The 57463-nt window shown below is 70.9% G+C and carries 49 protein-coding genes, 1 tRNA gene and 2 pseudogenes; 28 read left to right on the forward strand and 24 right to left on the reverse strand.

Annotated features, from left to right (window positions below; genetic code table 11):
• Nucleotides 1-113 precede the first annotated feature (113 nt).
• Complete coding sequence (locus ABZ371_RS01845) at nucleotides 114-1046, forward strand: Yip1 family protein (protein ID WP_358672612.1); 933 nt, start codon at nucleotides 114-116, stop codon at nucleotides 1044-1046.
• An 84-nt stretch (nucleotides 1047-1130) separates the two neighbouring features.
• On the opposite strand, the gene ABZ371_RS01850 is transcribed toward ABZ371_RS01845, so the two are convergent.
• Nucleotides 1131-1631, reverse strand: a complete 501-nt coding sequence (locus ABZ371_RS01850) for a phosphoribosyltransferase (protein ID WP_358672613.1) — start codon at nucleotides 1629-1631, stop codon at nucleotides 1131-1133.
• 6 nt (nucleotides 1632-1637) lie between these two features.
• Entirely contained in the window at nucleotides 1638-2213 is a 576-nt protein-coding gene (dcd, locus tag ABZ371_RS01855; protein WP_358672614.1) for a dCTP deaminase, read from the reverse strand.
• Nucleotides 2214-2678: 465 nt separating this feature from the next.
• On the opposite strand from dcd, the gene ABZ371_RS01860 reads away from it, so the two are divergent.
• The 7 genes and pseudogenes from ABZ371_RS01860 (at nucleotide 2679) to ABZ371_RS01890 (ending at nucleotide 8454) form a co-directional block, all read left to right on the forward strand.
• Nucleotides 2679-2752 (forward strand) — tRNA-Gly (locus ABZ371_RS01860).
• Nucleotides 2753-3296: 544 nt separating this feature from the next.
• Entirely contained in the window at nucleotides 3297-4046 is a 750-nt protein-coding gene (locus tag ABZ371_RS01865) for an SDR family oxidoreductase (RefSeq protein WP_358672615.1), read from the forward strand.
• Nucleotides 4047-4401: 355 nt separating this feature from the next.
• Nucleotides 4402-4650 carry a type II toxin-antitoxin system CcdA family antitoxin gene (locus ABZ371_RS01870; protein WP_358672616.1) on the forward strand — a complete coding sequence of 83 codons (249 nt, stop codon included), beginning with the start codon at nucleotides 4402-4404 and terminating at the stop codon, nucleotides 4648-4650.
• Entirely contained in the window at nucleotides 4647-5048 is a 402-nt protein-coding gene (locus tag ABZ371_RS01875; protein WP_358672617.1) for a DNA-binding protein, read from the forward strand. The genes ABZ371_RS01870 and ABZ371_RS01875 overlap by 4 nt, the downstream gene beginning before the upstream one ends.
• A gap of 677 nt (nucleotides 5049-5725) precedes the next feature.
• Nucleotides 5726-7147, forward strand: a complete 1422-nt coding sequence (locus ABZ371_RS01880; RefSeq protein WP_358672618.1) for a DUF234 domain-containing protein — start codon at nucleotides 5726-5728, stop codon at nucleotides 7145-7147.
• 290 nt (nucleotides 7148-7437) lie between these two features.
• Nucleotides 7438-7785, forward strand: a complete 348-nt coding sequence (locus tag ABZ371_RS01885; RefSeq protein WP_358672619.1) for a transcriptional regulator — start codon at nucleotides 7438-7440, stop codon at nucleotides 7783-7785.
• Nucleotides 7782-8454: pseudogene (locus ABZ371_RS01890) on the forward strand (nucleotidyl transferase AbiEii/AbiGii toxin family protein). The gene ABZ371_RS01885 and the pseudogene ABZ371_RS01890 overlap by 4 nt, the downstream one beginning before the upstream one ends.
• Nucleotides 8455-9006: 552 nt before the next feature.
• Here ABZ371_RS01890 and ABZ371_RS01895 read toward each other — a convergent pair.
• The 5 genes from ABZ371_RS01895 to ABZ371_RS01915 form a co-directional block, all read right to left on the reverse strand.
• Nucleotides 9007-9138, reverse strand: coding sequence for a hypothetical protein (locus ABZ371_RS01895; protein ID WP_358672620.1), 132 nt, complete (start codon nucleotides 9136-9138; stop codon nucleotides 9007-9009).
• Between the two features lie 43 nt (nucleotides 9139-9181).
• Nucleotides 9182-11581 (reverse strand): PA14 domain-containing protein, encoded by a 2400-nt coding sequence (locus ABZ371_RS01900; RefSeq protein WP_358672621.1) that lies wholly within the window; start codon nucleotides 11579-11581, stop codon nucleotides 9182-9184.
• Nucleotides 11582-12205: 624 nt separating this feature from the next.
• Nucleotides 12206-13315: a hypothetical protein gene (locus ABZ371_RS01905; RefSeq protein WP_358672622.1), complete on the reverse strand. Its 1110-nt coding sequence runs from the start codon at nucleotides 13313-13315 to the stop codon at nucleotides 12206-12208.
• Between the two features lie 512 nt (nucleotides 13316-13827).
• Nucleotides 13828-14493 (reverse strand): response regulator transcription factor, encoded by a 666-nt coding sequence (locus tag ABZ371_RS01910; protein ID WP_358672623.1) that lies wholly within the window; start codon nucleotides 14491-14493, stop codon nucleotides 13828-13830.
• Entirely contained in the window at nucleotides 14475-15683 is a 1209-nt protein-coding gene (locus ABZ371_RS01915; protein ID WP_358672624.1) for a histidine kinase, read from the reverse strand. Before ABZ371_RS01915 ends, ABZ371_RS01910 begins: the two co-directional genes overlap by 19 nt.
• A 148-nt stretch (nucleotides 15684-15831) precedes the next feature.
• Between ABZ371_RS01915 and ABZ371_RS01920 the strand changes: the two genes are divergently transcribed.
• Both ABZ371_RS01920 and ABZ371_RS01925 read left to right on the forward strand, forming a co-directional pair.
• Nucleotides 15832-16404 carry a VanZ family protein gene (locus ABZ371_RS01920; protein WP_358672625.1) on the forward strand — a complete coding sequence of 191 codons (573 nt, stop codon included), beginning with the start codon at nucleotides 15832-15834 and terminating at the stop codon, nucleotides 16402-16404.
• A gap of 437 nt (nucleotides 16405-16841) precedes the next feature.
• The gene (locus ABZ371_RS01925; RefSeq protein ID WP_358672626.1) at nucleotides 16842-17675 is read left to right on the forward strand and encodes a PIG-L family deacetylase; all 834 of its coding nucleotides are present in this window, start codon (nucleotides 16842-16844) and stop codon (nucleotides 17673-17675) included.
• A gap of 260 nt (nucleotides 17676-17935) precedes the next feature.
• On the opposite strand, the gene ABZ371_RS01930 is transcribed toward ABZ371_RS01925, so the two are convergent.
• The 3 genes from ABZ371_RS01930 to ABZ371_RS01940 form a co-directional block, all read right to left on the reverse strand.
• Nucleotides 17936-18697: a polysaccharide deacetylase family protein gene (locus ABZ371_RS01930; protein WP_358672627.1), complete on the reverse strand. Its 762-nt coding sequence runs from the start codon at nucleotides 18695-18697 to the stop codon at nucleotides 17936-17938.
• 382 nt (nucleotides 18698-19079) lie between these two features.
• On the reverse strand, nucleotides 19080-20216 hold the full coding sequence (locus tag ABZ371_RS01935; RefSeq protein WP_358672628.1) for an endo-1,4-beta-xylanase: 1137 nt from the start codon (nucleotides 20214-20216) through the stop codon (nucleotides 19080-19082).
• A 1051-nt stretch (nucleotides 20217-21267) separates the two neighbouring features.
• Nucleotides 21268-21864, reverse strand: coding sequence for a hypothetical protein (locus ABZ371_RS01940; protein WP_358672629.1), 597 nt, complete (start codon nucleotides 21862-21864; stop codon nucleotides 21268-21270).
• A 366-nt stretch (nucleotides 21865-22230) separates the two neighbouring features.
• Here ABZ371_RS01940 and ABZ371_RS01945 point away from each other — a divergent pair, with 366 nt between their 5' ends.
• From ABZ371_RS01945 to ABZ371_RS01955, 3 genes are all read left to right on the forward strand, one after another.
• The gene (locus ABZ371_RS01945) at nucleotides 22231-23349 is read left to right on the forward strand and encodes an NADH:flavin oxidoreductase (RefSeq protein WP_358672630.1); all 1119 of its coding nucleotides are present in this window, start codon (nucleotides 22231-22233) and stop codon (nucleotides 23347-23349) included.
• Nucleotides 23350-23825: 476 nt separating this feature from the next.
• A complete protein-coding gene (locus tag ABZ371_RS01950; RefSeq protein ID WP_358672631.1) occupies nucleotides 23826-25484 on the forward strand; it encodes an ATP-binding cassette domain-containing protein in 1659 nt (552 codons plus the stop codon).
• A gap of 107 nt (nucleotides 25485-25591) precedes the next feature.
• Nucleotides 25592-26299 carry a class E sortase gene (locus tag ABZ371_RS01955; RefSeq protein WP_358672632.1) on the forward strand — a complete coding sequence of 236 codons (708 nt, stop codon included), beginning with the start codon at nucleotides 25592-25594 and terminating at the stop codon, nucleotides 26297-26299.
• A 136-nt stretch (nucleotides 26300-26435) separates the two neighbouring features.
• On the opposite strand, the gene ABZ371_RS01960 is transcribed toward ABZ371_RS01955, so the two are convergent.
• The 5 genes from ABZ371_RS01960 to ABZ371_RS01980 all read right to left on the reverse strand — a co-directional run bounded on the left by ABZ371_RS01960 (nucleotide 26436) and on the right by ABZ371_RS01980 (nucleotide 33573).
• The gene (locus ABZ371_RS01960) at nucleotides 26436-28853 is read right to left on the reverse strand and encodes a glycosyl hydrolase family 65 protein (RefSeq protein ID WP_358672633.1); all 2418 of its coding nucleotides are present in this window, start codon (nucleotides 28851-28853) and stop codon (nucleotides 26436-26438) included.
• Nucleotides 28853-29614 carry an HAD-IA family hydrolase gene (locus tag ABZ371_RS01965; RefSeq protein WP_358672634.1) on the reverse strand — a complete coding sequence of 254 codons (762 nt, stop codon included), beginning with the start codon at nucleotides 29612-29614 and terminating at the stop codon, nucleotides 28853-28855. Before ABZ371_RS01965 ends, ABZ371_RS01960 begins: the two co-directional genes overlap by 1 nt.
• A gap of 1124 nt (nucleotides 29615-30738) precedes the next feature.
• Complete coding sequence (locus ABZ371_RS01970) at nucleotides 30739-31500, reverse strand: transglycosylase family protein (protein WP_358672635.1); 762 nt, start codon at nucleotides 31498-31500, stop codon at nucleotides 30739-30741.
• 563 nt (nucleotides 31501-32063) lie between these two features.
• A complete protein-coding gene (locus tag ABZ371_RS01975) occupies nucleotides 32064-32798 on the reverse strand; it encodes a peptidoglycan recognition protein (RefSeq protein WP_358672636.1) in 735 nt (244 codons plus the stop codon).
• A 127-nt stretch (nucleotides 32799-32925) separates the two neighbouring features.
• A complete protein-coding gene (locus ABZ371_RS01980) occupies nucleotides 32926-33573 on the reverse strand; it encodes a ScbR family autoregulator-binding transcription factor (protein ID WP_358672637.1) in 648 nt (215 codons plus the stop codon).
• A 156-nt stretch (nucleotides 33574-33729) separates the two neighbouring features.
• Between ABZ371_RS01980 and ABZ371_RS01985 the strand changes: the two genes are divergently transcribed.
• Nucleotides 33730-34596 carry a ScbA/BarX family gamma-butyrolactone biosynthesis protein gene (locus ABZ371_RS01985; protein ID WP_358672638.1) on the forward strand — a complete coding sequence of 289 codons (867 nt, stop codon included), beginning with the start codon at nucleotides 33730-33732 and terminating at the stop codon, nucleotides 34594-34596.
• Nucleotides 34597-34624: 28 nt separating this feature from the next.
• On the opposite strand, the gene ABZ371_RS01990 is transcribed toward ABZ371_RS01985, so the two are convergent.
• Nucleotides 34625-35389 (reverse strand): glucose 1-dehydrogenase, encoded by a 765-nt coding sequence (locus tag ABZ371_RS01990; RefSeq protein WP_358672639.1) that lies wholly within the window; start codon nucleotides 35387-35389, stop codon nucleotides 34625-34627.
• Nucleotides 35390-35729: 340 nt separating this feature from the next.
• Here ABZ371_RS01990 and ABZ371_RS01995 point away from each other — a divergent pair, with 340 nt between their 5' ends.
• Nucleotides 35730-36638, forward strand: coding sequence for a zinc-binding dehydrogenase (locus ABZ371_RS01995; RefSeq protein WP_358672640.1), 909 nt, complete (start codon nucleotides 35730-35732; stop codon nucleotides 36636-36638).
• 122 nt (nucleotides 36639-36760) lie between these two features.
• Here ABZ371_RS01995 and ABZ371_RS02000 read toward each other — a convergent pair whose 3' ends face one another.
• The 4 genes from ABZ371_RS02000 to ABZ371_RS02015 form a co-directional block, all read right to left on the reverse strand.
• Nucleotides 36761-37069: an SCO5918 family protein gene (locus tag ABZ371_RS02000; RefSeq protein ID WP_358672641.1), complete on the reverse strand. Its 309-nt coding sequence runs from the start codon at nucleotides 37067-37069 to the stop codon at nucleotides 36761-36763.
• A 62-nt stretch (nucleotides 37070-37131) separates the two neighbouring features.
• Nucleotides 37132-38700, reverse strand: coding sequence for a DEAD/DEAH box helicase (locus tag ABZ371_RS02005; protein ID WP_358672642.1), 1569 nt, complete (start codon nucleotides 38698-38700; stop codon nucleotides 37132-37134).
• Nucleotides 38701-39000: 300 nt separating this feature from the next.
• Nucleotides 39001-39204, reverse strand: coding sequence for a cold-shock protein (locus ABZ371_RS02010; RefSeq protein ID WP_014155340.1), 204 nt, complete (start codon nucleotides 39202-39204; stop codon nucleotides 39001-39003).
• A 303-nt stretch (nucleotides 39205-39507) separates the two neighbouring features.
• Complete coding sequence (locus ABZ371_RS02015; RefSeq protein ID WP_358672643.1) at nucleotides 39508-39852, reverse strand: MerR family transcriptional regulator; 345 nt, start codon at nucleotides 39850-39852, stop codon at nucleotides 39508-39510.
• Between the two features lie 509 nt (nucleotides 39853-40361).
• Here ABZ371_RS02015 and ABZ371_RS02020 point away from each other — a divergent pair.
• The gene (locus tag ABZ371_RS02020; protein ID WP_358672644.1) at nucleotides 40362-40580 is read left to right on the forward strand and encodes a hypothetical protein; all 219 of its coding nucleotides are present in this window, start codon (nucleotides 40362-40364) and stop codon (nucleotides 40578-40580) included.
• A gap of 93 nt (nucleotides 40581-40673) precedes the next feature.
• Nucleotides 40674-41522, forward strand: coding sequence for a GNAT family N-acetyltransferase (locus ABZ371_RS02025; protein ID WP_358672645.1), 849 nt, complete (start codon nucleotides 40674-40676; stop codon nucleotides 41520-41522).
• A 95-nt stretch (nucleotides 41523-41617) separates the two neighbouring features.
• On the opposite strand, the gene ABZ371_RS02030 is transcribed toward ABZ371_RS02025, so the two are convergent.
• A complete protein-coding gene (locus ABZ371_RS02030; protein ID WP_358672646.1) occupies nucleotides 41618-42019 on the reverse strand; it encodes a hypothetical protein in 402 nt (133 codons plus the stop codon).
• 37 nt (nucleotides 42020-42056) lie between these two features.
• Complete coding sequence (locus tag ABZ371_RS02035; RefSeq protein ID WP_358672647.1) at nucleotides 42057-43763, reverse strand: SpoIIE family protein phosphatase; 1707 nt, start codon at nucleotides 43761-43763, stop codon at nucleotides 42057-42059.
• 310 nt (nucleotides 43764-44073) lie between these two features.
• On the opposite strand from ABZ371_RS02035, the gene ABZ371_RS02040 reads away from it, so the two are divergent.
• From ABZ371_RS02040 to ABZ371_RS02060, 5 genes are all read left to right on the forward strand, one after another.
• Entirely contained in the window at nucleotides 44074-44559 is a 486-nt protein-coding gene (locus ABZ371_RS02040; RefSeq protein WP_358672648.1) for a peroxiredoxin, read from the forward strand.
• Between the two features lie 107 nt (nucleotides 44560-44666).
• Nucleotides 44667-45188, forward strand: a complete 522-nt coding sequence (locus ABZ371_RS02045) for a hypothetical protein (protein ID WP_358672649.1) — start codon at nucleotides 44667-44669, stop codon at nucleotides 45186-45188.
• A gap of 236 nt (nucleotides 45189-45424) precedes the next feature.
• Entirely contained in the window at nucleotides 45425-46867 is a 1443-nt protein-coding gene (locus ABZ371_RS02050; protein WP_358672650.1) for an SPFH domain-containing protein, read from the forward strand.
• A 281-nt stretch (nucleotides 46868-47148) separates the two neighbouring features.
• On the forward strand, nucleotides 47149-47619 hold the full coding sequence (locus tag ABZ371_RS02055; RefSeq protein ID WP_358672651.1) for a TrkA C-terminal domain-containing protein: 471 nt from the start codon (nucleotides 47149-47151) through the stop codon (nucleotides 47617-47619).
• Between the two features lie 2 nt (nucleotides 47620-47621).
• Nucleotides 47622-48953 carry a cation:proton antiporter gene (locus tag ABZ371_RS02060; RefSeq protein WP_358672652.1) on the forward strand — a complete coding sequence of 444 codons (1332 nt, stop codon included), beginning with the start codon at nucleotides 47622-47624 and terminating at the stop codon, nucleotides 48951-48953.
• Nucleotides 48954-49034: 81 nt separating this feature from the next.
• Here ABZ371_RS02060 and ABZ371_RS02065 read toward each other — a convergent pair whose 3' ends face one another.
• Nucleotides 49035-50108 (reverse strand): helix-turn-helix domain-containing protein, encoded by a 1074-nt coding sequence (locus ABZ371_RS02065; RefSeq protein WP_358672653.1) that lies wholly within the window; start codon nucleotides 50106-50108, stop codon nucleotides 49035-49037.
• A gap of 302 nt (nucleotides 50109-50410) precedes the next feature.
• Between ABZ371_RS02065 and ABZ371_RS02070 the strand changes: the two are divergent.
• Nucleotides 50411-50791 (forward strand): annotated as a pseudogene (locus ABZ371_RS02070) (hypothetical protein); the annotation flags it as partial.
• Between the two features lie 50 nt (nucleotides 50792-50841).
• Nucleotides 50842-52842: an NAD-binding protein gene (locus ABZ371_RS02075; protein ID WP_358672654.1), complete on the forward strand. Its 2001-nt coding sequence runs from the start codon at nucleotides 50842-50844 to the stop codon at nucleotides 52840-52842.
• 55 nt (nucleotides 52843-52897) lie between these two features.
• On the opposite strand, the gene trpS is transcribed toward ABZ371_RS02075, so the two are convergent.
• Nucleotides 52898-53956: a tryptophan--tRNA ligase gene (gene trpS, locus ABZ371_RS02080; RefSeq protein ID WP_358672655.1), complete on the reverse strand. Its 1059-nt coding sequence runs from the start codon at nucleotides 53954-53956 to the stop codon at nucleotides 52898-52900.
• Nucleotides 53957-54333: 377 nt separating this feature from the next.
• On the opposite strand from trpS, the gene ABZ371_RS02085 reads away from it, so the two are divergent.
• The 4 genes from ABZ371_RS02085 to ABZ371_RS02100 all read left to right on the forward strand — a co-directional run.
• Entirely contained in the window at nucleotides 54334-55437 is a 1104-nt protein-coding gene (locus ABZ371_RS02085; protein ID WP_358672656.1) for an LLM class flavin-dependent oxidoreductase, read from the forward strand.
• Entirely contained in the window at nucleotides 55434-56096 is a 663-nt protein-coding gene (locus ABZ371_RS02090) for an FMN reductase (protein ID WP_358672657.1), read from the forward strand. Before ABZ371_RS02085 ends, ABZ371_RS02090 begins: the two co-directional genes overlap by 4 nt.
• Nucleotides 56097-56194: 98 nt before the next feature.
• Entirely contained in the window at nucleotides 56195-56617 is a 423-nt protein-coding gene (locus ABZ371_RS02095) for a universal stress protein (protein ID WP_358672658.1), read from the forward strand.
• Between the two features lie 191 nt (nucleotides 56618-56808).
• Nucleotides 56809-57463 (forward strand): hypothetical protein (locus tag ABZ371_RS02100; protein ID WP_358672659.1); only part of this gene is annotated, 655 nt, incomplete at its 3' end.

Genomic DNA, 57463 nt, shown 5'->3' on the forward strand with positions numbered 1-57463 from the left:
GGCGGGGGCAGGCCCCCCGGGGTCCCCCTAGGGGATGTCACAGCTAGGCCGCAAAGGGCCCCGGTTGCCCCGGCCCTCACACCGCACCCACATGGACCAGGTACGTTCGATACGTGGCTGGATTCAGGATCGGACGCGGCCGGGACAACCGCACACCGCAACAACACCCGCAGCGGCAACAGCCGTACGGCACGCAGGCACCGCCGCCGCCGTACGGCCAGCAGTCGTGGCCCCCCACGGGAGGCGGCGGCACGCCGTACGGCGGCCCTCAGGGCGCCCCGTACAGCGGCGGGCACGGCGGCAACGGGCACGGGGGCGGCCAGGGGCGCGGAAGCGGGGGCGGACACGGCGAGCCGGAGTACTTCGGCGATCCGTACCAGCAGCCCGCCCGCCAGGACCCCTACGCCAACGCCCCCGGGCACACCCAGGCGTTCAGCATCGACGAGGACCCCTACGGCGACGGCAACACCTACCAGGCCGGCCAGGCCCCCGCGCACCCGTCGGGGCCCCGCCTGCACTGGAAGCAGCTGCTGAGCGGCCTCGTGCTGCGCCCGGGTCAGACGTTCTGGCAGATGCGCGACTACCCCGTCTGGGGCACCGCCATCGTCGTCACGTTCGTGTACGGGCTGCTCGCGCTGTTCGGCTTCGACCAGGCCCGCGACGAGGCGATCCACGCGGAGGTCTCGACGGCCGCCCCGTACGTCGTCTTCACGGGCATCGGCTTCGTCATCGGCGGCCTGGTCCTCGGCGCCGTCACGCACACCCTGGCCCGCCAGCTCGGCGGCACGGGGGCGTGGCAGCCGACCGTGGGCCTGTCCATGCTGATCATGTCCATCACGGACGCGCCCCGCCTGGTCTTCGCCCTGTTCCTCGGCGGCGAGAACTCGCTGGTGCAGATCCTCGGCTGGATCACCTGGCTGGCCGCCGGGGCCCTGTTCACCTCGATGGTGAGCAAGTCGCACGACTTGCCGTGGCCGAAGGCGCTCGGAGCCTCCGCCATCCAGCTGATCGCACTGCTCTCGATCATCAAGCTCGGCACGATCTGACCGGACGCCCACACGTGAGGGGCCGCGGTGCTGCACGCACCGCGGCCCCTCACACGTCTGCCCCACACACGCCCGGAGCGCGGCCTACGCGTCGAACACCTGGCCCTCACGCCGCACCACCGGCTTCTCGACGCTCCACGGGAAGTTGATCCACTGATCGGTCTTCTTCCACACGTACTCGCACTTCACGAGCGACTGCGGCTTCTCGTAGATGACCGCGCTGCGCACCTCGGCCACATGGTCGATGCAGAAGTCGCGGACCAGCTTCAGCGTCTTGCCGGTGTCGGCGACGTCGTCGGCGATGAGCACCTTCTTCCGCGTGAAGTCGATCGCGTTGGGGACGGGCGCCAGCATCACGGGCATGTCCAGGGTCGTGCCGACCCCCGTGTAGAACTCCACGTTCACCAGGTGGATGTTCTTGCAGTCCAGGGCGTACGCGAGCCCACCGGCCACGAAGACCCCGCCCCGCGCGATACTCAGCACGACGTCCGGCTCGTAACCGTCGTCGGCGATCGTCTGCGCCAGCTCACGCACGGCCCGGCCGAAGCCCTCGTACGTCAGATTCTCCCGCGTCTCACCAGTCATGCGGCATCACACCTGAGTCCGATGGAAGTTCATGAACGAACGCGAGGCGGTGGGCCCCCGCTGACCCTGATAACGCGACCCGTACCGCTCCGACCCGTACGGGAACTCGGAAGGCGAGGTCAGCCGGAACATGCACAACTGCCCGATCTTCATCCCGGGCCACAGCTTTATCGGCAGCGTCGCCAGATTGGACAGCTCCAGCGTCACATGACCGGAGAACCCGGGATCGATGAAGCCGGCCGTCGAGTGCGTCACCAGCCCGAGGCGCCCCAGCGAACTCTTGCCCTCCAGCCGCGAGGCGAGATCGTCGGGCAGCGAGATGACCTCGTACGTCGACGCCAGCACGAACTCCCCCGGATGGAGGATGAATGCCTCGTCCGCCTCGGGCTCGACCTGACGGGTGAGGTCGGCCTGCTCCACGGCGGGATCGATATGCGGATAGCGGTGGTTCTCGAACACCCGGAAGTAGCGGTCCAGCCGCACATCGATGCTCGAAGGCTGCACCATCGAGGCGTCGAACGGGTCAATGCGAACCCGCCCGGCATCGATCTCGGCCCGGAGGTCCTTATCTGAGAGAAGCACGCACCGAGGATACGCAGAACGCGCGAGCCCGCCCCAACCGGACCGCCCGCGCGCCTGCTCCCACGCCCTTTACCGCCGTACCGCCACCACCGGAACGGCCTGCCTCAACCGGGCACAACGCGGGCAGCGCAACAACCGCCCGGGGCCGATCCGCGCGGCCCCGAGCTGCTGCATCGGGAACGACGAGGTAGCGAAAACATGCCCTTCGGCACAGCGGACGACGGTGCGTTCCATCGACTCCATCAAGTCCCTTCCCCAACCAGCCATGGACGAGACCGCCACATTAGGGGATGAACAGGGCGCCACTCCAGGCGGCACTCCGCCCACCCACGCTACGCCCCCAACTCCCGCCCACCACACCCGCGTCCACCCTCCGCACGACCGACAGGCCCCAGGGCGCATTCGCCGGGGGCCTGCGATGGGGTAGAGTGTGCGGCGTTGCACTGCCGATCATCGGCGCGCTTCGCGGGTGTAGTTTAATGGTAGAACATGAGCTTCCCAAGCTCAGAGCGCGAGTTCGATTCTCGTCACCCGCTCCATGAAAAAGCCCCAGGCCAACGGCCGGGGGCTTCTTTGCTGTCTGGACCAGTTCAGGCACCTCGTGTCATATCCATGCCAGACACATCGCCGCTCAGCGCGTAGAGGCCCTGCGGGCCGAATCGATCGGCCGCGTTCTCGAACCGGTGAGCGCGACAATCGCACGACCTGTCGCACGAGCTGAAATGCACAGGAACCGGCACGCACAACAAAGACAACGGGACCCCCTGGCACACTCGAGCCTCAGCAACCCCGAACTGCACCAGGGGCCCTGCCTTCATGCACAACAACCGCGGAATCACCGACCTGTCAGCCAGCTCGGTCACACCGCACTCAAGATCGATAGGGCAACGGCCGCTTGTGATCCGTTCCGGATCGGTGGCCTGGGGCGAAGGGGCGGATGTGGGCATGTTGGAACGGATCTGTGCTCCGTCCTCCGGGTGAAGAGCCTGCGGCACCTGCCCGTTGACGCCGAAGACCGGCGGTCGTACCGTCCCCGTACAGAGATGTGACCATCGTTCATACACGAGGACATGGGGTGGGGTCGTGGGGCAGCGCAAGGTCGTGGTGTCGGGTGGCGGTACGGGGATCGGGCGGGCGGTGGCCGAGGTCTTTGCGGCGGACGGCGACCACGTCGTCCTCATCGGGCGGCGCGAGGAGCCCCTGGAGAAGGCCGCCGGAGAACTCGACGCCGCGCATGGTGCGGGAACGGCCTCCTGGGTCGCCGCCGATCTGAGCGATCCCGGCCAGGCCCGCAGAGCCGTGGAGTTCTGCACTGCGGGCGGCGCGCAGGTCGACGTGATCGTCGCCAACGCTGGCGGCAACGTCGCACCGGCCCACGACGGCACCCTCGAAGGCGTCGCGGACAGCTTCCGCCGCAACTTCGAGGCCAACGTGCTCACCGCCGTGCTGCTCACCGAAGGATTGCTGCCCCACCTCACCCGGCCCGGCGGGCGGATCATCCAGATGTCGTCCATCGCCGCGCTGCGCGGCCCCGGTTCGTACGGCGGCTCCAAGGCCACCGTCAACGCCTACACCGTCGACCTGGCGCAGAAGCTCGGCCCGCAGGGCATCACCGTGAACGCGGTCGCTCCAGGCTTTGTCGCCGACACCGAGTTCTTCGGCGACCGGGCCACGCCCGAGTTCGTCGCCGCCCGGACCAAGCAGTCACTGACGGGCCAGGCGGGCCGCCCCTCGGACATCGCCGCCGCGGTGCACTACGTGGCGTCACCTGAAGCGGCGTACATGACGGCGCAGATCGTGCATGTGAACGGGGGCGCAACACTGGGGCGGTGACGGCTCGTCACTGGTTCGCAGCCGTCCCGCACGCGACCAGCCCGACTCCGCACTCGCTGCGCCGGCAGGGAGGTCTCGCCATTGAAGATCGTTAACCTGGAAGTCGCTGGTCGCCGGCGGGAGCCGATGGTGACCCGTCTGTCAGCGGGGGCTTCGTGGTTCGTAAGAACGAGCAGTGCCCGCAGCAGCGTGGTGGCGTCGCGGGTGTCGAGGCGGAGCTTGGTGAGGATTCGCCAGCTTTTCACGTGGGAGATGGCGTGTGGCGTCCCCTCCATACTGCACGGCGACATCACGGAGAGTGGCGATGGTCCGTATTGCACAGGCCACCGCGCGCATACTCCAGTATGCTCGGCGTATGCCCTCCACGACTCGCATCACCGTCACGCTCCCCAGTGACCAGGTGGCGGAGCTCCGCAAGCTCACGGACAACGTCTCCGGCTATGTAGCGGAAGCCGTGGCCCGCCAGATCCGCCACCAGCTTCTGGGCGACGACCTTCGCCGGCATGAAGAAGAGCACGGACGCTTCACCGACGAGGAACTCGCCGAGGCCCACGCGAAGATCTTCGGCTCCGCCAGCTCCTCCACGGGCGCGGACGCCGCGTGAGCGAACGCATCGAAACCGTCGTCCTGGACTCGGAAGGACTCTCCGCCTGGATCGCGCAGGACCGCAAGCTCCTCGCGATGCTGCAGGTCTTCCACGACATGGGAGCCGACCTGGTGATCGGGGCGAACACCATCGTGGAAGTAGCCCACTCCCGTACCAACATGCCCCGCATGAACTGGGCCCTGTCCCGGCTCAAAGTGGAGCCCGTCACCGAGCAGGCGGCGAAAGCGGCGGCTGAGCTCCTCAAAGGCGCCGGGCTGCACGGGCACAAGTACGCCATTGACGCCACGGTCGCCGAGGTCGCGCTCCGCCAGCCGAGACCCGTCGCCCTGCTGACGTCCGACAGCGATGACATGGCCAAGCTTTGCGGCAACCAAGTCCGCACCATCGCCCTCTGACCAGTCGGCCCGCCCCGGAGCACGCGTCGCACTGCCAGCTCTCGTGCCCCATCCGTGCCCAGCAGAGCGGACAACCGCGGTCAGATACGGCTCCCAGAGACCGAGAGTGATTCACCCGCCCAATCCGAAACCGCAGGTCAGAGCCCCTCCAGCAGCCCGAGAACCGTGGACTCCCATGCTCAGAGCGCGAGTTCGATTCGCGTTACCCGCTCCATGAAAGAGCCCCCGGCCAGCGGCTGGGGGCTTTCTTGTTGTTCAGACCGGCCTGACCATCCCGTACCACCTCCGCACCTTGACCCCCTTCTCGCTGTTACCCCCTTCCCGCTGTTCAGCGCCCTTCCGCCCGGCCATCACGCCCCGAGCCTGGCTACAAACAACATCTACAAGGCGAGTCCGGTCTGGCGCGTCGGCATGCGTCGACTGCCGGAGGCGCGCGGACGCAGCCCTGTCACGCACACCTCCCGGCACCCGGCGCCCGCCACTGACGTCGATCAACCCCGGGAGCCGGCGAGTTGGCGTGCCATAACACGGGCCCACTGCGTGCAAGCCAGCCTTGATCTTCTCCCAGTCTCACGGGACGTCGGCAACAACCGCGAGGAAGCATTGCATTTGCGCAACTTTCATTTAGGAAAGTAACCTGCCTCTGCGGAGAACGAACGATCGGCGAGGTGGAACCTGTGAACGGATTCGTTGGGCGTCGTACGGAGCTCGGCCTTCTTGATGACCTGCTGGCCCCTGTACGGACCGGCGGACGCAGCGGGCGGCCCGGGCGCGCCGTACTGATCCGAGGGCGCCGACGCGTCGGCAAGTCCCGGCTCGTGGAGGAGTTCCTGGAACGCTCCAGGCTTCCTCATGTCTTCTTCACCGCAGTAGGCGGCTCGAAGGCCGAGGACCTGGCAGGATTCGCCGCCGAGCTCGCCGTCTCTCCACTCCCCGACGCCGGCCGCGTCGCGGACTTCGCCACCCCGCAGACTTGGGACGCGGCTTTGAGCCTGCTCGCCAGTGTCCTACCTCAGGACACGCCCAGCGTGGTCGTGCTCGACGAGATGCCCTACCTCGTACGCGAGGACCCCACTTTCGAGGGCGCGCTGCAGAAGGCATTCGACCGGACGTTGTCCAGGCTCCCCGTACTGCTCGTCCTCATCGGCTCGGACATCGCAATGATGGAGCAGCTGAACACCTACGGTCGCCCCTTCTACCAGCGTGGCACCGAGATGGTCGTACCTCCGCTCAATCCGACCGAGGTCGCCGCCATGCTCGGCCTCCCGCCGGCTGAGGCGTTCGACGCCTTCCTGGTCTCTGGCGGCCTCCCGCTCATCCTTGAGGAATGGCCTCCGGGTGCCACCCTCTGGGACTACCTGGAGCAGGCGCTGGTCCGTCCGACGTCCGCCCTCCTCGTCAGCGGCGAGCGCACTCTGGCCGCCGAGTTCCCCACCGAGGCACAGGCCCGCACCGTGCTGAGTGCCATCGGACACGGGGAACGCACCTTCACCCTGATCGGCCGGGCAGCCGGCGACCTCAATCCAGGCTCTCTGAAACGTTCCCTGGAGCTCCTCACCAGCCGACGCATGGTGGCGGCCGACCTTCCACTGTCCACCAGGCCGAGCCGCGAGAGCCGCTACCGCGTCACCGATCCGTACCTGCGCTTCTGGCTCTCTTTCCTCGGGCCCGGCATCCCCATGATCGAGCGCGGGCGTGGAGACCGTGTACTCGAATCGATCCGCACCAGTTGGACGTCCTGGCGGGGCCGCGCCGTCGAACCTGTGATCCGCGAGGCCCTGTGGCGCCTGACCGACGACCGGCTGCCCGAGGCCACCAATGTGATCGGCGGCTACTGGACCCGCACCAACGATCCTGAAATCGACCTCGTCGGCGCCGACCGATCTCCTATCGCCAAGAAGATCACCTTCGTCGGATCCATCAAGTGGCTGGAGAATAAACCCTTCGACAACCGCGACCTCGCCCGCCTCGTCACCCACCGCTCACAACTGCCCGGCACCGACGACTCCACCCCCCTGCTCGCCGTCGCCCGCAGCGGAAGCAACGCCAACGGCATCCTCAGCCTCACCCCCGACGACCTCATCACCGCTTGGGCGTGACACGCCAAGGGCCGTTTCCCCGCAGTGACCGCGTTCCTGCCCCATCCGTGCCCTTCGGAGCGGACAACAGCGGTCAAGCCCGGTGCCCAGAGACCACATCGACCTTGCCCGGCCCGGCCAAACATGCAGGTCAGAGTCACTACAGCCGTATGAGAACCGTTGATAAGTTCGATTCTCGTCACCCGCTCCACGAGAAAGCCCCAGGCCGCCAGCGGCCGGGGGCTTCTTTGTATGCCGCACCTTGTCACCGTCCGGTCGGTCCCGGTGGCCTCTCCCTGGATAATCGAGGTATGGCATCACAGCCCAGTCTTTCCGATCTCCGCCGTGCCAAGTTCGCCCGGCGTGTGCCCGCAGCGCTGTCCGAGCTTGCAGGCCCCGAGCACGGCACAGTAAGCCTGCCGCTCCACCTGGCATGGTCGGGACTGACCACGTTCGACCTCGATCAGCCTCGACTGCGGATGAGCTGCTACCGCATCGTCCTGGCCGAGGGCCAGCACGATGATCTGGTCCGATATCTCAATCGCGGCCTCCTCGTCAGCTTGTGGCCCACACTGCGCACACTGATCAGCCGCGATGTTCGTGAAGTCTGGGAACGCTCCTTCGACGAGTTGGCTCGCAGCGCCCGGGCCGCTGCGTGAAATGTACCGACCTGCACCGTCGCTTGCTTGCAGATGTGCTCGCCGTAGGCGGTGCATACCCTCTGGCGCTTACCGGCGGCTACGCGGTTCAGGCCCACGGCCTGGTCGACCGGCTCAGCCAAGACCTCGACGTCGCGACCGAGAACCCCGATCGCATGGAGGACATCGCTGCTGCCGTGCGCGCTGGCCTGGAACAACGCGGGTGGCAGGTCAGCGCGCTCTGGAAACAGACCCGCTCTCCCACGCCTGATCGTCACCGATCCCGTCAGCCGTGAAGAGTGCGAGGTCGACGTCCTCAAGGAAGCACTCTGGCGGCCACCCGTACACACAGAGCACGGCTTGGTGCTGTCCCTCGAAGATGTCGTCGGGACCAAGGTCCGCGCACTCGCCGACCGCGGACTCGCCAGGGACCTGATCGACGTGCAGGCCGCTGCGGACCGCTGGAGCAATGTCGAACTCGAAGAGCTCGGGCGGCGCCATGCGCGCGACTCCTTCGAGCTGAGCGAGTTGCAAGCCCGACTGGGCGGATCCGACTGGATCGACGACACAGAATTCGCCGCCTACGGCCTCGACGAGCAAGCCATCACCGGGCTACGGCAGTGGGCACAGGCATGGGGCGACGACATCGGCGAACGACTCCAAGAACTGGAAGCTCCGCACGAAGACTGATGGCTGCATAGAGCCCGGGCGCTCAGCAGGATGCACATCAGGCTGCTCAGACCTCAGCGACCGGGCCCCATCCGTGCCCTTCGGAGCGGACAACAAGCGGTCAAGAGCAGTGCCCAGAGACCGCGCCAACCTCGCCCCGCCCAGACCAACATGCAGGTCAAAGGCACTGCGTCTGCCCAAGAACCGCTGATTCCCAAGCTCGGAGCGCGAGTTCGATTCTCGTCACCCGCTCTTTCACGAATCCCCAGGTCATGGACCTGGGGATTCGTCGGTGCCCGGACTTCCCCCGGCGTCGCGCACCACCTGCGCACCACCTGGCCCCTTGTTCTCGTGGGCTCGGGCGAGTATCGCTGTGGCGGCCACGACCTGGCGGAGTTCGGCACGTCGTGCAACGACCTCGACGTCCCTCCGAGCCTCAGCAACTCGCAGCAGGCGTGCTCGGTGCCCTCGACCGGGATGACCACCTCGACCCATCCGTCGTCACCGCCAGCGGTCGCGGCGGAGCCGAAGGACCTCGCCACCGCAAGGGCGAACGCTGCCGAGCAAGCGCCGTCATTTCCAGGGGGAAAGGCGGACGGTGGCTGTGCCGACATAGCAGCGGGCCTGGCAGTCATCGAGGTAGGAGACCCGGTACACGCCCAGGTCGAAGTCCTGCGGCCGGTCGAACCGCTCGTCGCCCAGCATGGGGAGGGGACCGAAGAACCCTTCGGTCCCCTCCCGCGTCCGGTCAGAGCCAGGAGTCCCAGATGCCGTACGCCGTCGATCGGGTCGCGGCCTCGACGCCCGAGGCGTCGAGGCGTACGACGCGGTAGTAGTACAGGCCGAGCCGGTCCTCGTGCACCGTGGTGTCCATGTGGAACGCGGCGTCACCCATCGTGCTCTCCGCCAGGGTGACGTAGGCGGCGGTTACGGGGTCCCAGCGCTCCACGCGGTAGCTCGCGAACCGGGAACAGTCCCCGAGTCCGGAGCTTTCGGAGCAGCCGACGTACAGATCCGGGTACTGACCCTCACGGACCTCGGTCTCCGTCCAGCCCGGCGGCCGGGTGTCGGGCAGGGTGACCGAGACCTCGGCGGGGTGGAGGGCGCCGAGTGGATCGTCGCGGTAATCGTCCATCGCGGCCACCTTGTAGACGTGGGTGGCGCCGTCCGGCACTGTCGGGCAGAGGATTTCGGTCCTGGGCAGGGAGCTGCCGGTCCAGCAGTTGTTCTTCCAGACCGTCTCACCGCTGTCCGGGTCGGTGACGCCCTGCCACGCGCGGTAGCCGGAGACGTCGGTGTCGGCGGGCGGCGTCCAGGTCAGCCGGACGCCGAGCGGGACTCGTTCCGCGGTCAGGTCCTGGACCGGGGCGGGACGCTGGGTGTCCGGGGTGGTCTCCGTGGCGGGCGGGCCGGCCTGCGACACGTGTCCGTACCGGTCGGTCGTCACGACTCGGTACTCGTAGGTCGTCTCCGACTTGCCCTGGACGTCCCAGCAGCTGCCGTTGACCTGTTTGCGGGCGGACAGAGGAGCATCGTCGTCCGCCCAGGTCCAGTACGTGTCCGGATCATCCAGCGCCTGGTCCACTGAGCTGTTCGGCTTGCACCGGTCCACGATGTCGGTCTCGCCGGTCGCGGTGTCGGTCCGGATGATCTTGTACGTGGGAAGAGGCCACTCGTCGACGGTCCACGGGTCGACGCTGCTCCACTCGACCATCACACCCTCGTCGAACGTGTTGGCAGTGGTGGTGAACGCGGGGATGGCCTCCGGACGGTCGGCCAACTTCAGAGTGATCTCCACCGGCGCCGCAGGGTTGCCCCTGGCGTCCAGCGAGCGCACCGCGTACCGGTAGCTGTCGGCGACGGCGGCCGACTGGCGCGGCACCACGTAGGTCCGGGCGGTGGGGCTCCCCTCGGGAAGAGCGTCGGCGTAGCCGCCGGTCGCCGGATCGTACTGGAGGACCTGGTACGAGGCGGCCCCGGTGACGGGCGACCACACCAAATGCGGAACGCCCGACCGGTACTCGGCACGGAGCCCCGTGACGGCGGCGGGCGGGGTCAGGTCGGGGGTGGTGAACGTCGTGGCGGCCGAGTACGCCGACCAGTTCCCGGCGGCGTCCCGGGCCCGCCCCCGGTAGGTGACCTTGCTGCCGTCGGCCCGGTAGCCGGTGTCGCAGATCGCACCCTTGGTGCCGGAGTGGACGGTGCTCCAGCGCTTCGTGGTCGCGTCGAGCCGCTGCATCTCGTACCGGGCGATGTCGGCGGCGTTCTCCGCGGTGGTGACCAGCTCCGGTGCCGCGTAGGGCTGGTCGGCCGGGCAGGCATCCCATTCGACGAAGGGCGCGGCAGGCGGCGTCCTGTCGACGGTGGTGACGAGCTTGTCGGAGCTGCCGCCGGATACGTGGCCCGCCTTGTCGACGGCCCGCACCTCGTAGTAGTAGGCCGCGCCGGTCTTGGGCAGCGCGCTGTCGGTGTACGACGTGGCGGTGGTCGTCGCGAGCTGCTTGCCGTACGGCGCGCCCTTCAGCCGCCGGTAGACCCGGTAATTCGCCAGGTCCATCTCCTTGCTCCTGGTCCAGGTGAGCTTGGCCGCGCCGGTTGTGGGGTTGTACGAGAGGGCCGCGCCCGTCGGGGTGAGGGGCTTGACCTTGTCGTAGGCGGCGGAGGTGCGCGGCGTGTAGGCGAACCTGGCGTTCGCGGAACCCGTCCAGTTGACGAAGTCGAAGCGGATCGTGTGCCTGCCCGCGGGGATCGTCAGGTTGACCGTCTTCTTGACGGTGGCGGAGACGTTCTTCCAGACGTTGATCTTCCGGACGCCATCGAGGTAGACGCGCATTCCGTCCTGGGCGGAGGCGGTGAACGCGAAGGGACCACCGGAGCCGAAGTCGCGCGTCACCGACCAGCGCACGCCGAAGTTGTTGGACGGCACGCCGGAGACGGGTGCTCCCTTGCCCCAGTTCTGGTCGATCGCGGAATCGCAGTCTGTCCTCTTCGGTGTGCCCGAGAACGTGGTGTTCGCGTAGAACTGCCGTTTGAAGACGGGGGAAGTACAGTTCACCGCCGCGGAAGCAGGTACGGCGGTGGCGTAGAGCACTCCGCCTGCCGTGGCCAGAACCAAGGCGGTGGCGGTCGTGCGTCTGGCTGGGTTCATCAAGTCCTTCAGTCCTGTTCGGCGGCCGATGTCGATCAGACGTCGCCGAACAAGACAGCTGAGAGGGCCGGTTGGTTGTACGAGCCTCGGCCATGACAGCTCAGACGCCGGGCACGGTCTCCGTAGCGACTCCCGTGCCCCATCCGTGCCCAGCAGAGTGGACATGAGCGGTCGAGCACGGCTCCCGGAGACCTCACCGCCCTCACCCGGACCACGGCCGGAGCGCGAGTTCGGCCCTCGTCACCCGCTCTGAGACAAAGGCCCAGGTCAGCGACCTGGGCCTTTGTCGTCGTCCAGACTCGTTCAGAGACCGCGCACCGCCTCCGCGCCACCCGGCCCGTTCTTCTGCTGGTCATACCGCTTCTCACGGGCAGCCCGGTGCGTCCGGTCCGACCCGCCGGCAGTCTCCCGCCGCCACTCGGTAGGGATGCCGGTGGACCTGCGCCGCCTTCCCGGCCTTCCTGCTCGACCACTTCCGGGCCGCGTCCGGTCGGGCCGGCCGCCGGGGCCGGCACGTGCGGCACGCCGGCATCTGCCCCCCGCCGTGCGCCGCTCGCTCGGCGACTCCGAAGTGCGACGAACCGGGCGCTTCAGGGGGCGCTCCGGTCGTAGCTGTGCCCCAGGTCAGAACGCCGAGGTGTAGGCCGCGAAGAAGGGCGTCTTCACCGGCGCTCCGCCGGGGTCGAAGCACGCCACGTAGAGCCGGACGGAGCCACCGGTCCTGTCCCACGGCTTGTACAGGCCGCAGTAGTCGGCGCTGCGTCCGTAAGCGGTGACGTGGGCGGTGTCCGACGGGACGGCCACCGACGGCAAGGTGACCGTGAAGGGCGCTCCCGAGCCACCGAGGCTGTTGGTGGCTCCGCTGGAGTTGTAGTTGGTCAGCGCGGGCAGCGACCCGTTGTACCAGAGGTACCCGAAGGACTTCGGCGGAAAGGCCGGCCCGTGTACCGCTCGCAGATAGGAGTAGCTCAGAGTCCACTCGGTGTCGTACGGCTTGTTCGACGCGTCGTAGCAGGCGACGATCACCGTCTGCCCCGCCGTGCCCGGTGTCCAGTCGGACACCTTGCACCGCGCTCCCTGCCGCGGGTCGACCGCGGTGGCCTGAAGGTCACCCGCGTAACCGGACAGCCCGAGAGAGGGCAGCCACGCCTTCCAGATGCCCGTGGCGCCCTTGCTCACCGCATTGGTGGAGCCTGTGGAGTTGTACTGGGTGAGTACGGTGCCGCTGCTGTCCGAGTTCACGTAGCCGTACGAACCGGAGGGTGTGGTGGGCAGGCCACTGCTGCTCGTGTAGAGAACCGTGAAGGTGGAGTTGTCCGGTGCGCCGCTGGGGAGGTAGCAGTTCACGTACACGTCCTGACCGGACCCCGCGGTCTTCCAGTCGGCGATCTGGCACCAGTGGGCGGCACTGTTCACCGCAGTGGCGTGGGCGACGCCACCCGGCCCGCCGATCAGCGGGAAATGCACCACGTACGAACCGAGGCCGGTCTGGTCGACCTTCACGGGGTTGGCGGACGGTGAGGCCCAACTGCCCCACTGGCGCGAGGGGTCGGGCACGTAACCTGCGGGCGGAGTCGCGTTGTCCAGGTATGCGAAGCCCCAGCGGTCGGGCACGGCGGCGTGTGCCGGGCCGGCTGCGGGAAGAGCTGCGGCCAGCAGAGCGGCCACCATGCCCAGAACGAGCGTCACGGCCCGGACGGGTCTGCTCGACAGATACGAGGTGCGGACGTGCATGGGCGTGCCTCCTGTTGATGAGGTCGGTACTGCCTGCGCGATCCGGTGCTTGAGTGCGATTGCCCGACACGTGCCGCAGGCCTGGGCTTCAGCCCTTCTGCGGCTCTTCGGAACGACGGGGCGCGTGCCCCGACGGCGTGCCGTGGTTCGATATTCGCTTCCAACTGTCCCAGAAGTAAGGTCCGGCAGGACGCCGCCGGTCAGCCGTTTCGGTGCTCGCCTCACCCGCCGCTGGGGCACGCGGGGTCACTCCGTTCGCTCGGTGCGCAGCGCGAACCAGACGTCACGGCCGCCGGCATGCCGACTGCTCTGTCTCCTCGCCCCTCCCGCCCCACCTGCCTCGGTACACACCACAGCAGGGCCTGTCCGGAACCCACCTGTTTCCGGCCGACGCCTCCACCACCACCGCCGCTCCACGCCCCACGCCCCGCCTCCGGCCGCACCTTGCCCGCTGCCTGGTCCCGGGGCGGTACCGGCCGCCCCGGCTTCCCGGCAGCGCAGGATCCGGGGCCTCAGGCCCCACGTCCGATCAGGCCGTTTCGCCAGACCCAGGCCGCGATCTCCACGCGGTTTCTCGCCCCGAGCTTGGACTGCACATGGGTGAGGTGTGTTTTGACGGTCCCCACGGTGATGGAGAGGGCCGCGGCGATCTCCGCGTTGGTCATGCCTTCGGCCAGCAACACGACCACCTGCTTCTCCCGCGGCGAGAGCTTGGTCGCGGGCTCCGGACCGCGGGGCGCGGTTCGGAGCCGCCTCAGAAGCCGCACGGTGATCGAAGGACTGACCAGCGAGTCACCGGCCGCGGCCGCACGGACCGCCTCGGCCAGCAGGCGCGGACCGGAGTCCTTGAGGATGAATCCGCTGGCCCCCGCTGCCACCGCGCGGGCCAGGTAGTCCTCGTCGTCGAAGGTCGTCACCATCACGACCTGGGGCCGGTGCGCGGCATGGGGGCGGGTGAGGTGGCGCAGGGCGTCCAGGCCGTCCAGGCGAGGCATCCGGATGTCCATCAGGACGACGTCCGGCCGGTGCAGCTCCGCCATCTCCAGGGCTTGGAGGCCGTCGTGAGCCTGGGCGACGACATGGATGCCGTCCTCGGCGGAAAGGATCATGGCCATGCCCGTACGGACGATCTCCTGGTCGTCGGCGAGCAACACCCGGATCACGGGCGGTCCCTCCACGCGCTCTCCAAGGGGATCCGGGCGCACACCCGCCAGTGCCCGCTGCCGTCGGGACCCGCCTGGAAGACGCCGCCTTCGGCGGTGACACGTTCCTCGAGTCCGACGAGACCGTACCCCTCCGCCGTCGGCGCCCCCACCACGGGCAGATCGTTGATGATGTCGACCACCACCGACCCGGGGAGGGCTCGGAGCACCACAGAGACGTGCCGGGAGTCCGGCGCGTGCTTGCGCACGTTCGTCAGGGACTCCATGGTGACCCGGTGCACGGCCGCCATGGGCGCTGTCGGCAGACTGTCGACGGGGCCCTCCTCCTCCAACCGGACGGATCCGGCACCCCGCGACGCGAAGGTCCCGACCAGAGCCCGTAGCTGTTCGGCCTCGCCCGCCGGTGCGCACGTGGCCTCCGTGCGGAGTCCACTCACCATGTGCCGCAGAGCCCGGAGCGCCTCCGAGGCCGCCCCTTCGATCTGTCCCAGCGCCGAGACCGCCATCTGCGGCTCGGCGGCCGCGACCACCCGGGCCCCCTGGGCCTGCACGACGATGCCCGTCACATGATGCGCGACGAAGTCGTGCAGGTCCCGGGCGAAGGTGAGCCGCTGCTCCAGGCGCACCTGCTCGGCGTGACGCCGCCGGTCGACAGCTGCCAGCCGGGCCACGAGTGCCCCGGTCGACCCGGCGCAGACGGCGAACGCACAGAGCAGCGCCAGGACGAGGCCGGCCTCCGTCGTTTCCACTGCCACCGGACGCAGAACCGTGGCCAGGCACAGGAGGAGGGACGCCCCCACGGCAGGCCGGGCGGCGCCGTACCGGACGGTGCGGACCAGCACCACGATGAGCACGGTGATCTCGAACAGCGTGTAGGCGTCGGCGTGCCCCGCCGGCGTCTCCGGCGACCCGGCGGTGACGTGCATCCACGCACTGCACCCGAGGGACACGGCCCCTGCCAGTGCGCCGGCCCCCGCCACGAGCCGTGGTTCCCTCCGCCACCTGCGCACCGCCCCGACGGCGAGCGCGAGCAGGGGCGCGGCTGCCGAGAGGAGTACCTGGGGAGCGAGGACGGAACGGTGGACACCGGTGCGGTAGTCGGCGGCGAGGGCCAGCACCAGGGCCGCCCCGACGAGAACGACGCCGAGGCGGAACAGGACACGACGCGTCCGTGAGGAGCGTCTGCCGAAGTGCGGGGAATCCATACGGGCAGCGTACGTATCCGGGTTCGGGAGTCCCTCTGCCGAAAGTCGTAGTGCGCCGCGGATACTCCGTCCTTCGGCAGATCCGCAGCGACACCTGAGCGGACGACGATCGCCCGAGACGATCGGTACGCAAGTTTCAGGAGCACCCGTGAACTTCCAGATCCACGTTCCCACCGCCGTGATCCTCGGGCCCGCGCTCGCCGTCTTCGCCGTCATGGCCTCGGTGCGCCACCGACGCGGTCTCCCCGGCTGGCGAGGCGGCTCGCTGGTGCTGCGCGTCGTCACCGCGCTCTACGCGGTAGCGGTCGCCTCGCTCACCTTCTTCCCCCTGTGGATCTACGGCGGTGACTACCGGAACCAGGCGGAGTGGATCGGGCAGATCCAGCCGATCCCCTTGGTCACGGCCGATGTCTCCATGACCCCCAACGTGATCATGTTCGTGCCGCTCGGCTTCGTCCTGCCGCTGCTCCTCCCTCGCCTCGGTCGCAGCCGCACCGTCCTGGCCTGCGCGTTCACCAGTCTGAGCATCGAGGTCGTCCAACTGCTCCAGTACATCGTCCTCGCCAACGGTCGCGCCGTCGACGTCAACGACGTGATCGCCAACACCGCCGGCGGTCTCCTCGGTTACGTGGTGCTGCGCGCCGCCCAGCGCGGGACCGCCGCACGCAGTGTGCTGGACAAGGTGGCTCCGTCTCCGTCTCCCTCGTCCGCGGTTGAATGACCGTGGTCGACGACCGGGAAGATCTCCCGGTCCGCGGCGAGGCGGCTCGACCGCCTCTGGCCCGGCGGGGGGCAGGTGGCGCGGTCCTGCCGTGCGGCTGCGGTCAACGCTGTCACGACGGCTGCTCCCGGCGGGCCGTTCCGGCGTCGCGGACCGGCCGTCGTCCAGGGTGGGGAGCCGGACCGAGGTGGCGCCGTACCCCGGCTGCCGCCCGGTACCCGTACGCGTGCGGACGCCGATGCGTGGAAGTCGGGCGGCCTGGCCGGGAACAGTGGGTCCGGCCTGCACGGTTGCACCAGCCGAGGGACCGGCGCCGTACGGCGGGGACTGCGGAGACCACGGGGTCGTCCGCCCCGCCAGGACGGGCCCCGGGGTCGCGGTACGCCCACCGCGCACTCGGACCACGACGTGGTTCCCGTTCTCAGGAGGACCTTTCCATGACCGACCGGCCGCTGACACTCATGGCAGTACACGCCCACCCCGACGACGAGGCCACCGGAACAGGAGGGGTCCTCGCTCGGTACGCGGCGGAAGGAATCCGCACGGTTCTCGTGACGTGTACCGACGGCGGCTGCGGTGACGGACCGGGAGGCGTCAAGCCTGGGGATCCCGGGCACGACCCGGCGGCCGTCGCCTCGATGCGCCGGAAGGAACTCGATGCGAGCTGTGCGGTCCTCGGGATCAGCGATCTGGAGATGCTGGACTATGCCGATTCGGGGATGATCGGCTGGCCGAGCAACGACGCCCCCGGATCGTTCTGGCGGACGCCGGTGGAGGAGGGCGCCGCCCGGCTCGCGGAACTCATGCTCCACTACCGGCCCGACGTGGTCGTCACCTACGACGAGAACGGCTTCTACGGCCACCCCGACCACATCCAGGCGCACCGCATCACGATGGCGGCGCTGGAGAGGACCGGGCTGACACCGAAGGTGTACTGGACGACGATGCCGCGCTCGATGATGCAGCGGTTCGGTGAGACCATGCGCGAGTTCCAGGAGGACATGCCCGAGCCGGATCCCGCCGAGGCCGCCGCGATGGCCGAGATCGGACTGCCCGACGACGAGATCACCACGTGGGTGGACACCGTGGCGTTCAGCGGTCAGAAGTTCGACGCGCTGGCGGCTCACGCCAGTCAGGGCGAGAACATCTTCTTCCTGAAGATGGGCAAGGAGAGGTTCGGGGAACTGATGGGGACGGAGACCTTCGTACGCGTCAAGGACGCCACCGACGCGCCCCTGCCCGAGGACGATCTCTTCGCCGGACTGCGCTGACCGGCCCGCCCAGCCCGGGCGGTCACTTCCGGGCGCCGTTCGCCGCCGGCCAGGTCGCCGCACCTGCCAGGGGCCCGGGTGACCCGCGGCTCAGGGCGCGTCAGCCGTCGTCGCCCGCCTCCCGCGAAGCCGTGGGCGGGCGGGCCGTGAGTTGCCTGGCCCGAGGGCCGGCCCACGCCGCGTACGCCGGACCGCCCCGCCGTATGGGTGGCCGGCCGCTCCGTACTCCTCCGGATCCGCGCCCCAGGAGCCGGGCACGGTCACCGCACGGGGAAGCCGAAGGTGTAGCCCTGCTGCTCCAGCCAGGGCAGGACTTCGCGCAGGGCGGCCACGGTCTGGGAGCGATCCCCTCCCGCGTCGTGGAAGAGGACGGTCGGCCCGTTGGCGATCTCCCTCTTGACGGTGGCGACCATGGCGTCCGCGCCGGGCCGCTCGAAGTCCTTGCTGTCGACGTTCCAGCCGAGCGGCCGCATGCCCCGGGACGCGGCGAGCTGCCGGCTGTACGGGGTGAAGGCACCACCCGGGGCCCGGTAGTACTGCGGCTTGACGCCTCCCGACGCCTTGGTGATCATGCGTTCGGCGTCGAGGATCTGCTGGGACTGATAGGCCTCGGACTGGGCGTCCATGGCGGTGTCGTGGGAAACGGTGTGGTCGCACAGGCGGTGGCCGTCCGCGACGACCGCCTTGACCAGGTCCGGATACGCCTGGGCCTGCGTGCCCACCATGCAGAACGTGGCCTTCACGCCGCTGTCCTTCAGCAGTCGCAGCACCTGCGGCGTCCAGACCGGGTCGGGTCCGTCGTCGATCGTGATGTTGACGCCCCGGGGGCCGTGGTCGGAGGCGTGGGCGATCTCCGCCGCGACCGGCCGGACGGCGGGCGCCGCGACAGGCGCTTGCGGCTGCCGTCCGCCGGTGGTGTCGGCCTGAGCGGTCCACACCGAGGCGGCAGCGGCCACCACGGTCACACCGAGCCCCGCCGCGAGAAGCCGGCCGTGCCATCCCCTCCCCTTGTGCCGTGCCATGTCCGCCCGCCCCTTTGTCGTCTCCGCCGATGCCGTGCACTCATGAAGACATACGAAAGCCCGTGCGGGCTGCCTCTGTTACCGATCGAGGACGAATCCACAGGAGGCCGGCGACAAACGCGGGAGTTCCACGACACACGAAGGACGGAGCGGCCCGGACCGCCTGGGGACCGGGCCGACTGCCGCTCCCGGACGGTGGGTTCGGCCTCCGTCACCCCTCCCGTGCGGGGAGCCGGCCCGCACTCCCGCTCTCGGTGTCCTTCCACGGAGACGGCACGACCCGCCGCCGGGATTCCCCGGTGGCGGGTCATGCGCCCGGTCGCGCATCACGGGCCGGCTCCGTCCGACCGCCGCACACGTGCGGGGCCGCGGTCGGATCCCTTCAGTGCTTCCGCGCCTCCTGCAGGGCGGACCGCAGGGCGAAGAAGGCGGGCTTGCGCACGAACTCCCCGGTCATGACCGTCGCCGAGCCCTCTCCCTCGAAGAAGACCGGGACCCAGGAGTACTTGTCGGTGAAGCCCCAGATCGTGAAGGAGTCGCAGCCGTCGACAGCCAGGCAGGCGGACAGTGCCTGCTGGTAGTAGTCGGCCTGCTGCCGCAGCTGCGCACCGGTGGGCTCCCCGCTCTCGGGCAGGTCCATACGCACGTCCAGCTCGGTGATGGCCGTCTCGAGCCCGAGCTCGTCGAACCGGCGCAGGCTGTCTTCCAGACCGCCCGGGAAGCCGTAACGCGTGCTCAGGTGGGCCTGCGAGGAGAAGCCGTGTACGGGTACACGCTGCTTGCGCAGGCCCTTGATGAGCTCGTAGTAGGCGTCCGTCTTGGCGTTGACGTCCTCGACGCCGTAGTCGTTGAAGAAGAGTTTCGCCTTCGGGTCGGCCTCGTGGGCCCAGCGGAACGCGTCGGCGATGATGCCCGGGCCCAGCTCGCGGATCCAGATGTTCTCCTCGGTACGCAGGTTGCCCGCCTCGTCGAAGATCTCGTTGGCCACGTCCCACTGCTGGATGCGGCCGGCATAGCGGCCGACGACCGTCTTGATGTGCTTGCGCAGGATGGTGCGCAGTTCGGTGTCGGAGAAGTCCCCCTCCTCCAGCCACGTCGGGTTCTGGCTGTGCCACAGGAGCGTGTGCCCGCGCACCACCTGGTGGTGGCGTTCGGCGAAGTCGACGATGTCGTCCGCCATCGCGAAGTTGTAGCGGTTCTGCTCGGGGTGGATGTACTCCCACTTCATCTGGTTCTCGGGGGAGACGGAGCTGAACTGCTGCCCCAGGACCTTCCGGTACTCCTTGTCCGAGGTGAACGGGTCGGGGTAGTCCTGCTCGAGGTGGTGGCCGCCGCCCGCGACCGCGGTGCCTACGACGAATCCGTCGGGAGCGGCCTGGCGCAGCCGGTCGTACCTGGCGTGCGCGTGCGGGGAGGACTGGTGACCGCGCGACGGGTCGGCCGAAGCCGAGGTCGCCACCAGGGGCAGCGTCAGGGCTGCCGCTGTGAACGCGGCGGTGATGAAGCGGAAGTGTCTCATCGGACGACTCTCATCTCGTTCGGCCCTTCGAAAGTTTCGGTAAACTTTCCGAATGCGTGCCCGGACGGTATGAGTTCTGCGGCGAGCACGTCAATACCCGTGCACCGTGTGGATGTCTGCCGCCGCGAAGAGGCTCCTGGACCCGAGGTACGGCGGTGCTGACGGTCGGGGGCGGACACCGGCAGGTGGCATGCCCAGAGGGCTCGCTGACAGCCTCGGGTGCGGGCACGGGTGCGGGTGCGGGCACGGGTGCGGGAACGGGCACGGGTGCGGGTGCGGGAACGGGTGCGGGTGCGGGTGCGGGAACGGGTGCGGGTGCGGGTGCGGGAACGGGTGCGGGTGCGGGTGCGGGAACGGGTGCGGGTGCGGGTGCGGGTGCGGGAACGGGTGCGGGCCTCGCGGGGAGTTCCGCACGGCGTGCGCGCGTCGGCGCCCTTCCCGCCTGGGGCGACAGCGGGCGCACCCCACGCCCGCAGCGGTGGGCGGCCGGCGCCTTGAGGCCGGGGGCTGGATGGTGGCCGCGCACACCAGCCCCCGCAGCAAGGGGTCTTCCCACGATCACCGAGCGTGATTGATTCCCTTGAATCATTCATGCGCACGCCCCTGACCGACGACCGGGGCCTATCTTTGTCGCTCATGGATTTCGGGCCTGCACCCTGCCGCCCCGACTGCGGTGTCCAAATTCCGCTCGATGCAGGCGACCGGAACAGGAGACCACCCATCGGAATACCATCTGAATATCACCGGGACGGAGACAGACGTCGTGCGCCTCTGCGCTGAACCCTGACTGCCGATAGCCGAATAAGAGCAAACGATTCGGTCGGGTCAGGTCGGGTCGGCCTATTCGGCCCCCACCTCGCGCGAAAGCCTCGGACCGATGGTCCGAGGCTTCGTTTCTTTTCACGCTTTCGCCTTGGGAGAGTCCGCCGGAAGCCGGGTGCATCCGAGATGCCCGCCCCGGAACCGCCCCTCTCCACGGCCGTGCCCGTCCGGCCACCGCCGCTCCGGAGCCCGCCCTCCCCTGCCGGTCCGCCCCTAGGCTGCCGTCAGGTCAGATCGTCGGCGTGTCGTCGACGATCTCCTTGTGCGGTTCGAGCACGAACTTCCAGCCCTCGCTGGGCTCCAGGAACCGCACCCGGGTCGGGTAGATGTCCAGGGCGCGGCGGTCGCGGTTCTGGCTCGAGTTCTTCCGGGCCCGGGCAGGCTCCTCGTACAGGTCGACCTTCACGTCCGGCACCGAGACGACCTCCTCGCTCCAGCGCTGGACGACTCCCGCGCCGAAGGCCTCCCGCGCGGCGGAGTAGAGCGAGTCCAGGGACTCCTTGCTCCCGTCCGGCACGAAGAGGGCGAGGTTCAGGAGGACGCCGGCGCTCCGGAGGACCTCGATCTCCTCACCGGCCTTGTCGGCGACCCAGATCCCGCCCTCCTCGGTGTTCCCCGGCAGGACATGGACCTCCTCGCCGAAGACCGTCCTCGCGGTGAAGACTCCCCCCTCGAAATTCACACCCGGCTTCGTGAGGAAAGCCGGGGCGTAGCAGTCGAGAGGAAGGCCATCCATCCCCGCCGAGACGAAGATGCTGTCCTGGAGGCCCAACTCTGAAATGTCCTCGGCCGTAAGACGTCGAGCCGTTACCTTCTCGGTGTTCACGCCATTCCCCTTTTGATCGTGGCGTCCTGTGAATTCATCGAGACTCTATCATGAAAATGATCAGCGACTTGCCCTTTACGCATATCTTCACGCTTACGACATTACGGGCCGATCCTTCGAGTAATCGGCGCGGAAGAACTACGGAAAGCCTTTCCGGAAGCATCGGCGAAAGGCTGCACGTGCGCAGGAGGCCGGCCTGTGTTCGACAGCTGACGGCCCGCCCTCGGTGATCTCCGGACAGCGAGCCACACGGGGGGTCGGGAGACCTTCACCACACCGGTGAAGAGGGGGATGCCGAGGCTCCGCCCCGGTGTTGGCGACGGGTGGACACGCCCGCACCGATGAACAGGACATGAAGTGACAGACGTGACAGACGTGACATCCGGCCGCTCAGCAGACACCCTCTCCCGCCCGTTCACGGTGCGCGGACTGACCTCGCGCAACCGGATCGCCATGGCACCCATGACACGGCAGTTCTCGCCGAACGGTGTCCCGGGCCAGGACGTCGCCGACTACTACGCCCGGCGGGCCGCAGGCGGCGTGGGTCTGATCATCACCGAGGGCACCTACGTCAACCACCCTTCCGCGGGTACGAGCGACCGGGTCCCGCGGTTCCACGGCGAGGACGCGCTCGCGGGCTGGGCGGGTGTGGCGGACTCCGTGCACAGGGCGGGGGGCGCGATCGTTCCTCAGCTCTGGCACGTGGGTGTCACCCGCGCGGAGGGCGCCCCGCCGGTGGTGGACGCCGAGCCGGTCGGGCCTTCGGGCATCTCGCTGAAGGGCGAACCCAAGGGGCGCGCCATGACGCAGAAGGACCTGGACGACGTCATCGCCGCGTTCGCCGACGCGGCGGCCACCGCCGAGCGCCTCGGCTTCGACGGTGCCGAACTGCACGGGGCCCACGGTTACCTGATCGACCAGTTCCTCTGGTCCGGCAGCAATCACCGTACCGACGCCTACGGCGGGAGCCTCGTCTCCCGTACCCGTTTCGCGGCCGAGATCGTGGCGGCCTGCCGCGCGGCCGTGTCCGACTCCTTCCCCCTCTTCTTCCGCCTGTCCCAGTGGAAGATGGACTCCTACGACGCGAAGCTGGCGCGGACGCCCGAGGAGCTGGACGCGCTCCTGACCCCGCTGGCCGAGGCCGGGGTCGACGTGTTCCACGCCTCCACCCGCCGTTACTGGCTGCCGGAGTTCGACGGTTCCGACCTGAACCTCGCCGGCTGGATGAAGAAGATCAGCGGCAGGCCCACGGTCACGGTCGGTTCCGTCGGGCTGGACGGGGACTTCTTCGGCGCCTTCCGGGGCAACGGCTCCGCCGTCACCGGTGTCGAGCAGTTGCTGAGCCGCCTGGAGCGGGACGAGTTCGACATGGTCGCCGTCGGGCGTGCGCTGATCGCCGACCCGGAGTGGGCGGAGAAGACCCTGGGTGGGCGCACCGGGGACATCACGCCGTTCGCCGCCGAGATGCTGAGCGTCCTGCGCTGAGCAGGTCGTGCCCGCACACCCTCCGCGTCAACGGGCGTGCGGGCGCTCCGGGGACAGCCACCCCGTCCGGCGGCCGTCCCCGGAGCCGCCCGGCGTGGCGCACGCGCGGAGCGTGGCGGCACGGGGACCGGCCGCGCGCTGCCCGGCTTCGGGACGCCGCCGGGCAGCGCGGAAATCCGGACGCGCGGACCGGCACCCGGTGTACAGTTTTCGAGTCCTGTCGTCTCCGATAGAGGTGGACGTTGCGCATCTGAGGTCCGCGATCATCGCGCGGTACGGCCCCCGCCGTAGCCCGTCACGCTGCCGTCGGCTTTCCTGCCGCCCCGTGACTCCCGCGTGGATGCGACCTCGGTGCATGAGCCGTCCCCCGCCCTCCGGAGGACCGCACCTTCCCCCCGTTTCTCCCGGCCCGGGTCGCCGCGTGGTGCTCGCATACGAAGCCCCTGCCCCACACGCTTGCGACTGCGAGGACCACCATGCCCCAGCCCCCGACACCCACCACGGCTTCGCTGACCTGCTCCTCCCTCTCCTTCCGGTGGCCGGACGGCACGGAAGTGTTCGACGGGCTCTCGCTCGGCATCGGCCGCGGGCGCACCGGCCTCGTCGGCGCCAACGGCTCGGGCAAGTCGACTCTGCTGCGCCTGCTCGCCGGACGGCTCCGGCCCTCCCAGGGCTCGGTCACGGTAGGCGGCACCCTCGCCTACCTGCCCCAGAACCTCACCCTGGACACGGCCATGAGCGTCGAGGCGGCCCTCGGCATCGGCGAGCGGAGAGCGGCGCTGCGCGCCATCGAGTCGGGGGACGTCTCCGAGAGGCACTTCGAGACCGTCGGCGACGACTGGGACGTCGAGGAGCGGGCCCTGGCGACACTCGGCTCCCTCGGGCTCGGCTCCGTCGGACTGGACCGTACCGTCGGGCAACTGTCCGGCGGCGAGACCGTCCTGCTGCGCCTGGCGGCCCTGCTCCTGGAACGCCCCGACGTGCTCCTGCTCGACGAGCCGACCAACAACCTCGACGTGTTCGCGCGCCGCCGCCTCTACGAGGCCGTCGAAAGCTGGCGCTCCGGCGTACTCGTCGTGGTCAGCCACGACCGCGACCTGCTGGAGCGGGTCGACCGGATCGCCGAACTGCGCACCGGGTCGGTGAGCTGGTACGGCGGTGGCTGGTCCGCGTACCAGGAGGCGCTGGCCACCCAGCAGGAGGCCGCCGGACGCATGCTGCGGGCCGCCGAGTCGGACGTCCGCAGGCAGAAGCGCGAGCTGGAGGAGTCCCTGACCAAGGTGGCACGCCGCCAACGGCACAACAGGAAGATGGACGCCCAGCGGCGCGCCCCGCGGATCGTCGCGGGCGAACACAAGAGGTCGTCGCAGGAGTCGGCGGGCAAGCTGCGCGGCCTGCACGAGGACCGGCTCCAGGAGGCCCGCGAGCGCCTCGACGACGCGGCCGAGGCGATCCGTGACGACGCGGAGATCCGGGTCGAACTCCCCGCCACCGCGGTACCCGCCGGGCGCACCGTGCTGAGGGTGCGGGGGCTGCGACCGCGGTTCGGTCTGCTGCGGGACGGGGAGTTCGACGTGCGCGGGCCGGAACGCATCGCGCTGATCGGGCGCAACGGCGCCGGCAAGACGACGCTGCTGCGCACGCTGACGGGCGAGCTCGCGCCGCTCGCCGGGGAGGCGGAGACCTTCGTGCCGCTGCGCTTCCTTCCACAGCGCCTGGACGTGCTGGACGAGGAGCTGAGCGTGGCGGCGAACGTGGCCCGCATCGCGCCCGGGGTCACCGACAACCACATCCGCTCCCAGCTCGCCCGCTTCCTGTTCAAGGGGGCTCGCGCCGAGCAGCCGGCCGGCACCCTGTCGGGCGGGGAGCGCTTCCGTGCCGCTCTCGCGGCGACGATGCTCGCCGCGCCCGCCCCGCAGCTGCTGATCCTGGACGAGCCGACCAACAACCTGGACATGGCGAGCGTGCGGCAGCTGACGAGCGCGCTCGACGCCTACGAGGGTGCGCTCCTGATCGCCGGGCACGACCTGGCCTTCCTGGAATCGGTCGGCATCACCCGCTGGCTCCTCGTCGGCGACGGTCTCACCGAGACGAGCGCCGAGGAGGTGCGGGACATGCTCGGGGCGAGCGGGTGAGGGGAGGCCGGTGGTGTACTGGAAGAGCGGGCCGCACGGCCCGCGCGACCGCCCGACAAGGGTGCGCAGGCCCGCACCGGGACCCGACTACTGATCCGGAAGCTGCCATGCGGCGTCGACACGGAAGCAGGAACGCGGTCCGCGTACTCGCGGGCGGAGCCGCCGTCATCGCCTTCGGAGCAGGTTGCTCGACGGCGTCGGCGGCAGCCCCGGACGTGCTGCCCGCCGCCGGCGTCAGTGCCCCGGCGGGGCCCCCTGCCGGGACGCTGAGCGCTCCGGCCCCGTCCGACAGGACCGACCCGCGCACCGCGACCGCCTCGCTCGCCGTCCCGGCCATCGGCCTGTCCGGCCTGCGGGTCGTCCCCTACGAGGGCACCACCGACGACGGGCCGGGGACGCGCCTCCAGGACCGGGGGCTGGCCGCGAGCCCGTACGGGGAACACGGCGGTGTGGGGCCCGGTGAGGTCGGCAACCACCTCGTGACCGCTCACCGGCTCTCCGCAGGCGGCCCCTTCCGTGACCTGCCGTCGCTGAAGGAGGGGGACCCGGTCCTCGTCACGTCGCAGGGCACGGTGTACGAGTACCGGATCACCGGGACCCGGGAGACTTCCTTCCGGTCGGCGCGCTCCCTCGCCGAGCAGCGCGCGGAGGTTCCGGGTGCGCCGGGCGGGAAGCCGGTCCGGGCGATGATCACCTTGTCCACCTGCGCGACCCCGGAGGACGACGCGGCCGGCAACACCTGGCGCGACGCGCACCACAACCCGGAGCACCGCATCGACAAGATCGGCGTCCTGGTCGCGACACGGCCGGCCTGACCCGGGGCCGACCGGCCTGACCCGGAGGCCGGGGCACGGTGAGCCCACGCGGCCGTCCGTGGTGAGCCCACGTGGCCGTCCGTCTGCGAGGCGTCCGTCACCGAGGCCGTGCGGGGCGGGGCGGCGAGGTCGTCCGTCAGGAGGGCAGGTCCAGCCACCGGGCCGTGGCGCTCGGGACGACGTAGGTGCGCCCGTCGAGCACGACCCGCACCCCGGGCTTGCCGTTGTCCGGGACGGCGACCCTGACGCGCTCGGCTCGCAGGCGCAGGTCCACGTCCCAGTGGCGGCGGAAGCGGAGCCGCATCCCGAACTTGGAGAGCTGGGGCAGCGTGGCCGGGGAGAGCCACAGCGCGTCGTCACGTGTCTCCAGGCCGGTCATCCCCCGCTGCACGAAGTCGAGCGTGCCCGCCATCGCGCCGAGGTGGACGCCCTCCTCCGTCGTACCGCCCTGGAGGTCGGCCACGTCCCCGGTGAGTGCCTCCTCGCAGTACTTCCACGCGTCGGCGTGCCGCGCCCGGGCCAGGACCCAGGCGTGGACGAGGGAGCTCAGGGTGGAGCCGTGGCTCGTGCGGGCGAGGTAGTAGTCGGTGGTGGCCCGCCACGTGTCGTCGTCGAGCTCGTGGCCGAGCTGCCGGAACAGGGCGGCGAGTTCATGGGGCGAGAAGAGGTAGCCGAGCATCAGCACGTCGGCCTGCTTGGACGCCTGGTACCGGTTGACGGTGTCGCCCTCCGCCTCCAGGATGCGGTCCAGCCGCCGGATGTTGCCGTGCCGGGCCCGGAGACCGGCCCAGTCGAGCTCGGCGAGGTCGCCGTAGCCCGCGAACTGACTGATGACGCCCCGGTGGCAGGGCACGTACAGCCGGCGGGAGACGTCCTCCCACCGGGACAGCTCGGCGGGATCGAGCCGGATCTCCTCCAGCAGTTGCCTGCACCTGCTCGCGGGCAGCACACGGCACAGCTCGATCGCCCTGGTCAGCACCCACGCCGCCGTCACGTTGGTGTACGTGTTGTCGTCGAGACCCACGGCGTCGGAGTCCGGGTACCCGTCGTGGTACTCGTCGGGCCCCATGACGTGCCGGATCCGGTAGCGCTCCAGGGCCGGGTCCCAGGTGGCGCTCTCCGCCCAGAACCGGGCGATCTGCAGGAGCATCTCGGCACCCTTGGAGTACAGGTACTCCGTGTCCCCGGAGGCCTGGCAGTACTGCCACACGTTGTAGGCGACGGCCGAACCGACATGGTGCTGCAGCCGCGACCGGTCGGGCAGCCAGCGGCCCGACCGCGGGTTGAGGTGGACCACCTGGGTCTCCTCGCGCCCCTCGTCGGCGCTCTGCCACGGATACATCGCCCCCGCCTTACCCGCCTCCTGCGCGGCCCGGCAGGCTGCCGGCAGTCTGCGGTGGCGGTAGTCGAGCAGGCCCCGGGAGACCTCCGGCAGGTGCAGGTTCAGGAACGGCAGGACGAACAGCTCGTCCCAGAAGACGTGACCCCGGTAGGCCTCACCGTGCAGGCCCCTGGCCGGTACCCCGACGTCGAGTTCCGCGGTGTGCGGGGAGAGCGTCTGCAGCACGTGGAACAGGTGCAGGCGCAGGATGCGGCCCGGTTCGCCGGGCACGTCGAGCTTGACCCGCTGCCACAGATCCGCCCAGGCCCGGCGGTGGGAGGCCAGGAGCCGGCTGTACGCCGGGGCGCGGCGGACCGCGGAGACGGCGGCCCGCAGCGGGCTGCCGATCGCCGGGTCGCGGGACGTGTACAGCGCCACCGTCTTGTCCACGGCGATCGTCACGTCCGGTGCCATCGGCAGGCGGAAAGTCTGCTGGACCGCGCGCGCCAGCTGCCGGGGCTCGGCCCGGTAGCGGCCGCCGCTCTTCTTCGGGAGTGCGGCCGCCACGGTACGGGCGGCCAGGGCCACGCCGATGTCCGACTCGACCGTGCGGCACCGCAGCCACACCGAGGAGCCGGGCTCGATCCCGGTCTCCCAGCCGGCCAGATGCAGGTTCGCCAGCTCCCGGTAGCGTGCGACACCGCTGTTGCGGACGTCACCGTCGATGCCCGACTCCACCTCGAGTTCCCCCTCCCAGCCCTCGGCCGTGAACCTCGTGTGCAGCGCGGCGAGGTGGGGGTCGCCCATGTGCACCAGGCGGCTCTGCTCCACCGTCAGGCGCCGGCCCGCCCCGTCCTCGTACACGGACCGGCGGGTCAGTGTGCCGCCGCGCAGGTCGAGCGACTGGTGGTGGGCGACGAGGGAGGGATCGTCGGGCGAGAGCCACGGGCCGGGCCGGCCGGTGCCCGCCGGGTGCAGGCGGTAGCGCAGCGGCAGCCAGTCGGGGAGGTTGACGACGTCCTCGTTCTCGACCTGCCGCCCCTGCACGGAGGACGTCAGACGGTTGTAGCAGCCCGCCACGTACGTCCCCGGGTAGTGGAACTCCCCCGCTGAGGTCTCCGGCGCGGCTCCCCTGGTGGCGAAGTAGCCGTTGCCCAGGGTGCAGAGTGCCTCGCGCAGACGCTCCTTCTCCGGTTCGTATCTCTCGTACGACCAGGTCCAGGCCCGCGCCATCAGCCCTCCTCCGCGATCAGGAGATCCCCGGGGTCGAGCACCACCAGGTCGGCCCCGTGGCCGCGCAGCCCCGCGGCGCCCTCGGGACTGCTCGTCCGGTCGACCCCGACGACCAGGCCGAAGCCGCCACGCCGGCCCGCCTCCACCCCGGCGAGCGCGTCCTCCACGACGGCGGTCTCCTCCACCGGGGTCCCCAGCCGGCGTGCCGCCATCAGGAACAGGGCGGGGTCCGGTTTGCCGGGCAGCCCCAGCCGGCGTGCCTCGTTGCCGTCGACCACGGCCACGAACAGATCCAGCAGCCCGACTCCCGCCAGCAACTCGGTCGCGTGCCGGGAGGCCGATGCGGCGGCGCACGGGATCCGCTCGTCCCGCAGCACCCGCAGAAGGCGTGCGGTCCCCGGCCAGACGGCGACCGGGTGGGCGCGCAGGCGCCGCGTGAACGCGGCGTCCTTACGGGCGGCCACCGCCCGGACGGTCGTGGTGCCGGGTGGGTCGTCCGGGTCCCCTTCGGGGAGATCGATCCCCCTGGACGCGAGGAACGCCGCCGCCCCGTCCTTGCGTGCCTTGCCGTCGACGTGTGCGCGGTAGTCCTCCACGGCGTCGAAGGGCCGCTGGCCCGGGTGGTCCGCCAGGCAGGCGTCGAAGGCCTCCTTCCAGGCGGCGGCGTGCACGGGCGCGGAATCCGTGATCACACCGTCCGTGTCGAAGACGACGGCGTGCATGGAGCGCAGGGCTGCGGCCAACGACGGCGCGGCTGCCATGACCGGGTCGTCCCTTCGTCGAGGCGGTCCCCCGTTCCATGGCACCAGGTATCCGCTGCGGGCGCCCCTTGTCAGCAAGGTGGTAAAAAGTCGGAAAAGTGTCGTTTGGCGGACAGTGGAACTACCGTGAAGGTATGGCCACAACCGAGCTACGACAGAGGCGGCGGGCCGAGTACGCGTGTCCCGTCTGCGAGCGCACGGTCGCGACCGTGCCGGTGCGTTACAAGTCCTTCGGCATCTTCGTCCCTCACTGGGGTCCCGGGCCGTGCGGTAATCCGGAATGCCCCTCGTATGTCGACAGCACCGTCGACCAGGGACGGAGCGCGGACCGCTAGTCCGGCACCGCTCAGCTCACGGAGCCGAGGCGCGCTCACGGCGGGGACCGGAACCGGAACGAGAGCCTGGATCCGTCCGAGCGTCGTCAGAGCCGGAGGCAGCCGGAACGTGTGCCTTGGTGGCGAAGCCGCCGTGCGACCCCAGCCGGTTCCGTGGAACGCCCTGGTGTGTCACGGCATCGGCGTCGACCACTGCGTCGGTTCCCCCTGCGCCGGTTTTCGCATGGCCGATCTTCGCTCTCATGGATATGGCCGGTGTTCTCATGGGTATCTTCGGCTTTCTCATGGGTATCTCCGGTGTGCGTTCCCGCTGACGACGGGGCTCCGGAACGCTGCCCACACTCGCACGGGAGCACGGCGCCGGCGTGATCACCGGCGACCTGGCCCCCACCACACCTCGGCACGGCACGAGATCCGGTTGTCACTGCGGGGTCTGCGCGATCGACGCTGTCCACGGTCATGGCGACTCCCTCTGACGTGCGTTTTCCACGGATGCTGTCGGACCGATGGGGCGTCCCGCATCCGGGACATGTGGCGCAGGGTGGACCGGGTGGCACTCGGTGGATGGCGTGGCACTCGGTGAATCGGCTCAGATGACACTCGGTGGATGGCCTGCATTCGGTGGATCAGGTAGTACTCGGTGGATCAGGTAGTACTCGGTGGATCGGGTGGTGCCGCTCCGACCACGAGTTGCAGACGAGGCGGTGTCGCGCTGCGTCGGGTGATACCGGTGGCCATGTGCAGCGGGTGCGAGCTTCGGGTGGCCGGTGGTGACGGGTCGCGTGTGGTTCAGGCTGCCAGGGTGAGCCGCTGTCCGGGGTAGATGCGATGCGGCCCCTCGTCGAGGACCGCACGGTTCCGCTCGTACAGCGCCTGCCAGCCACCGGGTACGTCGGCACGGTCGGCGATCGCCGACAGGCAGTCACCCGGCTCGACGACGTAGGTGTCCTGACCGGCGAGTGCACTGGAGTCGGCGGAGTCGGTCGCCGTTGCGGCTTCGGATGCCTGGCCCGACGTGCTGCCTGCGCTGCTCTGCGTACCGCTGTCCGACGTCCGCCCGCTGCTCTGCGGGCTGCTCGGACGATCACTCGACTTACGCTCAGAGGTCGTCGTGGCGTCACTCCGCGATCCCGACGTGCCGTTCGCTCCGAGGCGCCCGCACGTGGGCCACGCGGAGAGTCCCTGGCCCCGGGCCACGCGCTCACCGACGGCGATCTGCTCGGACCGGGTGGCGAGGTCGGCGCGCGGGGCGTACCGCTCGCCTCCGTAGGCCCTCCAGGTGGAAGGGGAGAACTGGAGGCCGCCGTGGTAACCGTTACCGGTGTTGGTGTTCCAGCGGCCGCTGCTCTCGCACGCGGCGATGCGGTCCCAGTCGGTACCGGCCACGACGGTGGGCGCGATGACGACCTGGGCGGGTGCGGCCTGAGCGGGTGCGGCCTGCGCCGGGGCGTCGGCGGCACTGCGGCCTGCGAGGCCCAGCACGCTCAGGAGGACGAGCAGAAAGGCGAGCGCCGATTCGACGGGCCGCTTGGCGAGGGGTGATGCCGGCATGACGGTATTCCTCCGCTGTGCTCCGAAAGGTGTGCAAGGGCACGAACAGATAAGCCGCCGATAAGCTGCTTATTGGATTGTGACGCGCTCGAAACCCGCATATTCACCCGGGTGGAGGCTCCCTCTCGACGCTGCTTCGGCAACGCTCACACCGCCGGTCCGGCCACGGATCGGCGTCACCGCGCACCCCTGCCCGGACGCGACGCACGGGTAGGCGTTGGCTGCCAACTGAACGCCTGTACCGCCCACTTCACCGACCGCAGACTCGCCCGCGGCGGCAGGCAGGGGGTCACCGGCCAGGAGGGAGGACCTGGCCGAGACTGCCGGGAAGTTCCTCCCGGACGCCCGACCGAGGATTTGTCCCTCCGGCGGCACCGCCACGACCCTGGAAAGCTTCACGAGGCCGTCGGCGTCCACGGAGTTTCGGGCCGCCCCCGCCCCACCCGGGTCCCACTCGGCCGGCCCCGGCCCCACCCGGTCGCACCCGGCCCGACGCCCGGCAGGCCACGCAGCACGTGGGAAAAAGGTCAGAGGTGACCGGCGGGACAGAGGTGACCGACGGGTCAGGTGCGATCCGTCCGCAGCCTCGCCATCTCCTTTCGGATGGCAGGCAGTTGCGCGTACAGCGCGTCACCCGGGCACTTGGTCCGAAAGGTGTCCCGGTGGCCCGACACGACGTTGAGGCGAACCTCCTCGCCCCGCCGGTACAGACTCTCGTCGTTCGTCGAGACCATCCGTACGGTGCCCCGGGGGTCGATGTCCCCCCGCAGCTTCCACGCGCCCACCTTCGCGATCCCGTCGATGAGCGCCTTCGGCACCGGCACCCCGGGACCGAACGTGCCCAAGGCCGCGATCCCCACACTGTGCGCGTTGAATCCGGTGGCGTGGGCTCCGCGCACGGTACGGCCGACCCCACCCGCCCGGCCCTCGTATATGGTCCCGCAGCGGTCCACGACGAAGTTGTAGCCGATGTCGTCCCACCCTTCGCCCCTGACGTGCTGCTCCTCCATCGCCCGCAGCATCTTCGGGGCGTCGGCGCAGTCGTAACCGTTCGTGTGGCCGGTGTGGTGCACGAAGACGACCTTCACGACCCCCGCGTAGGTCGCCTGCTCCTTGACCAGCTTCTCGTCCGCGTGCCAGGCGCCCCGGCCGACGATCGGGGGGCGCGGGGCGGCGCTCGCCGCCTCCGGCTTCCCGGTGGTCCGGTCAGATGCGATGAAGCGCACCGGCGCGTCCCGGAAGACCAGAAGGGTCAGCGGCACGACCATGACGCCCAGGGCTGTTCGGCGAAGCCACATGGAGCAACCATGCCCTCTGACCTGCCATGACGCAGGCAGGGTCGCCCATTGGAGTGACGCGTGGGCACCGCGTCCGAGCGGACGGGAGGCCTCGGAGCGGGCCGGTGAGCCGGGTAGGCAGGCCGCGTCAGGACGCGGCGGCGGCTGTCCGGTTCTGTTCCATGATGCGTTCGGCTCGGTGCGGGGAGGTGTCCAGCCGGGCCAGCACTCCCGGCACTGTGGTGTTCGGCAGGATCAGCTCGAACAGGGCCGAGATCTCCGTGACGAGGTCCGGCGGCTCGGCCATCGACTCCGTCACCAGCTGGACTCCGGTCCAGGCGCCGACCACGAGTCGCGAGGTGGCGACCGGATCGACGTGGGGAAGCAGCTCGCCGCGCTCCTTCGCCTCGGTGAGGAGTTCGGCGCCTATGACTATCCAGTCAGGCCAGCGGGTGCCGAACAGACTGCGCGCCCTCGGGTCGACCGACAGGCGTATCGAGGCGCTGAGCAGGGGCTCCCTGGGCAGCCGGTAGGCCAGCAGGAGGGCCATGTCCACCCATTCCTGCAGTTTGAACGTCTGCGGCGTGACCCCGTCGGCGGTCACCGCCTCCTGGAGGACACCACGGGCGAGCTCCTCCTTCGACGTGAAGTGGAAGTAGAGCGCCCCCCTCGTGAGACCGGCGCGGTCGAGAATCGCGGCGATGGTGGCGGCGTCGTAACCGTGCTCGTCGAAGACCTCCGCAGCGGCTTCGAGGAAGATTCTGCGCGTCCGGATCGCCCGTTGCTGTCGTGCCAACTCGCGCTCCTCTGGGCCTCGTATAACACTGCTTCAAAAAAATACCGGTGAACCGGTACCGTATCAGCGCCACACTGCCCATTTTGCGTCATGTCCGGGGGGACCGTGCCCGACGTACCAGTTGTCCCGCCCGCATCCCCCGTCGGGGCAGGGAGCATGGGCAGCGTCCCCAAGGAATACGTCCACCTCAGACGTGCCGACGCGGTGCTGATCACCGGATGGGACCGTCCGGAAGATGGCCAGTTCTCACTCACCGCCCTCTGGCCGGCGCCGCCGGCCGGGCTGCCGTACGACCCCCGCATCCTCATCCAGACCATCCGGCAGAGCGGACTCGCCATCGCGCACGCCGAGTACGGGGTCCCGCTGTCGCATCACACCCTGCTCGACTCCTTCGACTTCGACGTCGCTCCCGGTTTCCGCACAACCGCCGCAACCTCATCCTGCCCCCTCACGGTGAGGATCTCCCTCGCCGAGCCGAAGAAACGCGGCCGGGCCGTGAGTTCCCTCGGTATGGACATCAGGGTTCTCCACGACGGCGTCACCGTGGCCCGGGCGGACTGCCAGTTCGGTTGGATATCACCGGCCGCGTACCGCCGGCTGCGCGGTGACCGCCTCGCGGCCCGGTGGAACTCGTGGCCGCTCCCCGAGCCCGTCGCTCCCCGCGCGGTCGGCCGCACCACGCGTGCCGACGTGGTGCTGGCCCCGGGCGACCACCCGCGGCACTGGCAGTTGCGCAACGACGTGGACAACACCCTGCTGTTCGACCATCCCGTCGACCACGTCCCCGGGCTGGTCCTGATGGAAGCCGCCTTCCAGGCCGCGCACGCCACCCTGTACCCGGCCACGCTCGAGGCGACCTCGGTCGCCACCACCTTCGACAGGTACACCGAGTTCGACCGCCCCTGCTGGATCGAGGCGGAGGTGGTGCCCGCCGCCGGCCCCGGTGAGACCTCGGTGGTGGTCACAGGGACACAGGACGGGAACACCGTCTTCCGGGGCCGGTTGAGCGGACCGTGCGGCTGAGCCGGGCAGGGCGACCCGGATAACCGGCTCACTGGTTGACGAAGCCGCCGTCCACCGGCAGGACCGTGCCGGTGAGGAACGGGCAACGGTCGCTGAGCAGCCAGGCGGCGGCCGCCGCTATCTCCTCCGGCTCTGCCGTACGGCCCTGCGGTGTCATGCTGTTGACCATGTCCTCCAGCCCCGGATTGCGACCGAACCAGTCGGCGGTGATCTCACTGCGCGTGGTGCCCGGAGCCACCGCGTTGACCCTGATGCCCTGCTTGGCGTATTCGTCCGCCGCGGCCCGGGTGAGACCGACCACCGCGTGCTTGGCCGCTATGTAGGGGGCGGCGGCGGGGATGGCGACCAGCCCGCCCACACTGGTGGTGTTCACGATGGCGCCGCCCGCGCCGTTCGCCACCATCGCCGCTATCTCGTGCCGGAGGCAGTTCCACACCCCGCGGACGTTCGTGTCCATGACCGCGTCGTAGACGTCGTCCCCCATGAGGTGCAGGGGAGTGCGGTCGCCGCCGAGTCCCGCGTTGTTGAAGGCCGCGTCGAGGCGGCCGTAGGTGTCCACCGTGAACCGGACCGCCCTGGCCGTGTCCTCGGCCACCGTGACGTCGCAGACGACGTACGACGCTTCCGCGCCTTCGTCCCTCAACTCACCCACCAGGGCGGCCAGGCGCTCCTCCCTTCGCGCCGCGAGAACCACCGTCGCGCCTTCCCTCGCGAACACGCGTGCCGCAGCCGCGCCGATACCACTGCTCGCCCCGGTGACCAGGACGACCTTGCCGTTCAGAAGATCGCTCATGGGCGCAGTCTCGCAGGTGAGTTCGACGGCGACCACGCCTGTGGACAACGCCTGTGGACAACCCCCGCCGCCGTCCTCTTCAGCAGGTCCGTCGACAACCCTGCCGACCGGTGCCGGCATCCGTAGCTCGCCCCGGTCACTCCCGGCCCTACGGAAGGGGCGGAAGAGGCGGAAGGGCCGGAAGGGGCAGCGACGGCGTTTGGTGTTCACGGACGGGGACTCGATCTCGACCCCAGAACCGACCATTTGTACTGTTTTGCGGGGGCTTCGTCCGATCGCTTCCCTCCACGGGTCCCCGGCGGCCGGACCGTGGCCCGCGCACCGCGCGGTACCGTGCGGCATGCTCGCCATCCAGTTCGACCACTTCGGCGGTCCCGAAGCCCTGCGTCCCGTGCGGCTGCCCCCGCCCGTGCCAGGCCCGGGCGAGGTGCTGCTCACCGTCGAGGCCGCGGGGGTGAACTTCGCGGACACCCACCAGGTGGACGGGTCCTACCTGGGCGAGGACTCCCTCCCGTACGTCCCGGGGAGCGAGGTCGTGGGCCGTACCCCCGACGGCAGAAGGGTCCTCGCCCGGGTGTCGCACGGGTACGCGGAGCAGGTGGTGGCCAAGGAGTCCGCCCTCCTGGACGTCCCCGAGGACCTCGGCGCGGCCGAGGCACTGGCTCTCATGATGCAGGGACTGACGGCCTGGCACCTGCTGCGCACGTCCGCACGGCTGCGTGCGGGCGAGCGCGTCGTCGTGCACTCCGCGGCCGGCGGGGTCGGCAGCCTGGCGGTCCAGCTGGCCGGGGAGTTCGGGGCGGGCAGCGTCCTGGCGCAGGTGTCCTCCCCCGCCAAGGAGCGTCTCGTCCTGGACCTCGGCGCGGACGCGGTGGTGACCTACCCCCTCCAGGAGAAGGCGGACGTCATCCTGGACGCCGTGGGGGGCGAACTCTTCGACCAGGCGCTCGGTTCCCTGGCCTCCCTCGGGCGGCTCGTGACCTACGGCAACGCCTCCCGCACCGGCTTCACGCCCGTCGACCCGGCCCGGCTCGGCCGTCTCAACGCCTCGGTCGTCGGGTTCTGGCTACGCCCCACCCTGGCTCTGCCCGGCGCCGTGGACGGGCCCCTGAGGGAGCTCTTCGGCCTGGTCACCGCGGGCAGGCTGAGGCCCGTGACCGGCGGCGAGTACCCTCTCGCCGACGCCGGTCGAGCCCATGAGGACCTGCTGGCACGCCGCACGGTCGGCAAGGTCGTCCTGCGCCCCTGAGCGCTGCCGCACCGCACCCCCGGCGGTGCGGGCCCGGACGCACAGCGCCCCCAACCCCCGGACGCACCGCACCCCCGGCCCTGACGGGCGCGGGGGTGCGGGGTCGTACGCCGGACGGGCGCTCAGACGGCCCCGGGGGTGCCGAGGAGGGCCGACGCGGTCTCCAGCGGGGTCGGGGGCACCGCCGGGGCGGGTGCCTCCGCGGGCCGGCAGGTGAAACCGAGACGCGTCAGCGCCCGGGTCACCTCGGCGGCGCTGAAGTCACGCCGGTCCTGCCGGGTGATCACCTCGCCCACCTGCTTGACCGGGTAGACACGGCGGCTGATGACCACAGCGTCGCCGGTGACGGGTTCGGGCTTGATGCCCTTCATCGAATCCTCCACCTCGTTCTTGAAGAGATCGAAGGGGAAGCGGGCGATGACACAGCGCATGGTGCCTCAACAAGGTCGTAGAGAAAGCCGGACGGGGCCCGCCGCAGAGGGCGGCCCGGTGACTACGCGGCCCGGTTGGACCGGCGCTGCACGGCGGCGGCGCGCGCCTCGGGGGTCGGCGTGCCGGCGTTGGAGCGGCGGCCCTGTCCGGGACGCGCACCGCGTCGGCCGCGGGGGCCGGAGCTGCTCTTCCCGCGCTCCGTCGCCGGGGCGGAGATGACGACGGGCACACCGGAGGGCGCCTGCGCCCCGGTGATACGGCTGAGCTCGGCCTCGCCGGAGCGGACCTGCGCGATCTGGGGCGTGATCCCGGCGTCGGCCATGAGGCGGGTCATCTCACGGCGCTGGTTGGGCAGCACCAGCGTGACGACACTGCCGGACTCCCCGGCGCGGGCGGTACGTCCGCCTCGGTGCAGGTAGTCCTTGTGGTCGCTCGGCGGGTCCACGTTGACGACGAGGTCGAGGTTGTCGACGTGGATGCCGCGGGCGGCGACGTTCGTGGCGACCAGCACCGTGACGTGCCCGGTCTTGAACCGGTCCAGAGTGCGGGTGCGCTGGGGCTGCGACTTGCCTCCGTGCAGCGCCGCCGCACGCACACCGCTGTTCAGCAGGTGGTCGGTGAGCTTGTCCACGGCGTGCTTGGTGTCCAGGAACATGATGACCCGGCCCTCGCGCGCCGCGATCTCCGTGGTGGTGGCGTACTTGTCGGCGCCCTGGACGTAGAGCACGTGGTGCTCCATGGTCGTCACCGCACCGGCGGCCGGGTCGACCGAGTGCACGACCGGGTCGTGCAGGTAGCGACGGACGAGGAGGTCGACGTTGCGGTCCAGCGTGGCCGAGAACAGCATGCGCTGCCCCTCGGCGTTGACCTGGTCCAGCAGCTCGGTCACCTGGGGCATGAAGCCCATGTCGGCCATCTGGTCGGCCTCGTCGAGGACGGTGATGGCGACGCGGTCGAGCCGGCAGTCACCACGCTCGATGAGGTCCTTGAGACGTCCCGGCGTGGCGACCACGACCTCCGCGCCGCCGCGCAGCGCGCTGGCCTGGCGTCCGATCGACATGCCACCGACGACGGTGGCCAGCCGGAGCTTCAGGGAGCGGGCGTACGGGGTCAGGGCGTCCGTCACCTGCTGGGCGAGCTCGCGCGTGGGTACGAGCACCAGGGCTAGGGGACGCCGAGCATCGGCGCGGTTGCCCGCGGTGCGGGCCAGCAGGGCCAGCCCGAAGGCGAGCGTCTTGCCCGATCCGGTGCGGCCGCGGCCCAGGACGTCACGCCCGGCGAGCGAGTTCGGGAGGGTGGCCGCCTGGATGGGGAACGGCACCGTCATGCCCTCGGAGGTCAGGGCCGCCAGCAGCGGCGCCGGCATGTCGAGGTCACCGAAGGTCTCGACCGCGGGGAGCGCCGGGGTGATGGTCACCGGCAGGGCGAATTCGCCCGAGACTGCCGAGGAGCGGCGGCCGTAGCCGCCGGAGCGCCTGGGTCCGCCGCCGGTGCGGCCCTGGGCACCAGGGGCGCCCGGTCGGCCGGCTCCCTGCGAGCGGAATCCGTTGGCCGTGCGGCTACCGGAGGCTCCGCCGGAGCGGGTCCGGGAAAATCGGTCGTTCGTGCGAGCTGTGCGATCGCGGTTCAATGGAGAACCTTCCCTCGAATGGCACGTATCGAGGGATTCTTTCCGGGCGGCTGCAGCCATGTACGGCGCCAAGAATCGCAAGAACGAGCCGGGTGAAAAAACGAAGACGAAGCCCGTCCGCCGGGTGACCGGCCGGTTACGGTGCTTCAGGATGACTGCAATTCACTGCACCGACACGGCCGGCGCTCACCGGGCATTGTCTACCGGTCCCGCGCTCGTGGCCGTGGTCGGGGAAACGCAACGAGCTGGGGCCCGCACCCCAAGGTGCGGGCCCCAGCTACGCCGTACGCCTGACGGTGATCAGGCGGGGGTGATGTTCTCGGCCTGCGGGCCCTTCTGGCCCTGCGTGACGTCGAAGTTCACCTTCTGGCCTTCCTGCAGCTCGCGGAAGCCCTGGGCGGCGATGTTCGAGTAGTGGGCGAAGACGTCAGCGCCGCCACCCTCCTGCTCGATGAAGCCGAAGCCCTTTTCCGAGTTGAACCACTTCACGGTGCCAGTAGCCATGTCATATCTCCTTCGGGGCGTTGCCCGTGGGCCCACACCGTGTGGGCCCTACGTCGCCGCAAATGATTGCCCCGTCCGGAAGAGACCGGAAATACAAAAGTGCACCCACCGGAACGAACCGGCGAGAGCACTTGAAGTTTTGGGAACCACAACTGCAACTGATCTCGACACTAGCACGATTCGGGCACAGGTGGGCTGTACGCCATATCACTCAGGCGGCACTCCACCGCGCACGGTATAAACTCTCACCGCTCATTACGCGCAATTCTGTGCCCACGGAAACAGATATACAGCCGTCAGCGGTCAGGAATCGGCGCTGGTGTGGCCTGCCTTCGGGCGCTGCAGCTGCTCGTTGAGCCGCAGGGCCTCTTCGAGCTGGTCCTCGAGGATCACGATGCGGCAGGCGGCGTCGATCGGCGTGCCGCCGTCGACGAGTTCGCGGGCACGTGCGGCGATGCGCAGCTGGTACCGCGAGTAGCGGCGGTGACCGCCCTCGGACCGCAAGGGCGTGATGAGACGGGCCTCACCGATGGCCCGGAGGAAACCCGGGGTCGCGCCGATCATCTCCGCGGCTCGCCCCATGGTGAACGCGGGGTAGTCGTCGTCATCGAGACGATCCGTGGTGTGCGAGGGAACTTCCGGGGGCATCTGCACCTCTTCTGCTGCGCACCGGCCACCGGTATGGCCTGATTACACAAGAAACCCTAGGCGTCCGGTCAGGTCATGTCTATTGCCGCCGGAACAGGTTTGCGGCCCCCGCCTCGCGCCGGCACCCGGGTGCGCCTGCGGGGTGGCGGGCGTCACGCCCCCCACGACCTGCTGGTCGACCCAAAACGGCTGACCGGCCGGTCAGTTGTCGGCGCACCGGTGAACGGTCATACTGCATCGCGTAGCCCTTCACGCATCCCCCGTCGTGAAGGGCTACGTCTATGTGTGGCCCCGTTCGCCGACCGCGTGCACCGCGCGTGCCACCCGGGGTGCACGCAGCGTGAGCGGGACGGGTGGGCCGGGCGGCACGCTTCACCGGGGGCGGCGCGGCCGCGGGGGCCGCATCCGGGGAAACGCCGCTGACACCCGAGAGCCCCGATTGCGGTCCCGCCGGGCACCCGCTTACGTGGACGGAGGGGTCGCGTACGCACGGACCGGGAGGCGCCCCGATGCCCAGGACACCGAAGAACTCCAAGGCCGGACTGATCCTCAGCCTGGGCGGCAGCGCCCTGGCCGTGGCCCGCGCGCTCAGGAGGATGCGCCGGACCAGGGGCACCCGGGACGGGCTGGGCACCGCGGACACCGTGGCGGGGCTGCTGCCTCTGGTGACCTCCGCCGTGATCGCCCTGCGCCGGCTGCGCCGGCACTCCGCCCGGGGCGGTCGGTGAAGCCCGGGACGCTGCTCCGGCCGCGGCTCCCGGAGCCGGCCCGGCGGACGGACCGGGAGCATTGAACCGGTCCGGCACCGGGTAGAACGCCCCGTGCCGACATTCGAGATCACCGCCGCGAGCGCCGACGACATCAGCATGCTGGGGGACTGGGCCCACGCCGAGGGATGGAATCCCGGCCTCACCGACGGCCAGGCGTTCTTCGCCGCCGACCCGCACGGCTTCCTCGTCGGACGTCTCGACGGTGAGCCCGTCACCTCCGTCTCGGTCGTGCGGTACGGCGCCCGCTTCGGCTTCCTGGGCTTCTACCTGACCCGTCCCGCCCTGCGGGGCCAGGGGTACGGCATCAGGACGTGGCGGGCCGGGATGGCCCGGCTTCCCGGGCGCACCGTCGGGCTCGACGGTGTACCCGCCCAGCAGGACAACTACCGCAGATCGGGCTTCCGCGTCGCCTGGAGCAACGCCCGCTACGAAGGGCCCGTGGAGAGCGGCATCTCACCGCCCGCGGGCGTCACCCTCGCCGACGCCCGGTCCCTGCCCTTCGCCCTCCTCGCCGCGTACGACCGGCGCTTCTTCCCCGAGGCGCGCGACAGCTTCCTCGCAGCCTGGATCACCGCGCCCCGGCGCACCGCGCTCGCCGCCGTCCGCGACGGGGGGATCGTCGGCTTCGCCGTGCTGCGCGACTGCAGGGAGTCCTCGCGCATCGGGCCGGTGCACGCCGAGAGCCCCGACGTGGCCGCCTCCCTCGTCAGCGCGCTCGCCGCCACGGCCCCGGCGGCGGCCGTCGCGATCGACGTCCCCGACATCAATCCGACCGCCCTCCACCTCGCGGAGCAGCTCGGGCTCACGCCGTCCTTCGACACGGCGCGGATGTACACGGATGCCGTACCGGACATGGACAGGGCGGGCATCTTCGGCATCACCAGCCTCGAACTCGGCTGAGCCACGGCGCCACCCCGGGCTCTCCTCGCCCTCCGGTCCGGCCCCGGTGACCCTCCTCCCTCGGTCCGAGGGCGCGGTCCAGGCCGGCGGGTCGGTCAGCCGCGCCCGGCCGCACCCGGCGCGCGCAGCCGCTCCAGCACCCGGTCGCGCAGGAGCTCGTACTCCTCGCGGAGCCGCACGATCCGCGGCGGCCGCTCGACGACCACACCACCGCAGACGATCTCGTGGGGCGCGAACTGCTCGCGTGTCAGGTCGACCTCGATGCCCATCCCCAGCCGGTTCCACCAGTGATAGTCCACGCGCTCACCGCCGACCCGCACCTCGCCGCGTATCAGTTGTCCGCCCAGCAGGTCGTTGACCACGAGGGCGGTGACTCCGCACTGGTCCCGGGCGGGGTTGCCCGGGTGCCACCGCGACCGGTACTCGGGCGTGGTCGTGTCCGCGCCCCAGCTGCTTCGGACGGCGGCCTCGATGTCGGTGACGAGCAGGGGTTCCATACCGCTGATCGTCGCAGCCACCACTGACAACGAGCGTTCAGGCGGTTCTCCCGGGCCGTGTCCGGGAGGCGAGTACGGCGATGTCGTCCTCGGCGTCCACCCCGAACCGGCCGACGACCTCGGCCACCAGGTCGTCGAGCCGCCCGCTCACCGGCAGGGTGAGGCTCGCGAGCCGTCCGACGGACACGTCGATGTCCTCGCCCCGGCGCTCCACCAGCCCGTCGGTGTACATCAGGAGCACCGTCCCCGGCCCGCAGGGCACCGTCGTCGTCGTGTAGGCACCGAGCCCCATGCCGAGTGGAGGGCCGACCGGCATCTCGGCCACGCGGGCCGTGTCCGCCCCCGGGTCGATGAAGACGGGCGGCAGGTGACCGGCGCTGGCGACCTGGCAGATGCCCTTGTACCGGTCGACGACGGCGAGCAGGCAGGTCGCCGCCCGGTCCACCCCGGAGCGTTCCACCGCCTTGTCGAGCCGTTCCAGGACGAGGTGCGGCGGCTGGTCGTCCTCGGCCAGCAGGCGCAGCAGTGAGCGGTAGTGGCTCATGGCGACGGCCGCCTCCACCCCGTGGCCCATGACGTCCCCCATGGCCTTCAGGTGGCGCCCGCCCGGCAGGGGGATCACGTCGAACCAGTCGCCCCCGACCAGCGCGCCCTGGTCGGCGGGCAGATAGCGGGTCACCACCTCGACGTGCGGCTGCGGCCCCCTGGGCTCGGAGAGCAGCGAGAGCTGGAGCTCGCGGGCGATGGTGTGTTCGTGGCCGTAGCGGCGGGCGTGGTCGAGGTCGACGGCCGCCCGTCCCGCCAGTTCGCGTGCGACGAGCACGTCCTCCTCGGTGAAGGCGGGTGAGCCGGAGGCCCGGGCGAGACTCAGCGCTCCCAGCGGGCGCCCGCGCACGGTGAGCGGCACGATCACCGCCGAGTGCACACCGATGGCCCGGGCGTCGTCGATCCGCCTCCTGGTCAGATCGGAGCGGGCGGGCTGCTCGTCGCTCCGCAGGTCCTCGACGCGCGGCTGGTTCGTCTCCAGGCAACGCGGTACGGGCGCGTCGTCCTCGTAGTCGATGTACTCCCCCGGGTGCCCGAACCGGTCCGCGACGTCGTGGAGTGCCGGAATCGCCGCGAGTGCCGCCCGTCTCAGACGCAGGATGCCAGGTGGTGGACGCCGGACGGGGTGGCCGACCCCGGACGGGTAGATCTCCACCACGGCGACGTCCGCCAGCGCCGGCACGACGAACTGGGCGAGTTCCCTGCAGGTGGTGTCCACGTCCAGGGTCGTGCCGATGCTGACGGCCGCGGTGTCCAGGAGCGCCAGGTGGCGTCTGGCGCGTTCCAGTTCCTCCTGCTGGTGCTGGGCCCGGCTGATCTCGAGGACCAGCGCGACGACGCCCCGGATCCGGCCGTTCTTCTCCAGGCGGTGGTAGGCCCCGTGCCAGTACCGGCGCTCCGGTGTCGACGACGCCCACGTCTTCCCGCTGGAGACGACCTCGCGCGGGCGGCCGTCCCTCAGCACGGCCCGGAGCATGTCCTCGTGGGCGTCGAGGTCGGGCAGCACGTCGCGGACGTACTGTCCCAGATGAGCCGCGGCGGGGATTCCGTTGAGCCGTTCGAGTGCCGGGTTGACGTAGAGGTACCGCAACTCCGTGTCGAGCACACCGACCCCCGCCGTGCTGCTGCCCACATAGGCGTCCAGCGCCGCTGGGTCGAACGGCGGCAGGTCGTCCCCGCTGTCCTCTTCGGCGTGCAAGGCGCCCTCCTGTTCGCGGTGGCGCTCCGACCGGCGGGCGACGGGCCCGTGGGGCGACCCGGCCGCTCTCCGTCCCATCGTCGGCCGCGGTCATGCGCCCCGCATCTCAGCGACGCGCCCCCGGCCGCCGCCGGTACCGTCACGCGAGGTCGCCTGCCTCCCACCCGGGCACGGGGCCACCGGCCGTTTCCCCATCCCGCCCCGTACGCGGTGCCGGCGGGCGGACGGGCCGGGCACTCGAGCACGGGGCGGATGCCGTTCACTGTGTGACGCGGGAACCCACCCGCGTACACGTGGAGGAGCGGCCGACATGGCATCAGGACCCCGACCGGGCGACGTGGCACCGGCGTTCGTGCTTCCCGGAGGCGCGCTGGACGGTGCTGCCTTCGAGCGCCGCGACTACGCGCTCACCGGCGCACGCGGACGGAGCGTCGTCCTCGCCTTCTACCCCGGCGACAACACAGCCGTATGCACCAAGCAGCTCTGCTCCTACTCCTCGGGACTCGACATCTTCGAGGGGCTCGACGCCGAGGTCTGGGCGATCAGTCCACAGGGTGTGGACAGCCACGAGTCGTTCGCCCGCTCCCACGGACTGCGCATGCCGCTCCTGGCCGACACGGGAAGGGAGACCGCCCGGGCGTACGGCGTCGCCGCGCCCGGGATCGGCGTACGGCGCTCCGTCTTCCTGATCGGTCCGGACGGGATCCTGCGGTGGAAGCACGTCGCGCTGCTGGGCGCCACGTTCCAGTCGCTGGACACGCTCGCCGGGAAGCTTTCCGGCATCGAAGGCGCCTGAAGACTGCCGGGTTCCGGCAGTACCCGCCGCGGACCGCCCATGGGACCATGCGACCGGTCGGACAGAATCATTTCGGGGGAATTCGCAAGGCCAGGGGGAGCGATCACGTGACGGTACTTCTCGGCCTCGGCATGGGGGGAATCGCCCTCCTGACCCTCTCCCTGATCTTCGACGGGCTCCTCGAAGGGCTTTTCGGTGACGCGCTGGGCGGGCTGCTGAACGGCTTCTTCGACGGCCTGCTCTCCCTGCCGGTCATCGCCGGCTTCCTCTCCATGCTCGGTTTCGGCGGGGCCATCGTCCTCGGCACCACGGGGGCGGGCCTGCCCCTGGCCATCGGGGCCGGCGCCGTCGCGGGGCTTGCCGCGGCCTGGCTGACCTGGAGGTTCAGCAGGGCCCTGATGCGGGACCAGACCACCGCCACCCCGCGCGGGGAGGACCTCGTCGGCACCTCCGGGTCCGTCGTCACGCCCATCCCGGCCGGGGGGTACGGCGAGGTCCTGCTGCGGCTCGCGGGCCAGACCGTGAAGTTCTCCGCCAAGAGCGCGGCGCCGGTGGAGCGGGGCGCGGAGATCTGGGTGGAGGCCACCCTGTCGACGACCTCGGTCACCGTGCGTCCCGTCGAACGCTGACCGCCCACCGCCGCCCGCACGCCTGTCCGCGTTCCGTACGACCCGAGAACACGCACAACCCGAGTCAGCACGCGCAGCCCTGGTCAGCACGCGCAGCCCGAAGCGCGCACAGCCCGAGTCGGCACGGCCCTGAGCCCGCACGGTTCGCCGTTCCGCACAGCTCGACGTTCCGCACAGCACGCAATTCCGTACAGCTCGATCGACTGCCGCCCACGGGAGGCAGGGGGGACATGTTCATGAGTCCAGTAGTGATCGCCGTCGTCGGCGTCGTCGTCCTAGTCGTTCTCCTGGCCCTCGCCGTGATCACCCGGTACAAGGTCGCCGGCCCCAGCCAGGCCTTCATCATCACCGGGCGGCGGGGCAAGAGGTCCACCGATCCGGTGACCGGCCGCACCAGCATCGACAACAGCGGTCAGAAGGTCGTCGTCGGCGGTGGCGTCTTCGTGGTGCCGTTCGTCCAGCAGAAGTTCACCCTCGACCTCTCCAGCCGGCACATCCCCGTCGCCGTGCGCGGCGCCGTCACCCTGCGCGGGGTGAAGTCCAACCTCGAAGGCGTCGCCATCGTCAAGGTCGGCGGCAGCGAGGACGCCATCCGGGCCGCGGCCCAGCGCTTCCTCCAGCAGCAGAACGGCATCGTCGGTTTCACCCAGGAAGTGCTCTCGGGCGCCCTGCGCGCGATCGTCGGCCGGATGTCCGTGGAGGACATCATCCGGGACCGTGCCGCGTTCGCCGGGCAGGTCGCCGAAGAGGCCGAGGCGAGCCTCTCCGGCCAGGGCCTCATCCTCGACGCCTTCCAGATCCAGGACATCACCACCGAGGGCTCCTACCTCGAGGACCTCGGGCGCCCCGAGGCCGCCCGCGCCAAGCAGGAGGCCGACATCGCCGAGGCCATCGCCCGGCGGGCCTCGGAACAGGCCCGGCTGAAGGCGGCCGAGGAGATCGCCATCGCCGAGCGGACTTTCTACCTCAAGCAGGCCGAGATCAAGGCCGAGACGGAGGCCGCCGCCGCCAAGGCGAACGCCGCGGGTCCCCTCGCCGAGGCCGCCCGCCGGCAGGAGGTCCTCACGGAGCAGGAGAAGGTGGCCCAGCGCCAGGCCGCCCTGACGGACCGCGAGCTCGACACGAAGGTCCGCAAGCCCGCCGACGCCGCGCGCTACCAGGCGGAGCAGGAGGCCGAGGCCCGCCGCATCGCGCAGGTGAAGGAGGCCGAGGCGGACGCCGAGCGCTCACGCCTCACCGGTCAGGGGGAGAAGCTGCACCGCTCCGCACTCGCCGAGGCCGTACGCATCGAGGGGGAGGCCGAGGCCGCCGCCATCGCCGCGAAGGGGTCCGCCGAGGCCGAGGCCATGCGGAAGAAGGCCGACGCGTTCGCGCAGTACGGCGACGCGGCGGTGCTCCAGATGCTGGTCGAGGTGCTCCCGCACGTCGTCGCCAAGGCCTCCGAGCCGCTGAGCGCCATCGACAAGATGACGGTCATCTCGACGGACGGCGCCGGCCAACTCGCCCGCACGGTCACGGACAACGTGGCGCAGGGCATGGAACTGCTCACCTCGGCCACGGGCGTCGACATCGCCGCGCTGCTCCAGAACCTCCGGGGCACAGCACCCGCCACCCCGGAACCGGCCGTCGTGCCCCGGCCCGCGAACCGCGCGAACAACACGATCGAGGTCACCGACTGACCCCCGCTCCACCTCACCAGGGGCCGGCGGGACCTGTCCCGCCGGGCCCTGGCGCGTCACGACGGGGCGGCGACCGGACGACGGCCCGGGGCGACCGGAAGTGGGCCGGCGTGGAATCCGGGTACCGACGGGCTCACGTGCCCCGCACCCGGCCGGTCACGGCATCGGGCCCACACGCCCCCGCACCCGCCGGTACGGCACCCGGGAGGGGCCTCGTGAAGGCCGGGCAAGGTAATGAGATCCTCAAGAGATCGTCAAGTCGCGCCTCTCGGGAGGAAGCCATGGGAAGCCACCGCACATCGCTGCCGGGAGTCGGTGTCCAGTACGACTACACCACCGAGTCGGGGCAGCACATCTCCGTGGTCGTCCACCACGACGGACGACGGTTCCTCGGGTTCTACGAGAAGGACGACCCTGATTCCTGCCTGCTCTCCGTACCCCTGACCCCGGAGGAGGCGACTGGGCTCGCGCACCTCATCGACGCCGCGCCGATCGACGCCGTGCGCACGGAGGGGATCGACCTCGTCACCGAGCACATCCCGCTCGGCACCCGGTCCCCGTACGGCGGACGGCTGCTCGGAGACACCCGGGCGCGGACCCGGACGGGAGCGTCGATCGTGGCCGTCCTGCGCACGCACAGCGCGCATCCGTCGCCCGGACCGGACTTCCGGCTGGCCATCGGGGACACGCTCGTCGCCGTAGGAACACGTGAGGGCGTGGACACGCTCTCCGAGATCATCGCGGAGGGCTGACCGTGCACGACACGACCGCACTGCTGGTGGAGCTCGGCTCCGTCATCCTGGGACTCGGCATCATCGGACGCTTCGCCGGGCGGATAGGCCTCTCGCCGATCCCCCTCTACCTGCTGGCCGGACTCGCCTTCGGGGAGGGCGGCCTCCTTCCGCTCGGTGCCAGTGAGGAGTTCACCGCCATCGGGGCGGAGATCGGTGTCATCCTGCTGCTCCTCCTGCTCGGCCTCGAATACAGCGCGTCCGAACTCGTCACCAGCCTCAAGACCCAGTACCCGTCCGGCGCCGTGGACTTCGTGCTGAACGCCACACCCGGTGCCGCCGCCGGCCTGATGCTCGGGTGGGGGCCCGTGGGGGCCGTCGCGCTGGCCGGGGTCACCTGGATCTCGTCGTCCGGCGTGATAGCGAAGGTCATGACGGACATGGGACGGCTCGGCAACCGCGAGACGCCCGTCATCCTCGGCGTCCTCGTGATCGAGGACCTCGCGATGGCCGTCTACCTGCCGCTGCTCACCGCCATGCTGGCCGGGGCCGGCCTGGCGGGCGCCGGCATCGCGCTCCTGATCGCCCTCGGCACCGTCGGGTTCGTGCTGTACCTGGCGCTGCGCCACGGGCGCCTCATCAGCCGGGCGGTCTCGTCCGACAACCCGGAGATGCTCCTGCTCGTCGTCCTGGGCCTCACCGTCCTGGTCGCGGGTGTCGCGCAACAACTCCAGGTGTCCGCGGCGGTCGGCGCGTTCCTCGTGGGCATCGCCCTGTCCGGCGAGGTCGCCGAAGGGGCGCGCAAGCTGCTGACGCCGCTGCGCGACCTGTTCGCCGCCGTCTTCTTCGTGTTCTTCGGGCTGTCCACCGATCCGGCGGAGATCCCGCCCGTGCTGCTCCCCGCCGCGCTGCTGGCGGTCGTCACCGCCCTCACCAAGGTCGGCACCGGGTGGTACGCCGCACGGCGGGCCGGCATCGGGCCCCGGGGCCGGTGGCGGGCGGGCGGCACGCTCGTCGCGCGCGGTGAGTTCTCGATCGTGATCGCCGGCCTGGCCGTGGCCACGGAACCGCGGATCGGGCCGATCGCCACCGCGTACGTACTGATCCTCGTGATCATCGGGCCGCTCACGGCGCGGTGGACCGAACCGGTCGCGGCCAGGGCCCGGGCGGTCCTCGCCGGCAAGGGCAGGACCAAGGGCAGCGGCAGTGCCGGAGCCGGCGGCGGGGGCCGGGAAGAGGCCACGGGCATGGACACGGAAGGCCCGCGGAAGCCGCCCGTGGAGCACGGCGGGCCGAGGCCCTCGCACGAGGACCTCACGCCCGAACCCGCGGGCCGGGACGGGACGACGGGCTGACCCGCGGCCCCGGGCGGGCTGAACAGCGGCCCCGCCCTCCTCGTCACCTCGCGGGCCTCGGCCCGGCCCGGTCCCGGCGCGCTACAGCTCGTTCGCCGGCCAGTCCAGCAGCCGGGCACCGATCACCGCGGTCTGCAGGGTGTAGCGGTGCATCGGGTCGGACGGGTCCGACCCGGTCAGCTGATGGATGCGCTCCAGCCGGTACGTCAGCGCCCGCACGCTCAGTGACAGCCGGCGGGCCGTCTCGGCGGCCACGCAGCCCGCGTCGAAGTACACCGACAGCGTCCTGAGCAGCGGCTCGGCGCCGCCCCGCGCCTCCTTGAGCGGACCGAGTTCACTGCGCACCAGGTCGGCCATGGCCTGCCGGTCCCGGGTCAGCACCGGGTAGACCAGCAGGTCGGCGGCGTCCAGGACGGGATCGTCCAGTCCCATCCGCTGGGCGAGGTCGAGGGCGTCGAGTGCCTCGTCGTAGGAGTGGACGACTCCACCGGGTCCGGGGTGCGCGCGGCCGATCGCGACCTGGCCGCCGTCCGTCGCGGCATGGGCCTGCTTGGCGAAGTAGCGCAGGACGTCCGGCTGACTGCCCGGGGCGATGCATACGAGCCGCCCGTCCTTCGTGGTGAGGAGGATCTTGCGGCCGCTGAAGCGGGCGAGCAGGGACGCCTCCACACTGCGGGGCACGTTGTCGCTCTCGGTGTACCCCTCGGGGCCCGCGGCCACCGCGACGGCGTGGGCGCGGGACAGCCGCAGCCCGAAGCGGGTGGCGCGCTCCGCGAGGCGTCCCAGGTCGCTGCGCCCGTACAGCAGGTCGTCGATGAACTCCCGCCGCGCCGCCTCCTCGCGCCGCACGGTGAGCCGCTGGGCTCGCTCGAAGCCCTCGGCGAAGGCGTCGACCGACTGCTCCACCGCGGCCAGCACGGCCTCCACGGTGCCCGCCCCCGCCCCGATCGCGGTGCGCGGCCAGTGGGCCCGGGTCGCCGACAGATGAAGGCTCACCAGGGCACGCAGCTGGTGCCCGGCCTCCGCCGCCTCACGGCCCATGGTGCGCCGGCTCTCCAGCTCCTCCCGGGTGAGCCGGCGGCCGGTGCCGGCGACCTCGGCCAGGATGCGCGCGTGGTCCTCCACGTACTTCTCGGGTATCTCCGGCTCCGCCACCGTCACTCCTCCTGCCGACCTGCCGCGACCGCGCCGCCCCTCCCCGGGGCCCTCGGCCGGGTGCCGGTGCCCGGCAGGACGACAGCACGAAGTCTGCCGGATCCCGGCAATGCGTGGGAGCACCCCGGCTGACACCATGCGCTCAGCAGCACACGGGGGACATCACGGGGGAGCACGGGGGAAGGGGACCGGCTGCCGGGGACCGTTCGCGGTCCTGCGGCGCCGGGGCTCCGCCCGCGCCTCCCACCGCCCGCCGACCGCCCCCGGAGCCGTATCGGGAGCGCGATGGCCAGGGGGGCCGGATGACAGAACTCCTCACCGCGGCACTGGCCTTTCCGGCCGTCCTCTTCGACGCCGCCCTGGTGGTCGTCGTCTGCTTCTGGCTGCTGGTGCTGGCAGGCCTGGCCGAACGCGACTCCTTCGACAGCGACCTCGACGCGGACTCGGTCGGTTTCGCCGGGGTCCCGGTCGCCGTGTCCGTCTCGCTGGTCGTCGTCGTCTCCTGGCTCACCAGCCTGACGGGGTCGGTCCTCGTACTGCGCAGCGGCGTCACCGGCACCGTGCGCGCCGCGCTCCACGTGGCCATGCTGGTGGCCGCACTGCTGATCGCCTGGGGAGTCGTCCGCGTGCTCGTGCGCCGCTTGTGCCGGTACTTCCCGGCGGCCCCCGCCCCGTCACGCCGAGTCGCCGGGCACGACCGGGCCCACCAGGACTGACGGAGGCGGGACAAGGCATGCTGGGTTTCGTGTCCCCGCTTCCTCAGCAGTCCCAACGCCCTTACTCCGGCGGCCACATGGTCGTGTGCGGCGATGACGCACTCGCCCGGCGGCTCGCCGTGGAGCTGCGCTACGTCTACGGAGAACGGGTCACCCTTCTCCTGCCGCCCGGGCCCGACACCACCCGGCCCGAGCTGCCACTGACCCAGCGGGCCCGCGCCGCCGCCCTGTTCGGGCGCATGTCGGCGGCGATGAACCGCAACGGCGGTGCGGGCGTGCCGGGTGACGACGACACGAACGCCGGTGTGGACGCCGTGCACATCATGGAGGCGCCCGAGCCCTCCGACGACGTCCTCGACGTGGCGGGGATCGACCGGGCCGCCGCTCTCGCACTCGTCTACGACGACGACGAACGCAACATCCGCGCCGCCCTCACCGCCCGGCGGCTCAACCCCCGTCTCCGCCTGGTCATCCGGCTCTACAACCGCAAGCTCGGCCAGCACCTGGAAACCCTGCTCGACCAGGCCGCCGCCGTCGCCATGCCCGGCATCGACCCGGCCTCGCTGGACGCCTCCACCACCGTCCTGTCCGACGCCGACACCGCCGCACCGGCCCTGGCCGCCACCGCCCTGACCGGCAGCAGCAAGGTGATCCAGGCGGAGGGGCTGCTCCTGCGCGCCGCCGAACGCACCCCGCCCCGGCAGGGCGAACTCGCCGACCCGGGCCTGTGCACGCTGGCACTGCTCTCCTCCACCACCCAGAATCCGGCGGGCGCGGAGGGTTCCGACAGCAGCGGGGACGAGGGGCCCCAGCTCCTGCCCGACGAGGCGACCGTGGCCGCGGCCACCGGCCGGGGCACGGTCGTCCTGGAGGCGATCAGCCAGGCCGGGCCCGACCGCCCGCCCATCCGGATGGGCGGCCGGGGTGCGCCGCTCGGCCACATCTTCTCCCGGCGGCTGCGCTGGTCCGCGGCAGGTGTCGCGGCGGCGGTCGTGGGCCTGGCCGTCGCGTCGGTGATCACCACGGGCGACAGCCCGCCGCACGCCGCCTACCTCACCATGCTCGACCTCCTCGCCATGGGCGACCCGGCGGTCGAGGACACCGATCCGCCGTCCCGCCAGATCATCCAGCTGCTCTCCGGCACCGCCGGGCTCCTCCTGCTGCCCCTGCTCGTCGCCGCGGTCCTGGAGGCGTTCGGCTCGCTGCGGGCCGCCTCCTCCCTGCGCAGGCCGCCGCGTGGGCTCTCCGGCCACGTGGTGCTCCTGGGCCTCGGCAAGATCGGTACGAGGGTCCTCGTACGGCTCCGCGAGCTGGACATCCCGGTGGTCGTCATCGAGGAGGACCCGGAGGCGCGCGGCATTCCGCTGGCACGCCGCATGCACGTGCCCACCGTCCTCGGTGACGTCACCCAGGAGGGCGTGCTGGAAGCCGCCAAGATCCGCCGCGCCCACGCCCTGCTCGCCCTGACCAGCGGGGACCTGACGAACCTGGAGGCCGCGCTGTACGCCCGCTCGGTGAAGCCCGACCTGCGGGTGGCGCTGCGCCTGTTCGACGACGAGTTCGCCACGGCCGTCTACCGCACCCTGCGCACGGCGCACCCGCAGGCACTGACCCGTTCGCGTTCCGTCTCGCACCTGGCCGCCCCGTCGTTCGCGGGCGCCATGATGGGCCGCCAGATCCTGGGCGCGGTGCCGGTCGAGCGGAAGGTGATGCTGTTCGCCGCGCTGGAGGTGGCGGGCCATCCCCAGCTGGAGGGGCGCACCGTCGAGCAGGCGTTCCGCCCGGGGTTCTGGCGCGTCCTGGCCCTGGACGCCACGCCGCCCGCCGACCGCGTGCCGGACCTGGCCGCCGTCCCGCCGTACGACCCCTCGGGCCCCGGCGGGCCGGACCGGCCGGCGGGCCTGGTCTGGGACCTGCACCCGGGTCACGTGCTGCGGGCCGAGGACCGGGTGGTCATCGCGGCGACCCGGCGCGGTCTGGCCGAACTCCTGCGCCGACGGCACTCGTCGGCCCGCTGAGGACCTCCGGCACCGCCGGCCGGCGCACCTGTCCGGTGCGCGTCGGCCGGTGGCTTCAGCGGGGTGTGCCCATCGCGTCACGCACCTCGTCCAGCGTCGCCTCCGCGATCGCGTTCGCCCGCTCGTTGCCCGTGCGCAGCACCGACCGGACGTACGCCATGTCCTCGGCGTACTCGGCCCGGCGGGCCCGGATCGGCGCCATGCGGGTGTTCACGGCGTCCGTGACCGTCCGCTTCAGGGCGGCGGCGCCCCCGCCCCCGATCTCCTCGGCGACGGCCCGTGGGTCGCGGCCGGTGCAGAGCGCGGCCAGCAGCACGAGGCTGGAGACCTCGGGCCGCGCCCCGGGGTCGTAGGTGATGTGCCGGTCGGCGTCGGTGGTCGCGCCCCTGATGAGCCGGGCGGTCTCGTCCGCGCTCGCGCCGAGGGCGATGGAGTTGTTCCGGCTCTTGCTCATCTTGGTGCCGTCGGTCCCGAGCAGGAGCGGAGCGGCGGAGAGCAGGGCGTCGGGTTCGGGGAAGACGTCTCCGTACCGCTCGTTGAAGCGCCGGGCGACGGTGCGGGTGATCTCCAGGTGGGGCAGCTGGTCCTGGCCCACGGGCACGAGGTCGCCCTTGCAGAACAGGATGTCGGCGGCCTGGTGCACCGGGTAGGTGTACATCAGCCCGCTGACGGCGGCCTGCCGGGAGTGGGCGATCTCGTCCTTCACGGTGGGGTTGCGGCCGAGCTCGGCCACGGAGACGAGCGAGAGGAACGGCAGCATCAGCTGGTTGAGGGCGGGCACCGCGCTGTGGTTGAAGACCGTCGTGCGAGCCGGGTCGATGCCGACGGCCAGGTAGTCCAGGAGCATTCCCTCCACGTTCTCGGTGAGCCGCTCGGCGACGTCCCGGTCGGTGAGTACCTGGTAGTCGGCGACGAGGACGAAGACGTCCACACCGAGGTCCTGGAGGCGCACCCGGTTGTGGAGGGTGCCGAAGTAGTGCCCGAGGTGGAGGGCACCGGTCGGCCGGTCGCCCGTGAGGGCCCGGAAGCGGCCGGGGGCGGCGGCGAGCCGCTGCTCCAGCTCGGCGCTTCGGCGCAGGGCTGAGCTGACGGGCAGGTCGGCGGTGGCGGTCACGGGTTCTCCTCGCTGGTGGTGTGTGCGTGGAGGACGGCCCGCCGAAGGGCACCGGGGCAGCGGGAAGGGCCGTCCGTCGTCGAACGGCCCTTGTTCCGTGCAGGTGGGGGTGGCCGCTCCTAGGAGGAGCGCCACCAGGTACGGCACGGCATGGAGGTCATGCGATGAGTGTATCCCGCACGGGTCGTGGCGGCCGCTGTTTTCCGGCCCGCGGCGGCCTCGCCCCTCGGCCGCCTCCCGGCCCGGTCCCGGACGGCTCCCGCCCGGTCGTACGCGGCTGCGGGGGGCGTCCCGGACGCGTGGAATAGGGGGAGGGACCTCTCCGTTGTAGGGTGTGTCAATATAGTTCAACGTTCAACAAATAGGAGGCGGGCGCCATGCAGTTCGGGATCTTCACCGTCGGGGACGTCACCACGGACCCCACGACCGGCAGGACGCCGACCGAGAACGAGCGGATCAAGGCGACCGTCGCGATCGCGTTGAAGGCGGAGGAGGTGGGCCTCGACGTGTTCGCGACCGGTGAGCACCACAACCCGCCGTTCGTCCCGTCCTCACCGACGACCACCCTCGGTCACATCGCCGCCCGCACCGAGAAGCTGATCCTCTCCACCTCCACCACCCTGATCACCACGAACGACCCGGTGAAGATCGCCGAGGACTACGCCACCCTCCAGCACCTGGCCGACGGCCGTGTCGACCTCATGATGGGCCGCGGCAACACCGGGCCGGTGTACCCCTGGTTCGGCAAGGACATCCGGGAGGGCATCCCGCTCGCGATCGAGAACTACGCGCTGCTGCACAAGCTGTGGCGCGAGGACGTCGTCGACTGGGAGGGGAAGTTCCGCACCCCGCTGCAGTCCTTCACCGCGACCCCGCGACCGCTGGACGGCGTCCCGCCGTTCGTCTGGCACGGCTCCATCCGCTCCCCGGAGATCGCCGAGCAGGCCGCCTACTACGGTGACGGCTTCTTCCACAACAACATCTTCTGGCCCATGGAGCACACGGCCAAGATGGTCGGCCTCTACCGCCGGCGCTACGCCCACTACGGCCACGGCACGGCCGAGCAGGCCATCGTGGGCCTCGGCGGCCAGGTGTTCATGCGGAAGAACTCGCAGGACGCCGTGCGGGAGTTCCGCCCGTACTTCGACAACGCCCCCGTCTACGGCCACGGGCCCTCCCTGGAGGACTTCACCCGGGAGACCCCGCTGACCGTCGGCTCCCCGCAGGAGGTCATCGAGCGGACCCTGTCCTTCCGGGACACCGTCGGCGACTACCAGCGCCAGCTGTTCCTGATGGACCACGCGGGCCTGCCGCTGAAGACGGTCCTGGAACAGCTCGACATCCTCGGCGAGGAGGTCGTGCCCGTCCTGCGCAAGGAGTTCGCCGCCCTGCGTCCGGCCGGTGTGCCCGACGCCCCCGTCCACCCGGCGGTCACCGCCGCCCGCACCGCGGCCGACGCCCGCACGAAGGAGCTCCGATGACCGTGCCCACCACGCCCTTGAAGATCGTTGCCGTCGCGGCCGGGCTCAGCAGCCCCTCCTCCACCCGGCTGCTGGCCGACCGGCTCGCCGGGGCGGCCCGCGAACGACTGACCGCCGACCAGGACCGCCGGGTCGAGGTGCGGGTCGTCGAACTGCGCGATCTGGCCGTCGACATCGCCCACCACCTGGTCACCGGCTTCCCCCCGGCCGGCCTGAAGGCGGCGATCGACGCCGTGACCGGCGCGGACGGCCTGATCGCGGTGACGCCCGTCTTCGCCGGCTCGTACAGCGGCCTGTTCAAGTCCTTCTTCGACCTCGTCGAGCCCACCGCCCTGACCGGCAAGCCCGTCCTCGTCGCGGCGACCGGCGGCACCCCCCGCCACTCGCTGGTCCTGGAACACGCCCTGCGCCCGCTGTTCGCCTACCTCCGGGCGGTCGTCCTGCCGACCTCCGTGTACGCGGCGTCGGAGGACTGGGGCTCGTCCGGCGACGAGTACACCGAGGGGCTGCCGTCCCGGATCCGGCGCGCGGGCGGCGAGCTCGCCTCCGCCGTGACCGGACGGACCGTCTCCGGGGCGTCCCGGGAACCCACGCTCGACGACGGCGAGGACGCGCTCGTGCCCTTCGCCCAGCAGCTCGCCGAGCTGCGTACCGGCTGAGCGGGGGCCCCGGCCGCAAGGCCGGCGGTGCACCTTCTGGCTAGGCTGGCGACGAGGAGAAACATGCCGGAAGTACCCAGAACCAGGTGGAGGCGGACATGGGCAGGATCGTCGTCGGCGTCGACGGCTCGGACTCGTCGATCAAGGCGCTGCGCTGGGCCGTCCGTCAGGGTGAACTGACCGGCGACACGGTCGAGGCGGTCAACAGCTGGGAGTACCCCGCCACCGGCTGGGCGTCCATGATGCCCGGCATGCCGGAGGACTTCGATCCGCAGGCCGTGGCGACCGTCGCCCTCACGGAGGCACTGGAGGAGGCCCTGGGGGCCGAGGGCGCGGCGGCGGTCGAGAAGGTCATCGTCATCGGCAACCCGGCACTGTCCCTGCTGGAGCGCTCCAAGGGCGCGAACCTGCTGGTCGTGGGCGCCCGCGGCTACAGCGGTTTCAAGGCCACACTGCTCGGCTCGGTCAGCCTCCACGTCACCCAGCACGCCCGCTGCCCGGTGACGGTCGTCCACGACTGACGGAACCATCGGGACGGCCCGGTGACGGCGGTGAGGGCAGCGAGGTCGGTCCGGTGCGGGCGGTGAGGGCGGCCCGGTGCGAACGGCCGGGGGCGGTCCGTCCGCCGTCGGCGCACCCGGCCGCACCGGCCGGTGACCCGAACGGCCCACGGCCTGCGGCGCCCGGCCCTCCCGAGGGCTTGGCTGGGGGTGTGCGGACCTCTTTCCCAGCGGCTGTTCCGGCGGTACTGCTCGTGCTGCTCGCCCTGCTCGTCCCGGTGAGCGCCCTGTCCGCATGGGCCGACCTGGAGATCGACGACACCGACCGGTACCTCGCCGCCGTGTCACCGCTGGCCTCGGACACGGATGTGCGCGACACCGTCGCCACGCTGATCACCGACGAGGCGATGAGGAACATCGACGCCGGTCCCCTGCAGGACACCGTCGAGGAGTTCCTGCGGGAGACCGCACGCTCCTTCACGACCACCGAGGCCTTCCGGCGGGCCTGGGACACCGCCAACCGGACGGCGCACGAAGCCGTGACGAAGGCCCTGCACGGGGAGGGCGGCCAGGCGGTCACCATCGACCTGGAGCCCGTGATCCGGGCGGTCAGGCAGGAACTGGTCGACAGCGGGGTGCCGTTCGCCGACCGGATCCCCGTGCGGCAGACCTCGATCACCGTCCTGTCCGCCGACCGGGCCGACGACCTGCGGACCTCGTTCCGCCTGCTCCGGTACTGCAGCGTCTGGCCGGCCGTCGGCACGGTGGTGCTGCTCGTCCTGGTCCTCGGTCTCGCGGTGGTGCGGGGCGGGCTACGAGCAGGACTCGCCGCCGCCGCCGTGGTGGGCGCGGGGCTGGCCCTCGGCG

The organism is Streptomyces sp. NPDC005899 (assembly GCF_040629645.1).
GTDB lineage: Bacteria > Actinomycetota > Actinomycetes > Streptomycetales > Streptomycetaceae > Streptomyces.

Excerpts from the sequence above, each read along its gene's own strand:
- ABZ371_RS01850 (WP_358672613.1), bottom strand. The coding sequence starts at position 1,631 with ATGACTGGTGAGACGCGGGAGAATCTGACGTACGAGGGCTTCGGCCGG.
- ABZ371_RS01870 (WP_358672616.1), top strand. The coding sequence starts at position 4,402 with ATGCCCTCCACGACTCGCATCACCGTCACGCTCCCCAGTGACCAGGTG.
- ABZ371_RS01885 (WP_358672619.1), top strand. The coding sequence starts at position 7,438 with ATGGCATCACAGCCCAGTCTTTCCGATCTCCGCCGTGCCAAGTTCGCC.
- ABZ371_RS01895 (WP_358672620.1), bottom strand. The coding sequence starts at position 9,138 with ATGCTGGGCGACGAGCGGTTCGACCGGCCGCAGGACTTCGACCTGGGC.
- ABZ371_RS01900 (WP_358672621.1), bottom strand. The coding sequence starts at position 11,581 with ATGAACCCAGCCAGACGCACGACCGCCACCGCCTTGGTTCTGGCCACG.
- ABZ371_RS01905 (WP_358672622.1), bottom strand. The coding sequence starts at position 13,315 with ATGCACGTCCGCACCTCGTATCTGTCGAGCAGACCCGTCCGGGCCGTG.
- ABZ371_RS01915 (WP_358672624.1), bottom strand. The coding sequence starts at position 15,683 with ATGGATTCCCCGCACTTCGGCAGACGCTCCTCACGGACGCGTCGTGTC.
- ABZ371_RS01925 (WP_358672626.1), top strand. The coding sequence starts at position 16,842 with ATGACCGACCGGCCGCTGACACTCATGGCAGTACACGCCCACCCCGAC.
- ABZ371_RS01930 (WP_358672627.1), bottom strand. The coding sequence starts at position 18,697 with ATGGCACGGCACAAGGGGAGGGGATGGCACGGCCGGCTTCTCGCGGCG.
- ABZ371_RS01935 (WP_358672628.1), bottom strand. The coding sequence starts at position 20,216 with ATGAGACACTTCCGCTTCATCACCGCCGCGTTCACAGCGGCAGCCCTG.
- ABZ371_RS01950 (WP_358672631.1), top strand. The coding sequence starts at position 23,826 with ATGCCCCAGCCCCCGACACCCACCACGGCTTCGCTGACCTGCTCCTCC.
- ABZ371_RS01955 (WP_358672632.1), top strand. The coding sequence starts at position 25,592 with ATGCGGCGTCGACACGGAAGCAGGAACGCGGTCCGCGTACTCGCGGGC.
- ABZ371_RS01960 (WP_358672633.1), bottom strand. The coding sequence starts at position 28,853 with ATGGCGCGGGCCTGGACCTGGTCGTACGAGAGATACGAACCGGAGAAG.
- ABZ371_RS01965 (WP_358672634.1), bottom strand. The coding sequence starts at position 29,614 with ATGGCAGCCGCGCCGTCGTTGGCCGCAGCCCTGCGCTCCATGCACGCC.
- ABZ371_RS01970 (WP_358672635.1), bottom strand. The coding sequence starts at position 31,500 with ATGCCGGCATCACCCCTCGCCAAGCGGCCCGTCGAATCGGCGCTCGCC.
- ABZ371_RS01975 (WP_358672636.1), bottom strand. The coding sequence starts at position 32,798 with ATGTGGCTTCGCCGAACAGCCCTGGGCGTCATGGTCGTGCCGCTGACC.
- ABZ371_RS01985 (WP_358672638.1), top strand. The coding sequence starts at position 33,730 with ATGGGCAGCGTCCCCAAGGAATACGTCCACCTCAGACGTGCCGACGCG.
- ABZ371_RS01990 (WP_358672639.1), bottom strand. The coding sequence starts at position 35,389 with ATGAGCGATCTTCTGAACGGCAAGGTCGTCCTGGTCACCGGGGCGAGC.
- ABZ371_RS01995 (WP_358672640.1), top strand. The coding sequence starts at position 35,730 with ATGCTCGCCATCCAGTTCGACCACTTCGGCGGTCCCGAAGCCCTGCGT.
- ABZ371_RS02000 (WP_358672641.1), bottom strand. The coding sequence starts at position 37,069 with ATGCGCTGTGTCATCGCCCGCTTCCCCTTCGATCTCTTCAAGAACGAG.
- ABZ371_RS02010 (WP_014155340.1), bottom strand. The coding sequence starts at position 39,204 with ATGGCTACTGGCACCGTGAAGTGGTTCAACTCGGAAAAGGGCTTCGGC.
- ABZ371_RS02015 (WP_358672643.1), bottom strand. The coding sequence starts at position 39,852 with ATGCCCCCGGAAGTTCCCTCGCACACCACGGATCGTCTCGATGACGAC.
- ABZ371_RS02020 (WP_358672644.1), top strand. The coding sequence starts at position 40,362 with ATGCCCAGGACACCGAAGAACTCCAAGGCCGGACTGATCCTCAGCCTG.
- ABZ371_RS02030 (WP_358672646.1), bottom strand. The coding sequence starts at position 42,019 with ATGGAACCCCTGCTCGTCACCGACATCGAGGCCGCCGTCCGAAGCAGC.
- ABZ371_RS02040 (WP_358672648.1), top strand. The coding sequence starts at position 44,074 with ATGGCATCAGGACCCCGACCGGGCGACGTGGCACCGGCGTTCGTGCTT.
- ABZ371_RS02050 (WP_358672650.1), top strand. The coding sequence starts at position 45,425 with ATGAGTCCAGTAGTGATCGCCGTCGTCGGCGTCGTCGTCCTAGTCGTT.
- ABZ371_RS02055 (WP_358672651.1), top strand. The coding sequence starts at position 47,149 with ATGGGAAGCCACCGCACATCGCTGCCGGGAGTCGGTGTCCAGTACGAC.
- ABZ371_RS02075 (WP_358672654.1), top strand. The coding sequence starts at position 50,842 with ATGCTGGGTTTCGTGTCCCCGCTTCCTCAGCAGTCCCAACGCCCTTAC.
- ABZ371_RS02085 (WP_358672656.1), top strand. The coding sequence starts at position 54,334 with ATGCAGTTCGGGATCTTCACCGTCGGGGACGTCACCACGGACCCCACG.
- ABZ371_RS02090 (WP_358672657.1), top strand. The coding sequence starts at position 55,434 with ATGACCGTGCCCACCACGCCCTTGAAGATCGTTGCCGTCGCGGCCGGG.
- ABZ371_RS02095 (WP_358672658.1), top strand. The coding sequence starts at position 56,195 with ATGGGCAGGATCGTCGTCGGCGTCGACGGCTCGGACTCGTCGATCAAG.